At 35.5% G+C, this 57,671-nt stretch carries 53 protein-coding genes, 17 tRNA genes and 2 rRNA genes (1 of these 72 running past the window's edge); 55 read left to right on the plus strand and 17 right to left on the minus strand.

Annotated elements, in window-relative coordinates:
* The 19 genes from I7822_RS13990 to I7822_RS14080 all read left to right on the plus strand — a co-directional run.
* Positions 1-94, plus strand: a 23S ribosomal RNA gene (locus I7822_RS13990); the annotation flags it as partial.
* Positions 95-219: 125 nt separating this feature from the next.
* A 5S ribosomal RNA gene (gene rrf / locus I7822_RS13995) occupies positions 220-335 on the plus strand.
* A gap of 11 nt (positions 336-346) precedes the next feature.
* Positions 347-421: transfer RNA gene (locus tag I7822_RS14000), tRNA-Asn, on the plus strand.
* A gap of 4 nt (positions 422-425) precedes the next feature.
* Positions 426-517: transfer RNA gene (locus I7822_RS14005), tRNA-Ser, on the plus strand.
* A gap of 19 nt (positions 518-536) precedes the next feature.
* Positions 537-611, plus strand: a tRNA-Glu gene (locus I7822_RS14010).
* Positions 612-614: 3 nt separating this feature from the next.
* Positions 615-690: transfer RNA gene (locus I7822_RS14015), tRNA-Val, on the plus strand.
* A gap of 26 nt (positions 691-716) precedes the next feature.
* Positions 717-793 (plus strand) — tRNA-Met (locus I7822_RS14020).
* Positions 794-796: 3 nt separating this feature from the next.
* A tRNA-Asp gene (locus tag I7822_RS14025) sits at positions 797-873 on the plus strand.
* A 158-nt stretch (positions 874-1,031) separates the two neighbouring features.
* A tRNA-Phe gene (locus I7822_RS14030) sits at positions 1,032-1,104 on the plus strand.
* Positions 1,105-1,136: 32 nt separating this feature from the next.
* Positions 1,137-1,209, plus strand: a tRNA-Thr gene (locus I7822_RS14035).
* Positions 1,210-1,224: 15 nt separating this feature from the next.
* Positions 1,225-1,308 (plus strand) — tRNA-Tyr (locus I7822_RS14040).
* An 8-nt stretch (positions 1,309-1,316) separates the two neighbouring features.
* Positions 1,317-1,390, plus strand: a tRNA-Trp gene (locus I7822_RS14045).
* 15 nt (positions 1,391-1,405) lie between these two features.
* Positions 1,406-1,481, plus strand: a tRNA-His gene (locus tag I7822_RS14050).
* Positions 1,482-1,522: 41 nt separating this feature from the next.
* Positions 1,523-1,597 (plus strand) — tRNA-Gln (locus tag I7822_RS14055).
* Positions 1,598-1,661: 64 nt separating this feature from the next.
* Positions 1,662-1,736 (plus strand) — tRNA-Gly (locus I7822_RS14060).
* A gap of 11 nt (positions 1,737-1,747) precedes the next feature.
* Positions 1,748-1,821, plus strand: a tRNA-Cys gene (locus I7822_RS14065).
* A 16-nt stretch (positions 1,822-1,837) separates the two neighbouring features.
* Positions 1,838-1,923 (plus strand) — tRNA-Leu (locus I7822_RS14070).
* A gap of 20 nt (positions 1,924-1,943) precedes the next feature.
* Positions 1,944-2,025 (plus strand) — tRNA-Leu (locus tag I7822_RS14075).
* Positions 2,026-2,460: 435 nt separating this feature from the next.
* On the plus strand, positions 2,461-2,784 hold the full coding sequence (locus I7822_RS14080) for a hypothetical protein (protein ID WP_207979188.1): 324 nt from the start codon (positions 2,461-2,463) through the stop codon (positions 2,782-2,784).
* A 310-nt stretch (positions 2,785-3,094) separates the two neighbouring features.
* Here I7822_RS14080 and I7822_RS14085 read toward each other — a convergent pair whose 3' ends face one another.
* The 4 genes from I7822_RS14085 to I7822_RS14100 form a co-directional block, all read right to left on the minus strand.
* Positions 3,095-3,808, minus strand: coding sequence for a vanadium-dependent haloperoxidase (locus I7822_RS14085; protein ID WP_207979189.1), 714 nt, complete (start codon positions 3,806-3,808; stop codon positions 3,095-3,097).
* Between the two features lie 263 nt (positions 3,809-4,071).
* Positions 4,072-5,418, minus strand: a complete 1,347-nt coding sequence (locus I7822_RS14090) for an MFS transporter (RefSeq protein WP_207979190.1) — start codon at positions 5,416-5,418, stop codon at positions 4,072-4,074.
* Between the two features lie 34 nt (positions 5,419-5,452).
* Positions 5,453-6,976 (minus strand): FGGY-family carbohydrate kinase, encoded by a 1,524-nt coding sequence (locus I7822_RS14095; protein ID WP_207979192.1) that lies wholly within the window; start codon positions 6,974-6,976, stop codon positions 5,453-5,455.
* Positions 6,977-7,018: 42 nt separating this feature from the next.
* Positions 7,019-7,795 carry an SDR family oxidoreductase gene (locus I7822_RS14100; RefSeq protein ID WP_207979193.1) on the minus strand — a complete coding sequence of 259 codons (777 nt, stop codon included), beginning with the start codon at positions 7,793-7,795 and terminating at the stop codon, positions 7,019-7,021.
* A gap of 215 nt (positions 7,796-8,010) precedes the next feature.
* Here I7822_RS14100 and I7822_RS14105 point away from each other — a divergent pair, with 215 nt between their 5' ends.
* The 7 genes from I7822_RS14105 (at position 8,011) to I7822_RS14135 (ending at position 16,649) form a co-directional block, all read left to right on the plus strand.
* Positions 8,011-9,135 carry an ROK family transcriptional regulator gene (locus I7822_RS14105; protein WP_207979195.1) on the plus strand — a complete coding sequence of 375 codons (1,125 nt, stop codon included), beginning with the start codon at positions 8,011-8,013 and terminating at the stop codon, positions 9,133-9,135.
* Positions 9,136-9,516: 381 nt separating this feature from the next.
* Entirely contained in the window at positions 9,517-10,413 is an 897-nt protein-coding gene (locus tag I7822_RS14110) for a carbohydrate ABC transporter permease (RefSeq protein WP_307847767.1), read from the plus strand.
* A complete protein-coding gene (locus tag I7822_RS14115) occupies positions 10,413-11,240 on the plus strand; it encodes a carbohydrate ABC transporter permease (RefSeq protein ID WP_207979198.1) in 828 nt (275 codons plus the stop codon). The genes I7822_RS14110 and I7822_RS14115 overlap by 1 nt, the downstream gene beginning before the upstream one ends.
* Before the next feature lie 102 nt (positions 11,241-11,342).
* Positions 11,343-12,629, plus strand: coding sequence for an ABC transporter substrate-binding protein (locus I7822_RS14120; protein ID WP_207979199.1), 1,287 nt, complete (start codon positions 11,343-11,345; stop codon positions 12,627-12,629).
* A 115-nt stretch (positions 12,630-12,744) separates the two neighbouring features.
* Positions 12,745-14,565: a sensor histidine kinase gene (locus tag I7822_RS14125; protein WP_207979200.1), complete on the plus strand. Its 1,821-nt coding sequence runs from the start codon at positions 12,745-12,747 to the stop codon at positions 14,563-14,565.
* Positions 14,546-16,126, plus strand: a complete 1,581-nt coding sequence (locus I7822_RS14130) for a response regulator transcription factor (protein WP_207979202.1) — start codon at positions 14,546-14,548, stop codon at positions 16,124-16,126. Before I7822_RS14125 ends, I7822_RS14130 begins: the two co-directional genes overlap by 20 nt.
* Positions 16,127-16,376: 250 nt before the next feature.
* Positions 16,377-16,649, plus strand: coding sequence for a hypothetical protein (locus I7822_RS14135; protein WP_207979203.1), 273 nt, complete (start codon positions 16,377-16,379; stop codon positions 16,647-16,649).
* A 185-nt stretch (positions 16,650-16,834) separates the two neighbouring features.
* Here I7822_RS14135 and manA read toward each other — a convergent pair whose 3' ends face one another.
* Positions 16,835-17,782, minus strand: a complete 948-nt coding sequence (gene manA / locus I7822_RS14140) for a mannose-6-phosphate isomerase, class I (protein ID WP_207979205.1) — start codon at positions 17,780-17,782, stop codon at positions 16,835-16,837.
* Between the two features lie 592 nt (positions 17,783-18,374).
* Here manA and I7822_RS14145 point away from each other — a divergent pair.
* Positions 18,375-18,448 (plus strand) — tRNA-Gly (locus I7822_RS14145).
* A gap of 104 nt (positions 18,449-18,552) precedes the next feature.
* Here the strand turns inward: I7822_RS14145 and I7822_RS14150 are convergent.
* Positions 18,553-19,215: a B3/B4 domain-containing protein gene (locus I7822_RS14150; RefSeq protein ID WP_207979207.1), complete on the minus strand. Its 663-nt coding sequence runs from the start codon at positions 19,213-19,215 to the stop codon at positions 18,553-18,555.
* 97 nt (positions 19,216-19,312) lie between these two features.
* Here I7822_RS14150 and queG point away from each other — a divergent pair, with 97 nt between their 5' ends.
* Positions 19,313-20,488: a tRNA epoxyqueuosine(34) reductase QueG gene (gene queG / locus I7822_RS14155; RefSeq protein WP_207979214.1), complete on the plus strand. Its 1,176-nt coding sequence runs from the start codon at positions 19,313-19,315 to the stop codon at positions 20,486-20,488.
* 31 nt (positions 20,489-20,519) lie between these two features.
* On the opposite strand, the gene mscL is transcribed toward queG, so the two are convergent.
* The gene (gene mscL, locus I7822_RS14160; protein WP_207979216.1) at positions 20,520-20,879 is read right to left on the minus strand and encodes a large-conductance mechanosensitive channel protein MscL; all 360 of its coding nucleotides are present in this window, start codon (positions 20,877-20,879) and stop codon (positions 20,520-20,522) included.
* A gap of 184 nt (positions 20,880-21,063) precedes the next feature.
* Between mscL and I7822_RS14165 the strand changes: the two genes are divergently transcribed.
* The 15 genes from I7822_RS14165 (at position 21,064) to srtD (ending at position 39,412) form a co-directional block, all read left to right on the plus strand.
* Positions 21,064-21,945, plus strand: coding sequence for an amidase domain-containing protein (locus tag I7822_RS14165; protein WP_243459480.1), 882 nt, complete (start codon positions 21,064-21,066; stop codon positions 21,943-21,945).
* Between the two features lie 58 nt (positions 21,946-22,003).
* Positions 22,004-22,486, plus strand: a complete 483-nt coding sequence (gene trmL, locus I7822_RS14170; RefSeq protein WP_207979226.1) for a tRNA (uridine(34)/cytosine(34)/5-carboxymethylaminomethyluridine(34)-2'-O)-methyltransferase TrmL — start codon at positions 22,004-22,006, stop codon at positions 22,484-22,486.
* A gap of 401 nt (positions 22,487-22,887) precedes the next feature.
* Entirely contained in the window at positions 22,888-24,783 is a 1,896-nt protein-coding gene (locus I7822_RS14175) for a PrkA family serine protein kinase (protein ID WP_207979228.1), read from the plus strand.
* 445 nt (positions 24,784-25,228) lie between these two features.
* Positions 25,229-26,404, plus strand: coding sequence for a sporulation protein YhbH (gene yhbH / locus I7822_RS14180; protein WP_207979230.1), 1,176 nt, complete (start codon positions 25,229-25,231; stop codon positions 26,402-26,404).
* Between the two features lie 357 nt (positions 26,405-26,761).
* Positions 26,762-28,093 (plus strand): hemolysin family protein, encoded by a 1,332-nt coding sequence (locus I7822_RS14185; protein WP_207979232.1) that lies wholly within the window; start codon positions 26,762-26,764, stop codon positions 28,091-28,093.
* A gap of 117 nt (positions 28,094-28,210) precedes the next feature.
* The gene (gene mgrA / locus I7822_RS14190; RefSeq protein WP_207979234.1) at positions 28,211-29,203 is read left to right on the plus strand and encodes an L-glyceraldehyde 3-phosphate reductase; all 993 of its coding nucleotides are present in this window, start codon (positions 28,211-28,213) and stop codon (positions 29,201-29,203) included.
* Positions 29,204-29,596: 393 nt separating this feature from the next.
* Complete coding sequence (locus I7822_RS14195; RefSeq protein ID WP_207979236.1) at positions 29,597-29,986, plus strand: hypothetical protein; 390 nt, start codon at positions 29,597-29,599, stop codon at positions 29,984-29,986.
* Positions 29,987-30,481: 495 nt separating this feature from the next.
* A complete protein-coding gene (locus I7822_RS14200) occupies positions 30,482-31,432 on the plus strand; it encodes an ABC transporter permease (RefSeq protein ID WP_207979238.1) in 951 nt (316 codons plus the stop codon).
* A complete protein-coding gene (locus I7822_RS14205) occupies positions 31,425-32,366 on the plus strand; it encodes an iron chelate uptake ABC transporter family permease subunit (RefSeq protein ID WP_207979239.1) in 942 nt (313 codons plus the stop codon). Before I7822_RS14200 ends, I7822_RS14205 begins: the two co-directional genes overlap by 8 nt.
* Positions 32,360-33,118, plus strand: a complete 759-nt coding sequence (locus I7822_RS14210; protein ID WP_207979242.1) for an iron ABC transporter ATP-binding protein — start codon at positions 32,360-32,362, stop codon at positions 33,116-33,118. Before I7822_RS14205 ends, I7822_RS14210 begins: the two co-directional genes overlap by 7 nt.
* Positions 33,119-33,260: 142 nt before the next feature.
* On the plus strand, positions 33,261-34,244 hold the full coding sequence (locus tag I7822_RS14215) for a siderophore ABC transporter substrate-binding protein (RefSeq protein ID WP_207979244.1): 984 nt from the start codon (positions 33,261-33,263) through the stop codon (positions 34,242-34,244).
* 187 nt (positions 34,245-34,431) lie between these two features.
* Positions 34,432-35,400 carry a magnesium transporter CorA family protein gene (locus I7822_RS14220; RefSeq protein ID WP_207979246.1) on the plus strand — a complete coding sequence of 323 codons (969 nt, stop codon included), beginning with the start codon at positions 34,432-34,434 and terminating at the stop codon, positions 35,398-35,400.
* A gap of 449 nt (positions 35,401-35,849) precedes the next feature.
* Positions 35,850-37,925 (plus strand): GAF domain-containing protein, encoded by a 2,076-nt coding sequence (locus I7822_RS14225; RefSeq protein ID WP_207979254.1) that lies wholly within the window; start codon positions 35,850-35,852, stop codon positions 37,923-37,925.
* Positions 37,926-38,111: 186 nt separating this feature from the next.
* A complete protein-coding gene (locus tag I7822_RS14230) occupies positions 38,112-38,690 on the plus strand; it encodes an NAD(P)H-dependent oxidoreductase (RefSeq protein ID WP_207979256.1) in 579 nt (192 codons plus the stop codon).
* Positions 38,691-38,833: 143 nt separating this feature from the next.
* Positions 38,834-39,412: a class D sortase, LPxTATN-specific gene (gene srtD, locus I7822_RS14235; protein WP_207979258.1), complete on the plus strand. Its 579-nt coding sequence runs from the start codon at positions 38,834-38,836 to the stop codon at positions 39,410-39,412.
* A 103-nt stretch (positions 39,413-39,515) separates the two neighbouring features.
* Here the strand turns inward: srtD and tatC are convergent, their stop codons facing one another.
* From tatC to I7822_RS14255, 4 genes are all read right to left on the minus strand, one after another.
* Positions 39,516-40,250, minus strand: coding sequence for a twin-arginine translocase subunit TatC (gene tatC, locus I7822_RS14240; RefSeq protein ID WP_207979259.1), 735 nt, complete (start codon positions 40,248-40,250; stop codon positions 39,516-39,518).
* Between the two features lie 107 nt (positions 40,251-40,357).
* Complete coding sequence (tatA, locus tag I7822_RS14245; protein ID WP_207979260.1) at positions 40,358-40,588, minus strand: twin-arginine translocase TatA/TatE family subunit; 231 nt, start codon at positions 40,586-40,588, stop codon at positions 40,358-40,360.
* Between the two features lie 32 nt (positions 40,589-40,620).
* Positions 40,621-42,069: an alkaline phosphatase PhoX gene (locus I7822_RS14250; RefSeq protein WP_243459473.1), complete on the minus strand. Its 1,449-nt coding sequence runs from the start codon at positions 42,067-42,069 to the stop codon at positions 40,621-40,623.
* 217 nt (positions 42,070-42,286) lie between these two features.
* Complete coding sequence (locus I7822_RS14255; protein WP_207979498.1) at positions 42,287-43,195, minus strand: RluA family pseudouridine synthase; 909 nt, start codon at positions 43,193-43,195, stop codon at positions 42,287-42,289.
* 343 nt (positions 43,196-43,538) lie between these two features.
* Here I7822_RS14255 and I7822_RS14260 point away from each other — a divergent pair, with 343 nt between their 5' ends.
* Entirely contained in the window at positions 43,539-43,943 is a 405-nt protein-coding gene (locus tag I7822_RS14260) for a DUF5365 family protein (protein ID WP_207979262.1), read from the plus strand.
* 101 nt (positions 43,944-44,044) lie between these two features.
* On the opposite strand, the gene I7822_RS14265 is transcribed toward I7822_RS14260, so the two are convergent.
* A complete protein-coding gene (locus tag I7822_RS14265; RefSeq protein ID WP_207979263.1) occupies positions 44,045-44,515 on the minus strand; it encodes a thioredoxin family protein in 471 nt (156 codons plus the stop codon).
* 1 nt (position 44,516) lies between these two features.
* Positions 44,517-44,948 carry a disulfide oxidoreductase gene (locus I7822_RS14270; RefSeq protein WP_207979265.1) on the minus strand — a complete coding sequence of 144 codons (432 nt, stop codon included), beginning with the start codon at positions 44,946-44,948 and terminating at the stop codon, positions 44,517-44,519.
* A 246-nt stretch (positions 44,949-45,194) separates the two neighbouring features.
* Here I7822_RS14270 and I7822_RS14275 point away from each other — a divergent pair, with 246 nt between their 5' ends.
* From I7822_RS14275 to I7822_RS14295, 5 genes are all read left to right on the plus strand, one after another.
* A complete protein-coding gene (locus I7822_RS14275) occupies positions 45,195-45,620 on the plus strand; it encodes a CBS domain-containing protein (protein WP_207979266.1) in 426 nt (141 codons plus the stop codon).
* A 215-nt stretch (positions 45,621-45,835) separates the two neighbouring features.
* Positions 45,836-46,489, plus strand: a complete 654-nt coding sequence (locus I7822_RS14280) for an HAD family hydrolase (RefSeq protein WP_207979268.1) — start codon at positions 45,836-45,838, stop codon at positions 46,487-46,489.
* Positions 46,490-46,540: 51 nt separating this feature from the next.
* Positions 46,541-48,085, plus strand: coding sequence for a bifunctional GNAT family N-acetyltransferase/carbon-nitrogen hydrolase family protein (locus tag I7822_RS14285; RefSeq protein ID WP_207979269.1), 1,545 nt, complete (start codon positions 46,541-46,543; stop codon positions 48,083-48,085).
* A 400-nt stretch (positions 48,086-48,485) separates the two neighbouring features.
* Positions 48,486-50,231 (plus strand): phospho-sugar mutase, encoded by a 1,746-nt coding sequence (locus I7822_RS14290; RefSeq protein WP_207979270.1) that lies wholly within the window; start codon positions 48,486-48,488, stop codon positions 50,229-50,231.
* 62 nt (positions 50,232-50,293) lie between these two features.
* Positions 50,294-50,644, plus strand: a complete 351-nt coding sequence (locus I7822_RS14295) for a VOC family protein (protein WP_207979271.1) — start codon at positions 50,294-50,296, stop codon at positions 50,642-50,644.
* 161 nt (positions 50,645-50,805) lie between these two features.
* On the opposite strand, the gene I7822_RS29930 is transcribed toward I7822_RS14295, so the two are convergent.
* A complete protein-coding gene (locus tag I7822_RS29930; protein WP_207979506.1) occupies positions 50,806-51,069 on the minus strand; it encodes an ATP-binding cassette domain-containing protein in 264 nt (87 codons plus the stop codon).
* Between the two features lie 348 nt (positions 51,070-51,417).
* Between I7822_RS29930 and I7822_RS14305 the strand changes: the two genes are divergently transcribed.
* From I7822_RS14305 to I7822_RS14315, 3 genes are read left to right on the plus strand one after another with little or no spacing between them, the layout of a single operon-like run.
* Complete coding sequence (locus tag I7822_RS14305; RefSeq protein ID WP_207979272.1) at positions 51,418-52,545, plus strand: GAF domain-containing sensor histidine kinase; 1,128 nt, start codon at positions 51,418-51,420, stop codon at positions 52,543-52,545.
* 3 nt (positions 52,546-52,548) lie between these two features.
* Entirely contained in the window at positions 52,549-53,199 is a 651-nt protein-coding gene (locus I7822_RS14310; RefSeq protein ID WP_243459475.1) for a response regulator, read from the plus strand.
* Positions 53,200-53,215: 16 nt separating this feature from the next.
* The gene (locus I7822_RS14315; protein WP_207979273.1) at positions 53,216-53,743 is read left to right on the plus strand and encodes an NADPH-dependent FMN reductase; all 528 of its coding nucleotides are present in this window, start codon (positions 53,216-53,218) and stop codon (positions 53,741-53,743) included.
* A gap of 114 nt (positions 53,744-53,857) precedes the next feature.
* Here I7822_RS14315 and I7822_RS14320 read toward each other — a convergent pair whose 3' ends face one another.
* Positions 53,858-54,097 carry a YhdB family protein gene (locus tag I7822_RS14320; protein ID WP_066337175.1) on the minus strand — a complete coding sequence of 80 codons (240 nt, stop codon included), beginning with the start codon at positions 54,095-54,097 and terminating at the stop codon, positions 53,858-53,860.
* A gap of 163 nt (positions 54,098-54,260) precedes the next feature.
* On the opposite strand from I7822_RS14320, the gene I7822_RS14325 reads away from it, so the two are divergent.
* Together I7822_RS14325 and I7822_RS14330 are read left to right on the plus strand one after the other, a co-directional pair.
* A complete protein-coding gene (locus I7822_RS14325) occupies positions 54,261-55,235 on the plus strand; it encodes a M14 family zinc carboxypeptidase (protein ID WP_207979274.1) in 975 nt (324 codons plus the stop codon).
* A 74-nt stretch (positions 55,236-55,309) separates the two neighbouring features.
* Entirely contained in the window at positions 55,310-55,663 is a 354-nt protein-coding gene (locus I7822_RS14330; RefSeq protein ID WP_207979275.1) for a DUF3889 domain-containing protein, read from the plus strand.
* Positions 55,664-55,682: 19 nt separating this feature from the next.
* On the opposite strand, the gene I7822_RS14335 is transcribed toward I7822_RS14330, so the two are convergent.
* A complete protein-coding gene (locus I7822_RS14335) occupies positions 55,683-56,132 on the minus strand; it encodes an RrF2 family transcriptional regulator (RefSeq protein ID WP_207979276.1) in 450 nt (149 codons plus the stop codon).
* A 176-nt stretch (positions 56,133-56,308) separates the two neighbouring features.
* Here I7822_RS14335 and hmpA point away from each other — a divergent pair, with 176 nt between their 5' ends.
* Positions 56,309-57,532: an NO-inducible flavohemoprotein gene (gene hmpA, locus I7822_RS14340; RefSeq protein WP_207979277.1), complete on the plus strand. Its 1,224-nt coding sequence runs from the start codon at positions 56,309-56,311 to the stop codon at positions 57,530-57,532.
* A gap of 52 nt (positions 57,533-57,584) precedes the next feature.
* Here hmpA and I7822_RS14345 read toward each other — a convergent pair whose 3' ends face one another.
* Positions 57,585-57,671 carry the end of a hypothetical protein gene (locus tag I7822_RS14345; protein WP_207979279.1) on the minus strand. Its footprint extends 375 nt past the window's final position, so 87 of the gene's 462 nt are visible here — the last part of the coding sequence; its start codon lies off the right edge, out of view; it ends in the stop codon at positions 57,585-57,587.

Below are 57,671 nucleotides of genomic sequence, written 5' to 3' on the forward strand. Positions count from 1 at the left end.
AGATCCCTGAAAGATGATCAGGTTGATAGGTCTGAGGTGGAAGCGCGGTGACGTGTGGAGCTGACAGATACTAATCGATCGAGGACTTAACCTAATAAAGGCGTTAAATGAAGTGAATTGAATTGTGTATCGTTATCTAGTTTTGAAGGAATATAAAAAGTTTTTAAAAAACACTTGAAATATTCTTCTGAGATAGTATAATAGTCTTTGTCACAAATGTCTGGTGATGATGGCGAAGAGGTCACACCCGTTCCCATGCCGAACACGGAAGTTAAGCTCTTCAGCGCCGATGGTAGTTGGGGGTTTCCCCCTGTGAGAGTAGGACGTCGCCAGGCTGTTATATTATTCCGCAGTAGCTCAGTGGTAGAGCTATCGGCTGTTAACCGATCGGTCGTAGGTTCGAGTCCTACCTGCGGAGCCATTTTGGAGAGCTGTCCGAGTGGCCGAAGGAGCACGATTGGAAATCGTGTAGGCGGTGTAAGCTGTCTCAAGGGTTCAAATCCCTTGCTCTCCGCCACTACTTATAATAAAACATTGGCCCGTTGGTCAAGCGGTTAAGACACCGCCCTTTCACGGCGGTAACACGGGTTCGAATCCCGTACGGGTCACCATATGGAGGATTAGCTCAGCTGGGAGAGCATCTGCCTTACAAGCAGAGGGTCGGCGGTTCGATCCCGTCATCCTCCACCATATAAACTTAAAGTAACTATTATTATCGCGGGGTGGAGCAGTCTGGTAGCTCGTCGGGCTCATAACCCGAAGGTCGCAGGTTCAAATCCTGTCCCCGCAACCAAATGGTCCGGTAGTTCAGTTGGTTAGAATGCCTGCCTGTCACGCAGGAGGTCGCGGGTTCGAGTCCCGTCCGGACCGCCATTTTCTTAAGTTACATTTCTCAAGTAAAAGGGTTTCGATAAACGAGAAGATCAAGGAAGCGATTGAACGATCACCATAGCGTATGTCAATACGTGAGGATGTTAGTGAAAGAGCTGACGCAGAGGTTCGAAGTTTAGCGGAAGCCGTAAACTCAATATGGCTCGGTAGCTCAGTTGGTAGAGCAATGGACTGAAAATCCATGTGTCGGCGGTTCGATTCCGTCCCGAGCCACCTTTAAAGAAAAGCTTTTGAAATACAAGTATGCCGGTGTAGCTCAATTGGTAGAGCAACTGACTTGTAATCAGTAGGTTGGGGGTTCAAGTCCTCTTGCCGGCACTGTTTCACACATATGGAGGGGTAGCGAAGTGGCTAAACGCGGCGGACTGTAAATCCGCTCCTTAGGGTTCGGCAGTTCGAATCTGCCCCCCTCCACCATTTAAAATAGGGGCATAGTTTAACGGTAGAATAGAGGTCTCCAAAACCTTTGGTGTGGGTTCGATTCCTACTGCCCCTGCCAATTTAAAATATAGTGGCGATTGTGGCGAAGTGGTTAACGCACCTGATTGTGGTTCAGGCATTCGTGGGTTCGATTCCCATCAGTCGCCCCATTTATTTTATAGTGAAAATAATTAATATGAAGATTAATTAGTGGGCTATAGCCAAGCGGTAAGGCATCGCACTTTGACTGCGACATGCGTTGGTTCGAATCCAGCTAGCCCAGCCATTTTTTATACACATTTTCGTTTCTCTTGCATAGGCTGGAGTACACGGGTTAAATAAGTTAGATCGCGGAAGTAGTTCAGTGGTAGAACACCACCTTGCCAAGGTGGGGGTCGCGGGTTCGAATCCCGTCTTCCGCTCCAGTTTTATGAATGGCGGCATAGCCAAGTGGTAAGGCAGAGGTCTGCAAAACCTTTATCACCGGTTCAAATCCGGTTGCCGCCTCCATTTAAACTACACCCTTGCCGGGGTGGCGGAACTGGCAGACGCACAGGACTTAAAATCCTGCGGTAGGTGACTACCGTACCGGTTCGATTCCGGTCCTCGGCACTTTTGATTTTATTTTTTTTGCCAGTGTGGCGGAATTGGCAGACGCGCACGACTCAAAATCGTGTTCCGTGAGGAGTGTCGGTTCGACCCCGACCACTGGTATCTATGACAACATGTAAATGCTATTATATCAACGTTTCTTACACATTGTAAGGAACGTTTTTTATTTGTCCAAAATGTACTTATTATAAAAATATTCTTATAAAGCACAGGTAATCGAAATAAATTCCTGTTTTAGAGAATGAAACACAAATTTATATAACAGAAATTATTTGAAATAGGTTTTTAGGTTGAATAAGTTGGTTTACAGTTTTTCGAGAGTTTACTAAAACAAAACTAGCTTTAATAGACCGTTCGACCAAAATTTAAAAATTCGGGGGAATAAAAATTTCCGATAAAACTCAGGGGTTAAGCGCAATGAATATTTTGAAACTTATTTGGTATTAATACGTATTAGTAATAAGTAATTATAAAGAATATGATATTTATGACGAAGAAGTCGAAAAGTCCACGTACTAGAAAGGTGATGGGTATTAATTGAACAAACAAACAGTAAAAACGTTAAAATGGGTATCTGGAGGATTAGAAGCGATTCTAGGTATACCTATTTTAGGTGGAAGTATTGTAATAGGCTTAGGTTGGACGCCATTATTGGTTATGCTTATTTTTCATATCGTAGTATTAGTACTTTCCAAAAAGGTCGGAGTTAAAGCACACGGTAATATTCTCGGAATCGTAACTTCAGCTATCGGATGGATTCCTATTGTCGGTATGTTCATGCACATGTTATCTGCTGTATTTATTCTTATTGATGCAGCACGTAAGGATAAAAATTCGGACATAATTGAAATGTCCAAATAAAAGAAAAGCCTCGACGCTTAAGTCGGGGCCTTATTTATACTCACGATAATTCTTGGTAACTCTTCGTAAAGCCTCTGTTATAGCAACGCCCTTATCCTCGTTACGTGTTATAGAGATAAATCCGTTAAGTCTCATGTGCCTCTTAATAATCACCCATATCATAAATATAAACACAGGTATAGCTATCCTTGACACATAACTGTTTTTAAACTCACGTTTAAACAGAAACTAGCCCTTGATCTTTCATAATTCTCCCGATCCGATGTATGCCAATTAATAGGCAGTCTGTCAAAATTCAAGAGTTTTATTATCACAAACCATTAATTTTTTGTGATTTCATCAACCTTACAACTATACCGCCGATTTGCCTGCCTAATCTCAATCCTTCATCATTATCTACTTGGAAATGTACTCCGGCGTACAAACGTGATAAAGCACATTCTTCCATTGTGTTTTTTATTCCTACTGCTTCTGATGGGAAAAAATAACTTAATATCGATTTTGCACATCCTGCAACAGCAGCATGTGCAGAAGGGTAGGATGGAAAGCGCGGTGTAGTCAAAACTGGAGTTATGTTTCTATCATATTGATTTGGGCGTGCTACATCCCAAAGATATTTAAAATACCAAGATAACACAAAGGCATCACTAACAGCGGCGTGAAAATATCCTAGTGCTCTCGCAAGCTGCGGTGATCCTAGTCGATATTTTTTCGCTAAACTGAAAATCAAAGGAGTCATATTTTGTGTTGCTTCGACTGAACCCCAGAATTGTGCAATGCGTTTTTGTTGGGGAGTAATGGATAATAAAGTTTGTTCTACAAAAGTTAATTCTGTTCCCCAGTTAACCTCAATAGGATTTTTAATTTGCCAATTAATACGCTGACCAAAGGAATCTATGAATTCATTTTTATTTTGCCTAAATATAAAAAACATTGGATAATCCGCTGGAGTTTGATAAGCTATAGGAGGTTTTTGCTCTCCATGGTAAGGATATTTTGACCATCGTCTGTAATTCGTTCTCATTAAATTCAACCCCTATTTTTATTGCTTCTTATTCTTATGGGATTGAGTTATAAAATATAACTGCATATCTTGTAGTAGTTTATTAGATTGGTATGCCCTAGAAAATTTTTTTATTTTATACTTAATTGTGATTAAACCCTCCCCCAGCTTGAGCATCGCTAAGTGGGGAAGGGTTTACATTCAAGTCTTTGAAATCATTGCTATGGGGTAATGAAACATGCATATGTTATTCACCTGAAATATAAAGAATGAATCCACTTAAATTAAAGACTAACAACCTTCTGCTCTGACAATCCACGACGACGCTCAAGCTCAATATCCATCTCTTCACGTTTATCATCAAGTTTATAAAACCAAATCGTGATTCCAATTAGTAAACAGATGACTAATGGCACCCATATAAAAGTTACTTCAATATAGTTTAAAGCGGTTGCAGTTTGTGTTGCATTTGGAACATAACCGCCCATATTCAGAATAACCCCGATAAAAGCACTGGCAAGTCCCATGCTTCCTTTTACAGAAAATCCTTGGAAGGCTGCAATCATACCAGCGATACTTCTTTTCTTTTTATACTCTGAATAATCAATGATATCTGGTTGGATCGCAAAGGTGATGCCAAAGATGCCATAAATACCGAGTCCGGTTATTGCTAGTCCTGCTATGAGTAAAACGGCTGATGATTTTCCAAAATAAATGAGTAAGTCTCCAACAATATAAATGGCCGTACTTAGAAGTAAAACATGTTTCTTAGACATCTTCTTTTGAAGCCAAGGTAAAATAAGTAGTATTGGAAGTCCTGATAGAATTCCGAATAGCCCGACAAATGTTAGCCAATCTGTACGTCCTAGATTATAGGTGAAATAATAGATTACGGTTGTATTTCTTATGACGAATAATCCAAAATAGAGAAAATTCAAGACAAAGAAAATGATACTATGGCCAGTCAATCCTTTTAAATCTTCTTTAAAAGAAGATTTCTCATGTTGTATGGACGGTGGTACAACCTCTTTTGTGTTCATGAATGTAAAGATAAATAATAACATGGCTACAACGCCATAAAGGCTCATGGTGATCAAAAACCCTTTTTGTGTATCTCCCTGACCGAAGAAATCTACTAACGGCGTTGTAATGGACATTACTAAAGCTGTTCCTATCAATGCGCAAACCATTCTAGTAGATACTAAAATGTTACGTTCATGATTATCTGAGGTTAACCTTGGGACAATTGTATTTAATGGTATATTTACCACAGTATAGGCAGTACATAATAAGCAATAAGTGACATAAGCCCAGATAATTTTTCCAGTTATACTGAAATCAGGCACAATAAATGTCATAAAAGTAAAGATAGCAAAAGGAATGGCTCCTATTAGAAAATAAGGTCTTCCTTGCCCCCATCTCGTTTTCGTTCGATCAACCAATAACCCCATACCAGTATCAGTTAAAGCATCAATTACTTTCGTTACTAACATTAAAGTACCTGCAACTGCTGCTGTTATTCCGAAGACATCGGTATAAAAAAACATTAAGTAAGACGCCATTGTACTAAATACTAGGTTACAGCCTAAATCGCCAACCCCATATCCTATTCTTTTTTTCCATATATTCATTAACATCACAACCCTTTATTAAGCATTTTGATATTTATTTAAGTCTTGTTAACGTTTTCATGTCGTGCTTTAAATTGTGATAGATAGATTTGTAAACAGTGTAATAATCATTATATTTTTCATGATTCTGCATATTTGGCATAATCTTTTCATCTAAAACCTGCCATTTTTTCACTTCTTCATAAGAGAGAAGACCTGTCCCAATTCCAGCAAGGATGACATCTCCCATATTGGCTTCTACATCATGAACTGGACAGACAACTGGATAGCCAGTTACATCTGCAAAAATTTGTCTCCACAATTTTGACTTTGTCACACCACCTGCAAGCAATATATATTCGCCTAGATTTTCTCCAGTCGCAACCATCGCATCTCTTAAGGAAAACGCAACGGCTTCTAGGAATGCACGGTAAATATGAGCTTTAGTATGCGCCAATGAAAGTCCAACAATTGTTCCTTTTGCATCTGAATCCCAAATAGGACTTCTTTCTCCCATAAAGTAAGGAAGTACAATCAGACCTTCACTTCCAGCTGGAATGTTAGCTGCTTGCTCATTTAAAACATCATAGGTGTTTTTTCCTCCAGCTTTTTCCGCTTCGATTTCAAATTGACACATCGTTTGGCGGAACCATTTCACAATTGCTCCTGCTGTAGCTCCACCAGAAAAATAATAGGATAGTCTTTTGGCATCATATAAATATGGCCATACAATCAGATCTTTTCCTTTTACAGGTTTATCAGAAATTAATGCTGCACACATAGACGTACCAATTGCTGCTGCATAAATACCAGATTCAAAGACACCGAGGCCGATATTGGCTGCACCACAGTCAATACCACTTGCTATTACTGGCATTCCTTCAGAAAGACCCAGTTCAGCAGCGACTTCTTTTGTTAGTCCGCCAATAACATCAGTTGATTCCACGATTTTTTCTGGCATCATTGACAGAGGAATTCCCATCGCATCCATCATTTCTTTCGACCAGGTTCTATTATTCATATCAAATATGCCGCCGATATTTCCTGCAGAAGAATAATCAATGGCAATATTTCCTGTCAGTTTATAAATGACATAGTCATTTGGTGGGAGAAAGAGCTTTGTCTTCTTCCAATTTTCAGGTTCATGATTTTTCATCCATAATATTTTTGTATAGCCATAATAAGGATCTGCCCCATTATGGGTAATCTCCAAAAGCTTTTCTTCTCCAATATTGTCTAAGACCCACTTTGTTTCTGCTTCTGCTCTGCGGTCCATCCAAATCATACAAGGCCTAATAGGTTCCATTTTCTCGTCTAATGGAATTCCAGAACCTCCATACAGACCACTAATGGCGATCCCACGAATTTTCTCCGCTGGAATTCCTGAGTTCATTACTGTATTTTTAATCGAAGCTTTCGCTGCATTTAGCCATACATCTGGCCACTGCTCCGCCCATAAAGGCTTTGGAGTTAATACATCATATTCCTGTAAATCCTGAGCAATCAGATTGCCATCTGTGTCCATTAAGATCGTTTTGGTACCAGATGTGCCAATATCTGTTCCGAGTAAGTAGTTCATAGATAGTCTCCTTTTCACAAAAAATCAGATTCTTTCAATCTATTAAATGCTAGTAAAAGCCCCGTCAATTACAAAGTCTGAACCTGTAGTAAAGCTGCTAGTGTCTCCTGCAAGATAAACACAAATGGATTGTAGTTCTTCGGGTTTACCCATTCGCCCGAGCGGTGCCATTTCATTCCATTGTTGGATTAATGGCTGTAAGCTTGGAGAATTTAATGTAAGTTCTGTTCCGATATATCCTGGACTAATACAATTTACACGCACATTTCTTTTTGCCCATTCGACTGCAAGTGATTTTGTTAACTGGATCACTCCTGCTTTCGAGGCGTTGTAAGAGCACTGTGGTTGTGGCACATTCACAATATGTCCTGACATAGAGGCAGTATTAATAATGGAACCACCTCCTTGTTTTAACATCACTTTTCCAGCTGCTTGTGCCGTTAAAAAAACACCAGTAAGATTAATATCAATTACTTTTTTCCACTGGTCAAAGGTCATTTCCTCAGCTGGAATATTCATGCAGATTCCGGCATTACAGAAGGCAACATCTAAACGTCCAAAAACATTCAGTATTTCCTCGATCATTGCATCAACATCTTCTGGTTTTGTTACATCAGCTTTGATTGCAATCGCTTTAATTCCATTGTTTTCTTCAAGCTCTGTTGCTGTCTTTTTTGCTTCCTCGATATCTAAGTCGACAATAGCTAAATCTGCTCCTGCTTCAGCAAAGGCGGTTGCTACACTTTTACCAATTCCTCTTGCGCCACCAGTGACAAAAATTTTCTTTCCGTCCAGTCTCATTTTTTCGATAATACCCATATTTATCTCTCCTTTAATAAATTTATTTTGTAAAACAGTTTTATAAAATTAATTTATATATTAAAACTATTTTCTGTGATAGTCAACATAACAAAATTAAGAATTGGCAAAATACATCTTGCCAAAGTTGTTATTGCATTATCTTCTGTGATATATTTTAAATAGAATTAAGTGAAATATTTTTATAAAATTATTTTATATAATGGGGTATTTTCATGGATCATAGCATCACATTTAAAGATATAAAAAAGAATAATTACTCATTGATTTATCATCTCATTTATCAAAATGAGAAGCTTTCTAAACAAGAAATTGCAAATCAACTTCATTTGAGTTTACCAACTGTAACCCAAAACCTAGTTCGCTTGGAAGAGCAAAAACTGATTGAGAAGAGTGGACAGTTTGAATCTTCAGTTGGTAGGCGCGCAACTGCTTATGCAATATGTCCTCAGGCACGTATTAGTATTGGTGTGGAAATTTTAAAAAAGACGGTACGAATTTTAGCAGTTGATTTACTTGGTATTGCCTTTAAGGAAGCGGAGCTATTGCTTCGTTATTCCAATGTAGACAGTTATTACAAGGAGTTAAGCCATGCTGTACAATCGTTCATCACATCTCTTAATGTGGTAGAAGAACAGGTTCTAGGTATCGGTTTTGCAGTACAAGCATTAACATCAATTGATGGACAAAAAATTACATACGGAAAAATATTAAACTGTACAGGATTAGATATTCATGTTTTTTCACAGTATCTTAATTATCCTTGTGTGTTTGTTCATGATGCAAAGTGTGCGGCAACAACAGAGCTGTGGGTAGGTAATGATATTGGGGATGCTGTCTATCTGTCGATTGGTACGCATCTTGGAGGAGCAATTATCTTAAATGACCAGATTTATATGGGTAAGGAAGGACATAGTGGTACAGTAGAACATATGACGATTAATCCTAATGGTTCATCTTGTTATTGCGGAAAGAAAGGATGCATGGAAACATATTGCTCTGTTAGTGCGCTTTTAGAAGATGGTGAAAAACTAGACTTTTTCTTCCAACAGCTACGCTCTGGAAACCTTTCATATGTAGAGAGATGGAATTGCTTTTTAGATAATTTAGCGTTTTCGATTAACAATATTCATCTTGTCATAAATAGAGAGTTTATTCTTGGTGGACATATGTCACCTTATTTAAAGAATCATGATATTGAAATTCTTCATGAAAAAGTTTATGAAAGAACTGCATTTCCAAGGAATGAACCATTTATATCGATTAGCCGTTCACCTGAAAATGGGGTACCTATAGGTGCTGCCATACCATTTATTCAATCATTTTTGAATGCGATTTAATCATCGGAGATCCTGCTAATTTATTTATCTTCGATTCTGATGATTTTATCTGCGATTATTCAAATTTATCTTCTATTCTTATAATTTATCTTCGATTTTAATAATTTATCAACGATTAGATATAATTCACCAAAAATCGACAAAATAAAATCCGAGATCTCACAAAAATGTGAGGTCTTTTTTAGTGCTTGTTTGTTTAAAGAAAAGTCAAAGGTCAAAATTGTGCACCTTTTTAGTCAATTCAGTTGATCGAAACTAATTACTTAGGGCTATATAATTAGAAATAAGAAAGCGCTTGCAAATAAGCAGTTAGGTGGTGTCGATCAGGTGAGTGCAAAGTTAAATGTGAAAGAGTTAGATACAAAGGAAAGATATGTAGATGTGGAAAAGCAAGCAAAAAGAAAAGTAAAGCTAAATAAGATCTTATCTTATGGAGCTTTCGTAGGGCCCGCACTTTTATTTTTCATACTGGTTCAAATTATTCCATTTTTTATGGGTGTTTATTATTCGTTTACTTCCTGGAATGGAGTAAGTTCGGCAGTTGAGTGGGTTGGTTTAGAAAACTATATAACGGTCTTTACAGATGATGCTAAGTTTTTCAATTCGTTTTTGTTTACGACTAAGTTTATGCTAGCCGCAGTTTTAATCAGTAATGTGATCGGGTTTGGATTAGCTTTAATCTTAAACGCAGCGTTAAAAACGAAGAATATTTTACGAACTGTGTTTTTTATTCCTAATGTAATCGGTGGACTTTTACTTGGTTTTATCTGGCAGTTTATCTTTGTAAAAGGATTTGCATCAATCGGTAATATGACAGATATTGGCTTCTTTAAACTACCATGGTTAGGTGATGAGACAACTGCATTTTGGGGGATTGTCATTGTATTTGCTTGGCAGATTAGTGGCTATATGATGGTTATCTATATTGCTGCACTTCAAGGTGTTGACACTTCATTGCTAGAAGCGGCAAAAATGGATGGAGCGACAAACTGGTCTGTATTAACGAAAATTATGATTCCTTTAATCTTACCAGCATTTACGATTTGTTTCTTTTTAACAATTTCAATGGCGTTTAAAATCTTTGACTTGAACCTTTCATTAACAGGTGGGGGTCCATTTAATTCAACAGAGTCAGTAGCAATTAACATTTATCAAGAGGCATTCATGAACAATCGATATGGATTAGGTACAGCGAAATCAATTTTATTCTTTATTGTTGTAGCATTGTTTACAACATTCCAAGTTATGTTTACGAAGAAAAGGGAGGTTGAAGCATAATGAAAAAGAACTATTCAAAGCGCACATTTCTCCTTGAGATCTTTGCAATTATGCTTGGTTTAATCTTTCTTATACCGTTTTACTTTGTGTTTATTAACTCAGTAAAAGGCTTTTCTGAAATCTTAATTGACGCAGCAGCATTACCGAAGGAAATTTTATTTAGTAACTATGCAAAGGTTTGGGAAGTTATTAGCTTCCAAGATGCATTTCTTAATTCTTTGATCATAACTGTTTTAAGTATTGCAGGGATTGTTGTGATTAGTTCGATGGCAGCCTGGAAGATGGTTCGAACACCTGGCAAGCTAAGCAAGTTTTTATTTATCTTCTTTGTATCTGCAATGGTTATTCCATTCCAAACAGTTATGATTCCACTTATGAAGCTTGGTGGAATGCTTGGAATTATGAATAGTATACCTGGTATTGTTATCATGTATTTCGGATTTGGGGTTTCGTTATCTCTCTTCTTATATCATGGTTTCGTAAAAACAATCCCACAGGAAATTGAAGAGTCTGCTAGGGTAGATGGATGTAGTCAGTTTGGTGTCTTTTGGAGAATCGTATTCCCATTATTGAAACCGATTACTGTAACCGTCATCATTCTAAATACTTTATGGATATGGAATGATTACTTATTACCACTTCTCGTATTACAGGATGCAGAGTTAAGAACAATTCCTTTAGCGACTAGTTCATTCTTCGCACAGTATACAAAACAGTGGGATATGGGTTTAGCAGCATTAGTGTTAGGGATAGCACCAGTTATTGTATTCTTCCTATTCCTGCAAAAGCACATTATTAAAGGAATTGCTGCAGGATCTATTAAGTAAGAAAAATCAGTTTGATATAAAATTATTATAGCTAGATAACTAGTTACAATAATTTATATAAATAGAAAAAAGAAACATAGAATCTAAGGAGGTCAATTGTTAATGAAAAAGCTATTACTTTTATGTCTCTCAATGCTATTAGTTTTAGGAATTATGGCTGGATGTGCTTCAAATAATAAGACTGAAAATACTGGTGGAGAATCAGATTCTGGTTCAGGTGATGGTGAAGTTGTTACATTAAATATGTTCCAATTTAAAGTTGAAATTGCTGATCAGCTACAAGCAATGATCGATGAATTTGAAAAGGAACACCCAAATATTAAGGTTAAGCTTGAAAGTGTTGGCGGTGGAGCAGATTATGGTGCTGCTCTAAAGGCTAAGTTTGCATCAGGAGAAGAGCCAGATATCTTTAACAACGGTGGATTTAAAGAGCTTGAGCTTTGGAAAGAGCATTTAGCTGATCTTTCAAATGAGCCATGGGCAGAGCATGTACTTCCAATTGGTAAAGTTCCGACTACAGATGAAGATGGTAAGCTTTATGGAATGCCTGTTAACCTTGAAGGTTATGGATTTGTGTACAACAAGGATTTATTCGAAAAAGCAGGTATTACTGAGCCACCTAAAACTCTTACTGAATTAAAAGCAGCTACTAAAAAGCTTGAGGATGCTGGAATTAAAGCTTTCTCAGCAGGATATGGCGAATGGTGGGTAATTGGACAGCATTTATTAAATATTCCTTTCGCTCAACAAAAAGATCCGACTGCATTTATTGAAGGTTTATATGATGGAACAACATCATTTGTAGGAAATGAACAATTTGAACAATTTAAAGAAGTTATTGATACTGAAATTAAATATGCAAATGGTAACCCATTAACAACAGATTACAATACTCAAGTTACATTGTTTGCTTCTGGTGAAACTGCAATGTTACAACAAGGTAACTGGACTGAGAATATGATTACTGAAATTAATCCAGAAATGAATATGGGATTCTTACCAATTCCACTTAATGATGATGCTAGCATGGACGTTTTACCTGTAGGTGTACCTAATAACTGGGTTCTTAACAAAAATTCTGAGCATTTAGAAGAAGCAAAAACATTCTTAAATTGGATGGTTTCCTCTGAAACTGGTAAACGTTATATTACTGAAGAATTTGCCTTTATTCCAGCGTTTGATAATATTGAAGCAACTGGTTTAGGTGATCTAGGTCAATCTATCTTGGAATATTCAAAAGCGGAAAAAACGATTCCTTGGACTTGGTTCAGATGGCCTGATGGAGCAAACAAAGAGCTTGCAGCAACAATTCAAGAGTATGCTGCTGGAAAAATTGATTATGATACAGCTTTAGAAAAATTCCAAGCAACTTGGGATAATATGAAGTAAAATTAAATGAACGAAAGCATGTCTATATTAGGCATGCTTTTTACTATACTATAAATAATGTTATAAAAAGTCATGTATTAGTGCTAAGAGATTACCTAAAGATGGGAGGTTCCTTATGTTTAAAACGAGCATTCGAAATAAGCTTATTGTTCTTTTATTACTCATAACAATCGTTCCATTTGGAACCTCGATTGTTATTACTTATTTATATACGAAAGAGTCATTAAAGGACGAATTCGTACAGGAAAATGTGAATCTTTTATACCAAGGAAAATTAAACTTAGAAGGGTATGTTGGAGAGTTAAAGAACTTAACATTATCGTTTTATAATAACATTGACTTTATGAATTATTTACGAAATCCAAGTCAAGATGATGATGATTATATAGCTCAAGAAAGTGTTAAAAATGTCATTTTAACGATCCTTTATGCAGAAAAAAATATCAATCGAGTCAATATTGCTGTTGAGGAAGACAATCAAAATGTTTCTGTTTCAAAGAGATCAGGTGTAGTGTTCTCACCAGTAGTAAAGAATCTAGATAAAGATAGTTATGAGAAGGCAAGGAATAATTCTAATTTTATTTATATTGAACCAATGCATGTCCTTCAAGAGGAAAGTATAGTCAAAGATAAAAAGGAAAATAAGGATGTAATTAGGTTACATCGAGCGTTAATCGACGTTCCTTCAAACAAATTGCTAGGATATATTTCATTAGATATCGCACCTGATCAAATCATTGATATAAGTGAAAAGCTATATGTTAAAGACAAAGAGGAATTCTATATACTAAGTCCAGAGGGAGAACTTATTTTTCGTTCAAATAGTGAAGTATCTGAAAGTGAAGAATGGATAACTAATGTATTAAATTCCACAGGAACCAGTGGAACAATGGAATGGGAAAAGGATTCATTTCGTGGATTGATGATGTATGACAAGATTTCTGAATCATCAGGCGGTTGGATATTAGTGAAACGTATTCCATACACATCTGTCTTTGAAAGTGCGATGAGTGTAGCGAAAATCAACATCATTTTTGGTGTAATTGGTTTATGCCTTGTGATTATGGCAACGTTTTTTGTTTCCTTTAAAATTACATCACCAATTCGAGTTCTTCTTCAAAATATTAAAAAGGTTGAAGAAGGGAATATGAATGTTCATTTCGAATCATTAGGAAATGATGAAATAGGGATTTTAGGAGACCGTTTCATCCAAATGATTGGAAAGATTAATCATCTCATTAATCGGGAATATAAACTTGAGCTTGAGAATAAGACAAATCAATTAAAGGTTCTACAGTCACAGCTCAACCCGCATTTCTTATATAATTCTCTCCAATCTATTGGCACTTTGGCCTTAAAGAACAATGTACCTCAAGTGTATACACTTGTAACACATCTATCTAAAATAATGAGATACGGAATGAATATTGATGAAGATTTGGTGCCTTTAACAAAGGAAATTGATTATACAAAGGCTTTTTTATTACTACAGAAAGAAAGATTTGGAGACCAATTTGAGTATTCATTACAGTTTGATGAGGAAGTATTAACAATAGAAGTTCCAAAAATGATTCTTCAGCCAATCATTGAAAACTATTTTAAGCATGGTTTTGATAGTAGTGATGAATCGATCGGGCAATTAATGATAAAGGGAAAGAAAGAAAATGATCAGCTTGTCATCACTATTCATGATAATGGAAAAGGAATAAGTGAACATCGACTTAGTGAAATTTATCAGTCCTTTGACAAAGATAAACAGAAAATTGATACCAATGGAACAAATATTGGATTAAGAAATGTTTATTTTCGTTTAAAGTTATATTTTAATGAGAGTGCTAATTTTCACATTCAAAATCATAAGGATGGAGGACTTCTTGTTATACTAAGGCTACCGATAGAAACAGGAGGTGGGACGGATGAAGGCGATTATTATTGATGATGAGAAACATGTAAGAGATGGTTTATTGTTATTAGGAGAGTGGGACCGCTTTGGTATTCATGAAATATTCGAGGCGAAAGATGGAGAAGAAGCGAAAACATTGATCCTAGAGCATCGACCTGAAATCATTTTTACGGATATGAATATGCCAAAACTAGATGGGATTCAGCTGTTAAAATGGCTGCATGACGCGGAAATAAATAGCAAAACAATTGTGGTAAGCGGCTATGATGATTTTCACTATATGAGAAATGCCATTACGTATGGAAGCTTTGACTATATTTTAAAGCCGATAGAACCAGATGTTTTAAATGAGACATTAGAAAGGGCTACAAAGGAATGGAAGAAGCAAGCCTTAATGAGGGAGTCTACGCTAGAAAATACACGAGTGATGAATGAAATTAAACCGTTATATTGGGATCATTTATTCACAGGTATTATTAACAAACCAACAATTCCCTCTGATGCTAAAGAGAAGATTCATAAAGAATTTGGGATAAATCTTACAGAGGTCCAATGCACAATTACATTACTATCAATTAACTCGATTATTTCAAGGTATTTTGAGGGAGATAAAGATTTAGCGTTTTTTACGACGCTAAATATATGTAATGAAATAGTTTGGTCAAATCGTAATGGTGTTTGTTTTAGAAATGTAAACAAGGAAGATGAGATTGTAATTCTCTTGTGGAATCATAAAAATCAATTCGATTTACTTGAAAAAATTCAAGCGTGTATTTTTAAATACTGTCATATAAAAATGACAATGGCTGTCGGTAAACCTTCACAGCAGTTACATGAAACCTATCAATCTGCAATACAAACAATGCTAAAACATAATATCGTAGAAGCGAATAAAAAGAAGATTGTTTCCTATCAAGACATTTCTTCAAGTCCTTTACTCCATATATTAGATTATACTCAGGAGATTATGTGGGCATTGCAGAGTGGGAGTATTGAGCAAATGGATGAGGTGCTAAATCGCATCTTTTGTTCATTACAATCAACCCATATTCTATCATTTGAACAAATACAAGTATGGGAAAATCAGTTTGAACTTTTAAGGAAGAATTGGCTAAAGGAATACAATATTAACGAGCAGATATCCCAATATAATGGAAAAGATTATTGGGAAGATGATGGCTCTTTTTCATATGAGAAATTTAAAGAAGAGAAAAGGAAGGAATTTCATGAATTAATTCATTCTTTATATAAAGTAAAATACCAAAAGGAAAAGAATAGTATACAAGAAATTGAGTCATTTTTAAGAAATAACTATGAGAGAGATATCCCACTACAGGAAATCGCTGATCGTTTTTATTTAAGTAGAGAGTATATTTCTAGAAGATTTAAAGCGGAATACAATGAAACGATTACAAATTACTTAACGAATATTCGGATTGAAAAAGCGAAGGAACTTTTAGAAAACCCTCATTTGAAAATATATGAAATATCATTTAAGGTTGGCTATCAAAATGAAAAGTATTTTAGTAAAGTGTTTAAAAAAGCGGTAGGTCTTACACCGAATGAATACCGAGTATCAATGATGTCTAAGTAGGCAGTGTTACTTTAATAGAATAGCAAGAGTCTGTACTCCAAATATATATATAGCTTTTTTCTTAGTCAAAGCTAATATATTTGATTTACGGAGATCAGACTCTTTTTTTGAGAATTAAGCTTTGTATCTAAATGAATAAAAAATTCCCTATATCATTTCCATCTTTTTCAGGCTTATCAAAATGTTTAACCCATTCGTTTTCTATAAACTTGAATAGTATAAAGGTAAAACCTGTTAAGGAGGTAAATATGTGGAGGAGTATGAGGTGAAGATCAAAGAGCTTGAAATAAAGCTAAAAGAGCTTGAACATCAACTTGAGCACTTTGAGGATATCCATTCAGGTCATCTCGATGAAAATGACGTTAGAGCACTTGTTGATCGTATTTTAACAGAAAAAGAGTATGTAACGAAGAAAGTGATTGAGAGTATAATCAATGAGAGCAACTTACAATTAGTGAAATGGATAGTAGGAACAGGGATAAGTGTTGCCGCAGTCGTTGCGAGTATTATTCAATTTATTTAACTAACCCAAGGCAGAATTCCACTATTTCAAGTACAAAAGTGGTAGGTGTGAGGTTCATTATAGATCTTTCAAGTAATGAAATAGAGAAACTCATAGGTTCGAGTTTCTCTATTTCGGGATTTATCTCTATGGAAACATGTATAGTTTGTCTTTATCTAAAACCAAACCAATACATACTACTCTGCTTATAAATATGATGCAATTAAATCAGCGTTACCTTTAAGGGTAAATTCACCAAACTCATTTGGTAACAAGAAATGATCACCTTTTCTAAAGCTATATGTTGTACCTTGGTGAACTAATTCTCCTTCACCATCAATAACACTAACCAAAGTGAATGGTTTTTCTTGTATTAGAGAGGCTGTACCTGAAAGATTCCATTTTTGTACAGTAAAATAAGGACACTCTATATATGTTGTAATTTCCACACCATCAATTTGTTTTGTTTCCGGTGAAACCTTTGTATGTGAAGATGGTGTTTCGGTTACTTCAATGCTTTTTTCAATATGTAGTTCACGTAGGTTTCCTTCAGCGTCTTTACGGTTAAAATCAAAAACACGATACGTTGTATCAGAATTTTGCTGTGTTTCTAGTATGATCGTTCCAGCTCCGATTGCGTGAATCGTGCCACTTGGGACGAAGAAGAAGTCGCCAGGCTTGATTTTTACTCTTCGTAAAAGTTGATCCCATTCACCTTTTTCAATCATACTAATTAATTCTTCTTTTGTTTGTGCGTGATGACCATAAATAATTTCAGCGCCTTCTTCACAATCAATAATATACCAGCATTCTGTTTTTCCTAGTTCGCCATTTTCGTGGACTCTAGCATACTCGTCATTAGGATGAACTTGAACAGATAAATCTTGGTTGGCATCAAGGATTTTCGTTAATAGTGGGAAGCGATCGCCGGCAATATTTCCAAATAGATCTCGGTGCTTCTCCCAAAGTTCACCTAAGGTTACACCTTCATATTGACCGTTCTTAACAACACTCTGTCCATTAGGATGTGCAGAAAAAGCCCAGCATTCACCTGTAGTCTCAGTGGGGATATTATAATGAAAGGATGTAAGCTGTGTTCCACCCCATATTCTATCTTTAAAAATTGGCTTAAAAAAAAGTGGTTCATTACTCAAAACGTTAATTCCTCCTTATTCATTTTTACCTAGTCTATTTTATGATAAAAATTTCAAAATGCATAATCTTTTTAGTTCTTGCTTAGGAAATTCTAAAATTCTTGTACTGTGGATAAGCGCACGACATCCAGCTCCAACGCCTAGCCCCTCTTGGGTTTACAGCCACTTAAGAATTGAAGGTAAAGAACACCTTCTATTCTTAAGCGTCTTATTTGCCCAAGACTGTTCAAGGCGCTTGCGCTTTTGTTCTCGTTTAGGAAATTCTAAAATTCTTGTACTGTGGATAAGCGCACGACATCCAGCTCCAGCACCTAGCCCCTCGAGGTCATAAGCTAATTTAGAATTGAAGGCAAAGAACGCCTCTATTCTAAATCATCCTATTTGCCTGAGGCTGATCAAGGCGCTTACGCTTTTGTTCTTTACCTTAGTAGATAGTAAAAGAAATTTTTAAAAAACATCTTGATTAATAGTTGTACAGGTTATATACTAATTAAGTAACTTTTCCGACTTCCATCGACAACGTTCGACAAATTTATATAAGAATAATGTTGATTATTGTTGCGAAGCTTGTTATAATTTAAAACGTGTTCTTGCGGGTGTAGTTTAGTGGTAAAACCTCAGCCTTCCAAGCTGATGATGAGGGTTCGATTCCCTTCACCCGCTCCATACATAATAATCGGGTGCAACGCAGTGTTTCGTTTCTTAGATAAACGATGCATTGCGTTTTTTATTATGTAAAAATAAAAAGTAGGATGCTTTTAAGCACCCAATCAAATGACACTAAACTCAGCTGTACCACCATGTATTTGTGTGAACATATTTGATAATGCTTGTAATAGATTAATCGCCTCATCTTTTTGAAGTGAAGGCTGAAAATAGATAAGATGAAGTGCTTGAGTTGTGTCAGATGTAACAGCTGTTCGTTTTGAATCAACATAAGGACTTCCGAAAGCTCCGTGTTGATCAGCGGATACTAGTTTCTTTGATAAAGACACCTCACGCTCATTAATAGCAATATACGAGTCCTGTTCATTGCCTATTTTGATTACAACATCTCCATCGAGATAGCTAACATCATAAATTCCTAAAGGAATTTTGTATTGAAGGGATAAAAAGTTATTCATATCAACTGCTGAGTTTACTGTATGTAAATATTGTTGTTTTTGCACACGACGATATAGCGCCTCATTAGATGGACGGTAACGGTTTGGATCGGTACCAATTGTTTTAAATAGTTTTCTCCATTCATTAATTGCTGGGATATCAGAGACTTTTTGATCTGCATAATCAAAGTATAAGGATTCTTGAAACAATCGTAATCGACCCATAAGCATTTGAGGAGAGTCGGAAACCTGTATATCTTGATAATGAACGACTCCGATTTTAAATTCAGGTACTAATTGCTTTAATTCATCACTAATTAGAATTTCCATTATTTTTACCTCCACAATGGTAGTGCTGTTATTTTACCATAATAAGAGGGTTGAAACGTTAGATCTGCTTGATAGAGAAAGAAGGGAGGGAAAAGCTATGAATATCGAGCAATTAAAAAAAGAAGTCATTGAATATAGTAAAGAGATTGGCATAGATAAAATTGGATTTACTAGTGCAAATATGTTTGAAGAACTAAAACAACGCCTCATCACACAGCAGGAGCAAGGATTTCAATCTGGGTTTGAGGAGTCAGACATAGAGAAACGGGTCACACCTGTAAAACTTTTACCGAAAGCAAGTTCAATTATATCAATCGCTCTAGCTTACCCTTCTAAGATGAAAAATGCCCCTAAAAGTACGAGAGAGGATAGACGGGGAATTTTTTGCCGTGCTTCATGGGGACAGGATTATCATACTGTATTACGTGATAGATTAAGTAAATTAGAGGCCTTCTTAAGAGAAAAGGTGCCTGATATTCAAATTAAATCGATGGTTGATACAGGTGAACTTTCAGATAGAGCTGTTGCAGAACGGGCTGGAATTGGTTGGAGTGGCAAAAATTGCTCCATAATAACTCCTGAATTTGGTTCTTATGTTTATTTAGGAGAAATGATAACGAATTTTCCTTTCCCTCCTGACACGCCGATGGAGGATCAATGTGGAAGCTGTACAAAATGCTTAGATGTTTGCCCAACTGGTGCACTTGTTCAAGGTGGTCAGCTTGATTCGTCAAAATGTATTGCGTTTCTAACACAAACAAAAGGGTTTTTACCTGACGAATATCGGTCAAAAATAGGAAACCGTATTTATGGTTGTGATACCTGCCAAACAGTTTGCCCGGTTAATAAGGGGAAGGACTTTCATTTTCACGAAGAAATGGAGCCAGATCCAGAAATCGCCAAGCCGAAATTAAAACCACTGCTTAAAATTAGTAATCGGGATTTTAAAGAGAAATATGGTCATATTTCTGGATCGTGGAGAGGGAAAAAGCCATTACAACGGAATGCGATCTTGGCACTAGCACATTTTAAGGACACAACTGCAGTTCCAGACTTAATTGACTTGATGCACCATGATTCAAGACCCGTAATTCGTGGGACTGCTGCATGGGCAATTGGGAAAATCGGTGGGGCAGATGTTGAAAAAGAGCTGCATAAGGCCTACGAGAATGAGAAGGATGAAGAAGTGAGAGAAGAAGTTAATAAAGGATTGGCTTTTTTGGGAGGAAATGATATGGATGAATCAAACAGGCTCAATTCACGGAAGTCGTGAATTGAGCCTGTTTCTTATCATTTAAGGTTGTCTACTTATTCGATTCTTTTAATAAATCTCTTATTTCCTTTAAAAGTTCTTCTTTCGTATCTACTACTGGAGCTGCAGCTTCTTCCTTCTTTTTAAATCGATTAAAGAAACGAACGACCAAAAAGATTGAAAAGGCAATAATGAAAAAATCAATAACTGATTGAATAAACGCTCCATATTTAATGACTGAGTAAGATAGGTGGCTAAAATTGACTCCTCCCATAAGCAGTCCAATAATTGGCGTAATGATATCATTTACAAGGGATGTAACAATTTTACCGAAAGCAGCTCCAATGACAACTGCAACAGCTAAATCTAATACATTTCCTTTTAATGCAAATTTTTTAAATTCTTGTAACATCTAAGTTCACCTCTATTATTTAGTAATCCTTAGTATAATTGTTAAATTGGGTGAAAACAATCAGACGGATGTTCTATACCCTTTCCTAAAGTAATAGTGTCTAAAAAACATTTTATCGACATTTCTATTCACCATTTACATACCTTGTAGTAAATATAGGATGGTGGTGAGGACGTTGAAACAAATGATCGCAGAATTAAATGAACTGAAGCTTCAGATGCTGATTAATAAAAAGATGCGAAATACTGATCGAAATGATCATGAACTTCAGGCGATTGAACGCAAACTTCTTTCAAGTGAAAATAGGAAAACAGAGGTTGTAAAAGGAAGTGCTCAAGTAAGAATTACGAAGGTGGAAGAGCAATCTCAGGATCTAAAGGATGCATTGTATATATGTCACTTCAAATGGTTAATTAAACAACAAGATTCTTTTTATTTAGAGGAACGAATCGAGCAGCGTATGGCTCGTTTTTATCGAGATGAGTTAGTTGAAGACCGAATGATTGATAATCATGAAAATGTGGTTGAATCTGACATTCAAATTGAAGAACCACGAAGCAAGGATTCTTTTATTTATGATCGGCTTGCAGCTGTTCAATATGCAGAGCGATGGTGGAATAGTACCAATTCAATCTATAAAAATTTTGAAGTGAATTGTACCAACTTTATTTCTCAATGTCTCCATGCAGGCGGTGCTTCAATGCGAGGGTATCCAAATCCTTCCTCGGGATGGTGGATGCAAAGTAACAAATGGAGTTATAGTTGGTCTGTAGCAAATGCGATGAGAAATTTTTTTATCCATTCAAAGGCTGGATTAAGGGCAGAAATGGTCGACAATGCTGAACAATTAATGCCAGGTGATGTTATATGTTATGATTTTCAAGGTGATGGCCGTTATGATCACACAACCTTTGTTGTAGCAAAGGATAAAGAGAATATGCCGCTTGTGAATGCGCAAACTTATAATAGTCGCATGCGTTATTGGTCATATGAAGATTCTACTGCATATACACCAAACATAAAGTACACATTTTTTCGAATCATTGATGATACGAGTTCGAAATAACAATGGTATAATGTTGTAGTAAAAACGGGCGCTTGCGCTTTTCTAATAAATAGTTGAGGTGAAAAATTTGGCTTTACACGTAGTATTATATCAACCAGAAATTCCTGCAAATACAGGGAATATTGCGCGTTCTTGTGCAGCAACAAACACAACTCTTCATTTGATCCGTCCATTAGGTTTTTCTACGGATGATAAAATGTTAAAACGAGCAGGATTAGACTATTGGGAATATGTAAATGTCGTTTATCATGATTCATTGGACGAATTATTTGAAACTTACGCTGGTGGAGAATTTTTCTACTTAACAAAATTTGGCCAAAAGCCACATACAACATTTGATTATAGTAACGTAGAGAAGGATTATTTCTTCGTATTCGGAAGAGAGACAACAGGACTACCTAAGGATTTAATTGAGGCAAATATGGATAGATGCTTACGTTTGCCGATGACAGAGCATGTCCGCTCGTTGAATCTATCCAATACAGCAGCAATTTTAATTTATGAAGCATTAAGACAACAAGATTATCCTGGTTTAAAATAAAAAATAGCCCCTTGTACACTAGGTACTGGGGGCTATTTTTTATTTTTTTACGCCTGGCTTGCTTTCATATCCTGCAGTGAAAATAGCTGTTAAAAACGCTAAGCTAACGCCAATAACTAATAAAAAGTTCATTGATGTACCTCCTAAGGATCATTCAATACTTCTAGTATGGAAGAATGAAGAATATATGTGTAGAGTACCCTTACATAGCTAGTTTCATTATAACTCATTCAATTTGTGATGTGAATGTGTAACAACTTTTTTCAAAAAAATATCTCCAATGTCGTAGGTTGTAGGAAGCTTTTTAACATCTTAGAAGAATGTTAAAGGACATCCTCGCATAAAGTGTATTAATCTGCACGAGTTTTTTACAACTACGACCAATGATGGGGGAGGTCCTTATGGATATTTTAAAGAAAATTGAAAAGTATAGGGAAGATGAGCAACGTTTAAAGTGGGAAGGAACCTTCGTAGAATATTTGGACATTGTTAAGGAAAAGCCTTGGGTTGCACAATCAGCTCATTCAAGGGTTTACAATATGATTAGAGATGCTGGGATTGAAGAGGTTGATGGTAAACGAACATATAAGTTTTTTGATCACCAGCTGTATGGGTTAGAAAATGCACTAGAACGATTAGTCGAGGAGTATTTCCATCCTGCGGCAAAAAGATTAGATGTTAGAAAGCGTATTTTACTATTAATGGGTCCAGTAAGTGGTGGTAAGTCAACACTTGTTACCATGCTCAAAAGGGGATTAGAAACATACTCGTTAACAGATAGAGGCGCTGTTTATGCGATTAAAGGCTGTCCAATGCATGAAGATCCATTGCACCTGATTCCACATCATTTACGTGAAGACTTTTATGATGAATATGGGATTCGAATTGAAGGAAATCTTTCACCGTTAAATGTGATGCGTTTAGAAGAAGAGTATGGCGGACGAATTGAAGATGTCAGAGTTGAACGTGTATTTCTTTCCGAGGACAAACGCGCAGGGATTGGAACATTTAGTCCATCAGATCCAAAGTCTCAAGATATTGCTGACTTAACAGGAAGCATTGATTTTTCAACGATAGCAGAATATGGATCAGAGTCAGACCCGCGTGCATATCGCTTTGACGGTGAGTTAAATAAAGCGAATCGAGGTATGATGGAGTTCCAAGAGATGCTTAAATGTGATGAGAAATTTCTCTGGCATTTGCTTTCCTTAACTCAAGAAGGTAATTTCAAGGCAGGTCGTTTTGCATTAATCTCTGCAGATGAATTAATCGTAGCACATACAAATGAAACGGAATATCGTTCATTTATTTCAAATAAAAAGAATGAAGCTCTTCATTCTAGAATTATCGTCATGCCTGTTCCTTATAATTTAAAAGTGACAGAGGAAGAGCGCATTTATGAAAAGATGATAAACGAAAGTGATGTATCAGATGTTCATATTGCACCACATACGTTAAAAGTAGCAGCTATGTTTACGATCTTAACACGTTTGAAGGATCCGAAACGTGGTGATATTGATCTCGTTAAGAAAATGAGATTATATGATGGAGAAAGTGTCGAAGGCTTTAATTCTGTTGATCTCGTTGAACTTCAAAAAGAATACAATGATGAAGGTATGTCAGGCATCGATCCGCGTTATGTCATTAATCGTATTTCATCAACAATTATTCGTAAGGAAGTACCTTCTATTAATGCACTTGATGTATTACGTGCACTTAAAGAAGGCCTTGATCAACATGCATCAATCTCAAATGAAGATCGTGAGAAATACTTAAACTTCATTTCAGTAGCACGTAAGCTATATGATGATATGGCGAAAAAAGAAGTTCAAAAAGCTTTTGTCTACTCTTATGAAGAATCAGCAAAAACGCTAATGGATAACTACTTAGATAATGTGGAAGCTTATTGTAATAAAAACAAGCTTCGTGACCCATTAACTGGTGAAGAAATGAATCCAGATGAGAAACTAATGCGTTCAATTGAAGAACAAATAGGTATTTCGGAAAATGCGAAAAAAGCGTTCCGCGAAGAAATTCTTATTCGAATCTCAGCATATGCACGTAAAGGAAAGAGATTTGATTACAATTCACATGAGCGTTTACGTGAAGCAATCCAGAAGAAGCTTTTTGCTGACTTAAAAGATGTTGTTAAAATTACAACGTCTTCGAAGACACCTGATGAACAGCAGCTTAAGAAGATCAATGAGGTTGTCGCACGTCTAATTGATGAGCATGGATATAACTCAACCTCAGCTAATGACTTATTGCGTTATGTAGGTAGCTTATTAAATAGATAAAAAGGGAATGACGGGCTGACAATTTTACGATTGTCAGCTTTTTGCCCCTTATAGAAGGAAAGAAACTACTTTCACTTATCTGGTTGTCTTAGAATCTTTTATTGATAAAGATTAGTGAGTTAAGCTTTTGTTTCCAGATTCTATGACTTAAACGGGCTAGTCCAACAAAGGGAAAGAATACATTACATATGTATTTTATTTGAGACCATGGTTAACAAAGAACCCTTGAACTTCAATGACTAGGGACTTGTCTCATTTTAATTGATTCCATATTTATTTTCTAAATTATTTGTCAATAAATCGAATCTTTCGCATAGGATAGAGTAATCCAATGAAATACAAGACTGATTGGGTACGGAATTTATTCATCCACGTTAATGTATGCTAAAAATTCATGTTATGTGACTCTTTTTTCAAAAAAATTATTGGAGGGGGAATTGTTTATATGTCAGGTAAAGAAGAACAAAATTTTGTTATTTCACAAGAAGATTGGACCCTCCATCGTAAAGGCCAGGATGATCAAACACGCCATCAAGAAAAAGTACAAGAAGCGATTCGCAACAACCTTCCAGATCTCATTACAGAAGAAAGTATTGTTATGTCTAATGGGAAGGATGTTGTGAAAATTCCAATTCGTTCACTGGACGAATATAAAATTCGTTATAACTATGATAAGAATAAGCATGTTGGCCAAGGAGATGGAGAAAGTAAAGTCGGCGATGTTGTAGCGAGAGATGGCTCACAGGCAGATGCGAAGGGTCCTGGAAAAGGTCAGGGAGCAGGAGATCAAGCAGGAGAAGATTATTATGAGGCTGAAGTATCTATTTTAGAGCTAGAAGCAGCACTCTTTAAAGAGTTGGAGCTTCCAAATTTAAAGCAAAAGGAACGAGACAATATTGTCATTGAGGATATTGAATTTAATGATATTAGACGTACAGGATTAATGGGTAATATTGATAAAAAACGAACAATGCTTGCCGCTTATAAACGGAATGCAATGTCAGGAAAATCAAATTTTCATCCGATTTTTCCTGAGGATTTAAAATATAAAACTTGGAATGAAGTTGTTAAACCTGAATCAAAGGCTGTCGTAATTGCCATGATGGACACTAGTGGATCGATGGGTCTCTGGGAAAAATATATGGCAAGAAGCTTTTTCTTCTGGATGACAAGATTCTTAAGAACAAAATATGAGAAAGTTGATATCGAGTTTATTGCCCATCACACTGAGGCTAAAGTTGTCACAGAGGATGATTTCTTCTCAAAAGGTGAGAGTGGTGGAACAATCTGTTCATCCGCTTACCGAAAAGCACTTGAGGTTATAGAAGAAAAATATAACCCATCACGCTATAATATCTATCCATTCCATTTTTCAGACGGCGATAATTTAACTTCAGACAATGCGAGATGTGTGAAATTAGTCGGGGAACTTATGAAGGTTTCCAATATATTTGGTTATGGTGAAGTTAATCAGTATAATCGCCACTCAACCTTAATGTCCGCATATAAAAATATCAATGATGAGAAGTTCCGCTACTACATCCTCAAGCAAAAAGCAGATGTTTTCCAAGCAATGACGAGTTTCTTTAGAAAAGATGATGAGAATAAATTATATGCATAGTTAGAAAAGGCCCTGACTCATTTTATTTTGAGCAGGGCTTTATTTATGTTTAGGAAATTATAAAATTCTAGTACTGTGGATAAGCGCTAGGCATCCAGCTCCAGCGCCTAGCCACTCTTGGGTCTACAGCCACTCATGAATTGAAGGTAAAAAACACCTTCTATTCATGAGCGTCTTATTTGCCCGAGGCTGTTCAAGGCGCTTGCGCTTTTGTTCATCGTTTAGGAATTCAGGCATTTCATAAGTAATTCAGAAATATCTTCCTTACAAAAAAGATAATTTTAGGGCATGATAATAAAAAATATTAGGAATAAATAACAACTTATTTTTCTTTATTAACTCCGGAGGTTGGTTTTATTGGCAACAGAACTATTGATATTAGGAGTCCTAATTATTTTAAATGCCTTTTTTGCAGCATCTGAAATCGCATTGATCTCATTAAACGATAATAAAGTTAGGATAATGGCAGAAACTGGAGATAAAAAAGCGAAAATGCTCTATAGTCTCCTATCAGAACCTAGTCGTTTTTTAGCTACAATTCAAATTGGAATCACACTTGCCGGGTTTTTAGCAAGTGCATTTGCAGCAGAAAGCTTTGCAGGAAGGTTAGCAAAAACATTACATGAAATGGGTGTTCCGATCACTGAGGAATTATTAGGTACCATTTCAGTTATTGTGATTACACTAGTTTTATCCTATTTTACTTTAGTTTTAGGTGAGCTCGTACCTAAGCGACTGGCATTACAAAAGGCAGAAGCAATCTCAATGTTTGCTGTTATGCCTTTAACGATTTTATCTAGAGTATCATCACCATTTGTTAAATTATTGACATTATCAACAAATTTTATCGTTCGACTATTTGGAGTAGATCCAAATGCAGATGATGAAAATGTAACCGAAGAAGAAATACGGATGATGGTTGACGTTGGGAAAGAAAGAGGTACCATCCAAGAAACTGAAAAAATGATGATTAATAATATCTTTGAATTAGATAATAAAACAGTATCAGATATTATGACACATCGGACAAATATTATTGCTATTCCCTTTAATTATTCTTTACTAGAGACTGTACGCTTAGTGAATATTGAAAAATATACAAGGTTTCCGGTTTATGAAGATAAAATTGATCATATTGTTGGGATATTACATGTTAAAGATTTAATTCAGTTTGTTGAAAATTGTGATGAACAAACTTATAACTTAAAAGAATTACTCAGGGAACCCTATTTTGTTTTAGAATCAAAACGGATAGATGAACTATTTAAAGAAATGCAAATGAATAATATTCATATGGCGATTGCTATTGATGAATATGGGGGAACAGATGGAGTCGTGACAATTGAAGATGTTATTGAAGAGATTGTCGGGAATATCTTTGATGAATATGATGATCGAGGTTTAGATGAAGAAGAGATTTTGGAGCTTGATGACAAGACATATCTAATTCCTGGAATGACAAATCTTTATGTTGTGGAAGATTTATTAAATATCAATTTCCCAACGGAAGATGTTGATACATTAAGTGGTTTTGTTATTGGACAGTTAGGATATATACCTAATGAACATGAAAAACCTGAAGTTGAATTTGAAAACATTTTATTTAAAGTAGAAAAAATGGATGATAAACGAATTATGCTTCTGAGGGTATCAGAATTAGAAAAAGGTGAAATAGAAGAAAGTGAATAAATTAAAATGCCTGAAACCAATTTCTGAAATATGGAGTTGGTTTTAGGCATTTTAGTAGTAAAAATCTTAAGACATATGTAAAATGAACATTGACGTTCGAAATGAAAGGGGATACATATGACGTACTATGCTAATAAAGATCGATATCGTGATATGAAATATAATCGAGTTGGAAATTCTGGTTTGTTATTACCTGCTATTTCATTAGGGTTATGGCATAACTTTGGTGGAGTAGATCCATATGAAAATGGAAGAGCGATGTTGCGCAAAGCCTTCGATTTGGGAATTACCCATTTTGATTTAGCGAACAACTATGGACCACCACCAGGTAGTGCAGAAGAAATGTTTGGAAAGATAATGAAAACAGATTTTGCTCCTTATAGGGATGAGATGGTGATTTCAACGAAGGCTGGATACCACATGTGGGATGGTCCATATGGTGAATGGGGATCAAAAAAATACCTAATTGCAAGTCTTGACCAAAGCTTAAAACGTATGGGACTAGACTATGTTGATGTGTTTTATTCTCATCGTCCTGATCCAAACACTCCTTTGGAAGAAACAATGGGAGCCCTTGATCAAATTGTTCGACAAGGGAAGGCATTATATGTTGGGATTTCAAGCTATGATGCGGTCCAAACAGCTGAAGCAGTTAAAATTTTAAACAACCTAGGAACACCTTTACTAATCCACCAGCCTAGTTATTCCATGTTTAATCGTTGGATTGAGGATGGCCTACAGGATGTATTATCTGAAAATGGAGTAGGATCAATCGCATTCTGCCCATTGGAACAAGGGCTATTAACAAATAAATATATCTCAGGCATTCCATCTGATTCACGAGCAGCCAAGGCTAATACTTACTTAGATAAAGATAGAGTCACAGACCAAGTATTAAATCGTGTAAGTCTATTAAATGAGCTTGCTGTAGAACGAGGACAAAACCTAGCCCAAATGGCATTGGCTTGGGTCCTTCGCGAAGGACGTGTTACTTCGGCTCTCATCGGTGCTAGTAAGGTGAGCCAGATCGAAGAGAATGTTGCTGCACTAAATAACCTTGAATTTACTGCAGAAGAATTAGCTAGAATAGAAGAGATACTAAAAAAATAATTTCAATCTATAAGATGATTAATGGCTGACTATCATACTTAGACTTCACTAGTTTTGAAGATCTAATTGTTTTAGTCAGCTTTTTTGGCTCTTTCCTGCTCATTCTTACGAAACGACGAGATAAAAGTGAAATTTGGCGAGATCTCAGAGAAAAAAGATGAGACATCCTCGTAAAACGGCGTGATGAACCATCAAAAGTATTAGGTAGAAGATACGGCTGTTCAGATGGGAATTGTTATACTAGGTTAAAGTTTTGGATCAATCCTTTTATATATATTTTTAGTTAGAGGAAGATAGAAAACTCGAGCTTGGCTTTTCTTTTTAATAATCATTTTGCAATCTTAAAAAAGAAGGGGTATGATTTTTCTATCAGGTGTATTTTGTGGAGGGAATATGAAGGAATTAACATTTACATCATATGAACAATTTCAGCAATTTATTAAGCATAAGGCTATGGAAAAGGCAGTTATGAGAGGACTAAAGGATGAAAAATTATCCACATTTAAAACAGAATTTAAAGAAAGAGCAAATAAAATGTGGAAAGAAAATGATTGTGATCATTGGATAGAAAAGCATGGTTATGTAGTCATTACGGTTTGGAAGGATGAAATAGGCAAGAGGAAAATTGCGAGGGGACGGCCCAAAAAATTAGATTCTGACAAATTTAATCGTACAATTAATGTGCGACTTGATGAGGAAGCTTATGATAAACTCACCCAATACTGTAAGGAAAAAGACATCGAAATATCTGAAGCTATTAGGCAATTAATCAATAAACTCTAAATTAATAAGGACTTAATTGAACTATTATTAGGTTAGTGAATAAAGGCAACGCTCTAAGTAGCGTTGTTTTTATTTATCGTTTAAATTATAAAATTCTAGTACTGTGGATAAGTGCTAGGCATCCAGCTCCAGCGCCAAGCCCCTCTTGGGTCTACAGCCACTCATGAATTGAAGGTAAAAAACACCTTCTATTCATGAGCGTCTTATTTGCCTGGGGCTGTTCAAGGCGCTTGCGCTTTTGTTCCTAGTAGCAAGGGTAAAGAATCAAAATGTGGACATTTTATGAAGGTGTTGAAACAAATAAAAATAATTGGAAAATAATCCTTTTCACTTTTTATTTTTTGTGATACATTAAATACTGAAGTTGATAATCAATCTCATTAACACAGATTCTTGAAAATAGAACTTGCACATAAAAGCAGGTATATTTTTTTACATGCAAATGATAATGATTATCATAATTAGCACGCAACCATTTTTCAAGGGATGTTAGATATGTCAAAATTATATTTATGTATTGCACTGTTTCTACTATCTTGCTGCTCAATTTTTATAGGTGTCATTGATTTAACTCCGAAGGATTTACTTCAATTAACAGATGAAAATACAAAAATCTTACTGTTAAGCCGATTACCTAGATTAATTAGTCTTATTATTGCAGGAGTCAGCATGAGTATATGTGGTCTCATCATGCAACAGCTAACGAGAAATAAGTTTGTTTCACCTACAACAGCAGGTACAATGGATTCTGCAAGATTAGGTGTACTAGTATCAATGCTGTTATTTACTTCTGCGAGTCCCATTCAGAAAATGATTGTTGCCTTTATATTTGCCCTTGTCGGTACGTTTCTATTTATGAAAATATTAGACAAAATTAAATTTAAAGATACAATTTTTATTCCACTTGTCGGACTTATGTTTGGTAATATTATAGGCTCGATCACCACCTTCTTTGCGTATAAACATGACCTTATTCAAAATATTGGATCATGGCTTCATGGTGATTTCTCACTCATTATGAAAGGAAGATACGAGCTTTTATACATAACGATTCCGTTCGTTATCTTGGCATATCTATTTGCAAATAAATTTACAGTTGCAGGTATGGGTGAGGATTTTTCAAAAAATCTTGGCCTTCATTATCGAAAAATTGTTAATATTGGTCTGGTAATTGTGGCGCTTATCACAACTAGTGTTGTGTTAACAGTCGGGGTAATTCCATTCCTCGGATTGATCGTTCCAAATATCGTCAGTATTTACCGAGGTGATCATTTAAGAAAGAGTTTGCCAGAAACAGCGCTGTTAGGAGCAGTATTCGTATTATTTTGCGACATCATTGGTCGAATCATTATCTTCCCATACGAAATATCTGTGAGTGTTATTGTCGGTGTGCTCGGAAGTGTGATTTTTGTGTACTTGTTAATGAGGAGAAGGGCATATGCGTAAGAAGACACTGATACTATTAGGAATGGTCATAATTGCAGTAGCGTGCTTTATCTTTTACGATATCGGGCCAAATATGGATTATGTCCTCCCTAGAAGAGTTACAAAGGTTGCAGCTATCATCGTTACAGGTGCTGCCATCGCCTTTTCAACAATTATCTTTCAAACGATAACAAATAATAGAATCTTAACACCAAGTATTATTGGCCTTGATGCCTTATACATACTCTTACAAACTATTATTATCTTTATTGCTGGTTCGATGTCATTTTTTATCTTAAATGATTATGTTAACTTTCTACTTGGCGTCGTATTAATGGTTATTTTCTCAACATTATTATTTGGGTTCTTGTTCAAGCGGGAAGAAAATATTTATTTTCTATTGTTAATTGGCATAATTATTGGAACATTATTCGGAAGCCTATCAGAATTTATGCAAATATTGATTGATCCAAATGAATTTTTAATGGTGCAATCAAGAATGTTTGCTAGCTTTAATAATATACAAACAGACCTTCTAGTGATTTCGGTAATTTTAATGGCATTAGCTATCATCTATTATCTACCTAACCATAAATATTTAGATGTGCTTTCATTAGGGAGAGAGCATGCGATTAATTTAGGGGTAGACTACGATTTAGTAGTGAAAAAGTTATTAATCGTTGTGGCGATTTTGATCGCTATTTCAACTGCTTTAGTCGGTCCGATTACATTTTTAGGACTACTGGTTGTCAATGTGACACACGAATTCTATAAAACTTACAAGCATAAACACTTAATTATGGGCTCAATCTTAATTAGTATTTTGGCTTTAGTAGGTGGTCAATTCATCGTAGAAAAGATATTTACGTTCTCAACAACAGTTAGCGTTATTGTTAATTTTATAGGAGGCGTGTATTTTATCTATCTACTATTAAAGGAGAATCGATCATGGTAGAGGTAAAAAAAGCAACGAAGAAATATGGACAGAAAACAGTAGTAGATGATGTTTCTGTTAAGATTGCAAAAGGGAAGATTACTTCATTCATTGGTCCAAACGGTGCTGGTAAAAGTACACTTCTATCTGGTATCAGTCGGCTTATCAAGGTGGATGAAGGTGAAATATATATAGGTGATCAAAATATTCAAAATGTAAAAACAAATGATCTTGCAAAGCAAATTTCAATTTTGAAGCAGGCGAATTCAATCAATATTCGTTTAACTGTAAGGGAACTCGTTGCCTTTGGACGTTTCCCATATTCTCAAGGTCGCCTAACAGATGAAGACTGGGAGGCTGTCGATGAAGCTATTGCTTATATGGGACTAGATGATCTACAAGAACGCTTTTTAGACCATTTAAGTGGAGGGCAGAGACAAAGAGCCTATATCGCAATGGTTATCGCACAAAATACAGAATATGTCTTACTAGACGAACCACTAAATAACTTAGATATGAAGCATTCTGTGCAGATCATGAAAAATTTGCGAAAACTTGTAGATGAGCTTGGAAAAACAGTAGTGATTGTCCTACATGATATTAACTTTGCATCCTGTTATTCAGATTATATTGTTGGTTTAAAGGATGGCAAGGTAGTAAGAGATGGAACAAAGGATGAAATAATGGATACCGAAGTTCTAAAGGAAATCTATGATATGGATATTCCTGTGCAGACAATTAATGGCCAAAAAATCTGTGTTTATTTTTCTTAATGGTAATAACGATTTTGTTTTGTAGTCAATGAATGGGGGAAACCCCTTTATTTTAACAGTCATAGTGATAATGATTATTATTGTTAATTGTCGTAACTTCAGATGCAAAATCTATAATAAAAAAATTTATGAGGTGATAGTAATGAAGAAATTAGTAACATTATTAATGACAGCATTATTTATTTTCGTACTTGCTGCTTGTGGAGCAGAAACAACAAGTGAAGAGCCTAAGGCAAAAGAAGCATCAACTGAAGCTGCTTCTGAGGATACAACAGAAGGTGCTGAAGCAGAGAGTGAAGAAATTACAATCACACATGAATTAGGTGAAACAACGTTAATGACAAATCCAGAAAAAGTCGTAGTTTTTGACTTTGGGGTTCTTGATACTTTAGACAAACTAGGTATTGAAGTTGCAGGTCTTCCACAAGATAATGTTCCAGACTATTTATCAAAATATACAAGTGAAGATTATACGAATGTAGGAAGTCTGAAAGAAATTGATTATGAAAAATTAAGTGAAGTTGCTCCTGATTTAATTATTATTTCCGGCAGACAAAGTGATTTCTATGAAGAATTATCAGAAATTGCACCAACTATCTACCTTGGTGTAGATACAACGAAATATATGAAATCTTTTGAAGGAAACATGAACACAATTGGTCAAATCTTTAACAAACAAGAAGATGTAGAGAAAGAAATTACAGCAATTAAGGAAACAATTACTTCAGTAGGAGATGCTGCTGCTGATAAAAATGCACTTGTTATTCTTTTAAATGATGGTGCTATTAGTGCATATGGGTCTGGCTCACGCTTTGGAATTATCCATGATGTAATGGGTGTCCCAGCAGTTGATGATGGAATTGAAGCCTCTACACACGGACAAAAGGTAACATTCGAATACATTGTTGAAAAAGACCCAGATTATCTATTTGTTGTCGATCGTACAGCGGTGGCAGGTGGTGAGACATCTGCAGAGGAAGCTTTAGAAAATGAATTAATTAAAGGCACAAAAGCTTATAAAAATGATAACATTGTTTATCTAGATCCAGCGGTATGGTATTTATCTGGCGGCGGATTAGTTTCTGTAAATGAGATGGTAAAAGAAGTAGAAACAGGATTAAAATAAGGTTAGGAGAAAAACAGTGGAACCAAAATGGTCCACTGTTTTTCTTGTCGTTTAGGAAATTATAAAATTCTTGAACTGTGGATAAGCGCACGACATCCAGCTCCAGCGCTTTTGTTCTTAAAGAATGAATTTTCTCTAATAACCAATAATAGTAATCATCATATTATTTTGTGTGAAGGGGAGCAGCATGCTTAAGTATAATAAACAATCAAAAAACATAGAAAGAATTGAATCGTTTACACTTCCAACCACTGACGAGATTATTTGGTTTCATATTGAAAATAAGTCATATCAAAAAACACTTGATACAATAACTGAACAGTTAAAGGTACATCCTTTAGCTCAACGGTTTATGGAAGAGTTTAGTGATCTTCCAAAAGTAAATATATTTAAGAATGAAGCTGTTATCTCATTATTTTCAATTGAAGAGGATTTTCAACCGGTAAAAATAAACATACTTGTTGGTACTAATTTCATCATTACGCGTGAGCAAGATAGTAATCTTCACTTACTTTCAGAAATTATAAAACACTTTGAAGAAAATCCTGAGCATATGTCCCATACTGGTTATATTTTGTATCGGATCATTGATAAAGTATCGATCGAGTTTCTTCGTGCAGTTGATGAAATCGCCGATGAAATTCAAGCTTTAGAAAAAAGTGTATTTAAAGATCCATTCGAAAATAAGATTGGCAAAAAGGCGTATCGCTGGAAAGCAAGATTACATGATTTAAGGCAAATTATTGAACCTCAAGAAAACGTCATTAAATCAATTGGTCAGTCAGAATTTCCTTATATAAATGAAGATTCGGGGTTCTATTTTCAGGACTTACAACACAATTATGCTCGGATCATTAGTGCCTTTGATACGTTTATAGAAAACATGGCAAGCATTTTCAACCTACAGCTTTCATTAAAATCAGATCATACAAACACAATTATGAAAACGCTAACTCTTGTAAGTGTGATTTTTATTCCAATGACCTTTATTGCAGGATTATATGGGATGAATTTTGAATACATGCCTGAATTGAAATGGGACTATGGGTATTTATATGTACTTTTGTTGATTTTTGGATTAGGAATTGGAATTGCTTTGTATTTTAGAAATAAAGGTTGGTGGGGAAAAAAGGGTGAATCTGAAAAAACAAAATGATCATGATTAATAAAAAGAATTTTGCAGAATGGGGTTTGCTGATGACAAATTATTCCTAACTGTATTTTTCGTTTTCTAACTTCAAAAATAACTTCTGTCTAGTACGTTTGTACTTTAAGAAAGGCTGTTTTCGCAAACTTTGTTGCTATTTACCAAGTTGTACGGTGTGGTTGATTTCCGCTCCAGATGCTCGCTTTCCGCGTGGCGGGCGGTGAGCCTCCTCGGCGTAATCGCCTGTGAGATCTCACCTGTCCCGCTACTCCCGCAGGAGTCTCGCAATCGTTCCAATCAACCTAAAACAGTTTTTGTTTTAAAAGCAACAATCTCTTAGAAAAGAGCCTTAAGAAATGATTTTCAAATTTGGAACGATAAATATACTTATCTGTTTATGGAATATATCGAACTTTCGTTCTATACCATATATTTCCCATATGTTATAATGTGAAAAAATGCTTGGAGTGATTTCTATTTTTAATTTAGAGGGTATATTCAAAGAAAGTAACTCCTCTTTTTTAGAAAAGGAACAGAGGAGATTAACAGAACTATATAGTCTTAATCTCATTGGTACTCCAGAGGAAAAATCATTTGATCAAATAACAAATTTGGCAAGTAGGCTTTTTGGGGTTCCAATATCTCTTATAACATTAATAACCGAAGAAAAACAATGGTTTAAATCTTGTGTTGGGCTTCCAGACAATTTGAAGGAATCGCGCTCAACTGAACGAAGTGCTGCATTTTGTCATTATGTAGTTGCTGATGGGAACCCATTAGTTGTGCAGGATTCTTTAATGGATGATAGATTTATTAATAATCGCTTTGTAAAAGAATATAATATACGCTTTTACGCAGGTGCTCCTATTATTACGAAACATAATAATGTTTTAGGTTCATTATGTATTATAGATACAAAGCCTCGTTTATTTAGTGAAGACGAGTTAAACACTTTAATTGATTTAAGCAACTGGGTAACTGCAGAAATAGAACTAAAAGCTGATTTAATTGAGAGAACAATTAGTGAACAATCCATTCGAACGCTATATGAAGTGACAAGTAATAACGAGTTAAGTTTTCAAGATAAATTAAGAAATCTTTTGACATTAGGATGCAAGCGGTTTAATTTTCCTAATGGTGTTGTATCACGGATTAAGAAAGACCAATATGAGGTTCTTGAAGCAATTGGTGAATCAGGAGATTTCTTAACGCCAGGTGATCTACTTCCTTTAACAGATACGTTTTCATCAAAAGTAGCTGCTTCTTTAGAGCCGGTCCATATAAAAGATTCATATAATCAATACACGGTTAATGGATTTAAGATAGACGAATATATAGGAGCACCTATATTTGTAAATAAACAATTTTATGGTACGTTTTGTTTTATATCAGGAAGTCATGATGTACGAACGATATCTTCCTCAGATTTAGAGTTTTTACAATTAATGGCACAGTGGATTGGGAATGAACTGGAACGATTACAATCTGAAGCAAAACTAAAAGAAAGTCAGGAACGTTTGCAGCAAATTGCAAATAATATTAAGGAAGCATTTTGGATGTTTGATATAAAAAAGGAAAAACTCCTATATATGAGTTCCGCATGGTTTGATCTTTCTGGAATTACTATTGAAGATTTTAACCAAAATCCTACGTATTGGTTGAATGCTATTCATCCTGATGACCTTGAACACACAGTCAATCGTTTTAAAAATATAAAAGAAAGTGGAGAATTTGATTATCGGTTGTTTCATACAAATGGAACGATGCGTTGGATTCGTAATCGAATTGTACCAATTTTTAATAAAGAAGGAATGGTCTATAGAATAGCTGGAGTTGCGGAAGATATTACCGATTCTAAAATTAAGGAAGAATTACTACGAAAATCCGATAAGCTTGCAGCGGTTGGACAATTAGCGGCCAGTATTGCTCATGAAATTAGAAATCCATTAACTAGTATTAAAGGATTTATGCAATTACTTAATAATGAACAATTTTCATTTAAAGAGATATTACTATCAGAGTTTAATCAAATTGAAAATTTTATTAATGAAATTCTCATGCTTGCAAACCCTCATCATGAAACAAATTATAAGAAAAGGGATATTGTTAAGTTAATACAAGAAGTTGTGAATGCAATTGAAGGACAAGCCAACTTACATGATATCCAGTTTTCCTTAAAAATGTATGAAGAAACAATATCCATTCTTTGTGATGAGAATCAGATTAAACAGGTATTCCAAAATATTATTGAAAATGCAGTTGAGTCGATGCCTGATGGTGGATTGGTATCTATTGAAATTGGAACGGAAATGGAACAGTTTGTGTATGTCTTAGTTGAAGACCAGGGTATAGGCATCACAAAAGAAAGACTTTCGAAACTAGGGGAACCTTTTTACTCCAATAAAGAAAAAGGTAGTGGTTTAGGATTAATGATAAGCTATAAAATTATCCAAAATCATAAAGGTAGAATTGAATTTACGAGTCAGCTCAACATGGGTACAAAGGTGAAGATTTTATTACCTATAGAATATTAAAATATATGTAGAAATGCCCTTCTTAATTTAGTTTGAGAGGGGTTTTTTGCACGCTTTTATGATGTATTAAGAATTGCGTATCTCACATTTAATAAGGTCAGAGGAGCTTAAATAAACGTTTGTTTAAATGCATATTGGCTAAGAAACATCAAATACTAGAAGAAAAAGTGACTTTTGGAGGCATGTATGAATACGCTGATAATCCTGGTACATCCTTGTGAGGATAGTTTTAATCATGCTATATGCAATAAAGTAACAAATCATTTAATACATAAAAACTATGAGGTTAAAGTAAGGGATTTGTATAAACTGAGATTTAATCCTATATTAACAGAGGACAATCATACAAGCTTTTATCAAACGAAACTTCCTAAAGAAATTCAATTAGAACAGAATGAGATATCTTGGGCGGAAAACTTAATTTTTATTTTCCCTTCTTGGTGGTGTGGTATGCCTGCAATGATGAAAGGGTATTTTGATCGTGTATTTACCAATGGATTCGCTTTTAGATTTGAAAAAAGTCAAGTAGATGGACTTCTTAAAGGAAAGAAGGCAGTTATTTTTCAGACAACTAGCCAAACTGAGGAGTTTATGAAGCCTAATCAACTTGTATCATCAATGGAAACAGCGATGGATGTTGGTATTTTTGATTACTGTGGAATAGATGTTATCACCCATAAATTCTTCTTTTCTGTTCCGCATATTGATAAAGAATCGAGAGAAAAGATGTTGAAAGAGGCAGAAGGTATTGTTGATATTTTATAAAATGTAAAAGATGAAAAGATGGGGGACAGTCCCCTATTTACAAAATTTTAACAATTAAAGGTGTAATTCTATGTACTCTGTTAATATTGGTAATCATAGCTGTGATATAATAAACCTATTAATAGAGGAAAGAGTGGAAGGTAATGAAGAAGCTATCATATTTATTGATTGTTGTTGGTCTTTGTATAGTTGCTTATGCTGTATGGGAAATTGCTGATACAAAGATGCAAACTTCTAAGACTTTAGATGAGGCAAAAGCAATTGTTGAATCTCCGCCTAGTAAAGAAGTGTATAAAGTAGAGGACGGAACATTTAAACCGCCAATGGGTGAAGCAGTCGGCATTTTACAAATTCCAAGATTGAATGCGGATTTACCTATCGTTGAAGGAACGGATCCTGATGATCTTGAAAAAGGGGTTGGGCACTATAAAGGCAGCTATTACCCGGATGAAAAGGGCCAAATTGTCTTGTCAGGGCATCGTGACACGGTGTTTCGTAAGGCTGGAGAACTTGAAATAGGCGACTCACTTGAAATTGTCCTACCATACGGCAACTTTGAATATGAAATTACTGAAACGAAAATTGTGGAATCAGATGATTTAAGTATCATTACCCTGCAAAATGAAACAGAAGAGCTTCTCCTCACAACATGTTATCCATTCAGCTATGTCGGAAATGCTCCACAACGATATATTATTTATGCTAAAAAGAAGACAGTTTAATACGCTGTAATACGTAATTAGCCTGAGTCCGATTTGATAAGGACTCAGGCTATTTGTTTTTAATGGATAAAGGCTCTTTTCTAAGAGATTGTTGCTTTTACCTTTAGCTAGCATGTAATGAAGGTTGATCAAGGGAAATCTTCTTTCGATAAACAATTTTTGATAGTGTAATGCTAAATTCGTATAACAGCAATAACGGCACAATGACTAAAATGTCAGATATAAAATCAGGTGGTGTAATAAAAACGGATATTACAATTAAGATAAAATAAGAAATCTTTCTTGTTTTTGCAAGTTTCTGTGGATTAATAATACCTAGTCTTGTTAAAAACATAAAGACTGCTGGCATCTCAAATAAAAATCCAAAAGGTAATGTAAGGTTAATCATAAAGCGAAAGTATTTATCTACAGTAAAAAATGTTTCAAATTGATTTCCTGCTAGACTTTGTAAAAAGCCTAGTACGATTGGGAATAATAAAAAATAACCGAAGGCAATTCCTAAAATAAATAAGATAAAAATACCTGGGATAAATGCTAATGTTACACGTTGTTCCTCTTTTTTTAATCCAGGTTTGACAAATAACCATACTTGAAAAGCAGCAATAGGAATAGTTAGTGTGATTGCGCTAAATCCAGCAATCGCCATATATACCCAAAGGATATCTCCAGGACCTAATATGGCTAATTTATCATCTAGGTCTTTTACTAAGAAGTCATGAATATCCTTTACGAAAATAAAGGAGACAGTCAGAAAAATAATAAAGGAAATCAGCGTAATAATGATTCGTTTTCGTAACTCTCCTAAATGTTCAATAACGTTCTTTTCTGTTAAATCCATATGTAAAGCTCCTTTCTGAAAAAGAAAACAAAACACTATGTTTTCAGCTTTATAAGAGAAAAAAATGTAAGCAGGCAACTGAATTGACCCACTTACATCTTTCCTTTTTAGCTACCTGTCTTACTTTTGGAATTATCAATCGCTTGAAGCTGTTTTACATCCTCTGAGTGATTCTTTTCCTTACTATCTCCATTTACTAGATCATTTGTTGCTTTTTTGAATTCTTTTAAGGTTGATCCGAAAGCTCGTCCTATTTCAGGAAGCTTTGAAGGACCGAAAATAATTAATGCGATCACTAGGATTATGATTAGTCCGGGAATACCTATGTTTTGTAACATATGAAACCTCCAATATATAAGTAATAGTTTGTTTAAAGGATAGGCATGCCATTTCTATGGAGTGCAGCTGCTTCTAGAACAGACATCCCTTGATTTTCAGCAAAAGCAACAAGCTTATCTGAAACAATAGGTGCAAAATTACTTGGTGGTGCGGCATGTCCCATTAGACGTTGTCTTGCAGAGTTACGACGTGCAAAAGGACCCCAAATTGCAAAAGTTATTCCAGGAGTCTGACAATTAACAAAAAAGGTTTTTCCGTCTGGAGAGAAGGTAGGGCCGGCTAATTCACTCCCGTTTAGGCGGTTTTCTGCAAATACGTAAACCTCACCCTCAGGAGTTAAGCCGATCATTCTGTCTGAATCTCCACCATCTTCTGCAATCCATAAATCTCCCCAAGGTGTAATGCAAATATTATCAGGTGCCTCTAAATCATTTGCATCTGAAGATTCATAAAATAACTCTAACGTGTTAGTTGCAGGAATATAGCGATAAACACGACCTTTTCTTGCATCACCAGCAGAAGTATCATCAAACCAGAAAACTCCTCCTGCAAAATAGGCACCCTCTAGACGACTAAATATAATACATCCTTTTTGCTCAGCTTCAAGAGTTGGCTTCTCAGGATCTACATCTTTCCAAACAATCCCGAACTTTTGACCTTGATTAAAGGAACTTGCTAACGTATGTCCGATTTCTTCAATAGCAGCAGCTTGTAGCTTTCCACCTTTTTGAAGAGCTCCAGGTTTTCTGCTTGTATCGTTTGGAATAAAACGATATAAAAAGCTTTTTGAAGCATCCTCAGTAAGGTAAACATAGCCAGTTGCAGGATCAATAGCTGTTGCCTCATGGGAAAAGGCACCCATTTCTTTAATTGGCGTTTTGGATAGGTTATTTTCAGGTTCATTAGGATCGACTTCAAATACATAGCCGTGACCTTCATTCATTGTTTCTTCACAAGTTAACCAAGTGCCCCATGGTGTTGCCCCTCCAGCACAATTACGAATTGTACCAGCGGAAGTAATATACTCTTTTACAACTTCACGATTAGGTGTAACAACAAGCGCTGATGTACCACCTGTTTTGCTCTTGTCATACGGGTTCTTTCCTTCAACAGGATACTTTGTGTTTCCACTAAGCTCATGATTCCGAACAAGAATCGTTGAATTATGAGGTCCAGAAAAAGCAGCCATTCCATCAAACATTGCTGGAATTGGACGTCCATCTGAAAGCTGTCCACCCTCTTCAGAGATAATTTTGTAATGGAAACCTTGTGGAAGATCTAAAATTCCATTGGGATCCTTTACAAGTGGACCATACCCACCAAATCCGCTCGTAGCTGTCCCTGATGCAGCAAAACCTTTTTTTGCATTTGCAAGTGAGAACACACCTGTAGCTCCTAAAGACAATGCAACTGTACTCATACCTCCAACCTTTAAAAAGTCCCTACGATTCATGTTTTTAAACTCTTTTTGGTTTTTCAATGGAGATCCCTCCTTGATATTTTGAGATGAGTTTCATTGCTGTAAGTCTATGTACAAGCTACCAATTGAATATTAACGAAATGCATGTGTTATGTTAATGTTTTATTAATTAAGAAAAACAAGTAAAAAGCACCAGTCTTTAAGTAGGTTATAGGTAATAACACAACCCTTAAATTCTGGTGCTAAACTTGATTTAGTTAGGTAATTAGTAGTAGTGTTATGCTTTCTTTACTAATGGCAGTATGTCCTTTGGGAGCTCAGCCTCAACATCTATTTCTTCACCTGTTAATGGATGAAGAAGAGAAACCTTCGCTGCATGGAGGGCTTGCCTGCTAATGATCCCTTTTTTCCCACCATATAAAACATCTCCAATAATCGGGTAACCAATTGAGCTTAAATGTACCCGAATTTGATGGGTTCTCCCTGTATCAAGCTGAAGAGATACAATCGATAGATTATTAGCTGGTAGATATTGTTCTACTTGATAATGTGTCAACGCCTTTTGACCTTTGGGGGAAACTCTCCTCCGTGTAGCGTGATGTCGGTCTCTTCCGATCGGTTGGTTAATTTCTCCTTTTAAATGAGGTAATTTTCCTTCGACAATAGCCATATATGTACGTTTAATCTTTCTTAGCTCTAGAGCTTGATCCAGAAGGGAATGGGCTAAGTCATGTTTTGCAAATATGATTGCACCAGACGTATCTTTATCTAGCCGATGGATATGTCTGATTTTTAATTGGAGACCGTTCATTTGATAATAAAAGGCAATATGATTTGCTAAAGTTCCTTTTTGCTCAGGATCATTCGGATGCGTGTCAATTCCTGCTTTTTTATTGACGATTAACAAATGATCATCTTCATATAGAACATCAATAGGTCGATACTCAGGTATTACTCCGAAATCTTCATTCTTAAATATATGTAAATATAAGCGGTCACCAAGATTAAGTCTATGATTGACGTCTGCTTTGCTATCATTTTTTTTTATAGCTGATTCATTATTCCACTTCTGGATAAGCGCTTTAGAAACACCGAGTTCCTTTGAAAGGAAGTGAAAAACGGTGTTAGGAGTCCATTCACTAGGAATTACAATTTCTAGCCATTCGCCTATTTTTTTCAAGCTGATCACCAATCCTTTTATGTACGTGTTGTTTTTATATTAGGGAAGGGAAATTTTCTCCCTTTCCACGGACTAACTGCCAAGCCTTCTCACTCAGTTAGTTCTCCCGTAGTAGTGTCGCAGATTTCCTTTATTTATTAACAGTGTTGTTTTAAAGAGCCTTTTAAAAAGTATACAGAACTAATAATGGATGTACAATCTAGTTCCGGTAACACTTACCTCTGCAATGTCGAAATAGAGTGTGGTATGCTTACTATAGTTAAGATAAAGAAGAATGGAAGATTTGAAGAACTTGGCTTATCGATAGCCTTGGTTTTTTAAATATAAGACTCTAAAAAGGGTGATAGTAATGAAGGTTGTTGTTGCGTCAACAGAAGAACAAGAACGTCATATAGATGAGCTTGTTGAACAAATATATACGGAAGTATTTCCAAGGTTTTTCCCAGATACTGAAATTAAAACCTTAAAAGGCCAAAAAGTGTTACAGCCCCAGGATTCAGATCAAATGTATAATGGTACATTGAAAGATGCCTTTCAAATTATTTCTAGTCTCCAAGCTGTCATTGCCGTATTGGAACATATTAACGATTGCAAGAATGAACGGGAGTATCAAGAAATGTTTGAACGTAATTGCAATAATTTAAATGAATATGGATACTTTTTCCCACTATCATTTTCTCAATTTAAAGAGGCTAAGAGTCAGGACGGGGAATTCAGTCAGTTTATTAAGCCGGCAAATAGCTTGATAATATAAGTAGAAAACGCGGTCCTTTACTGGAACCGCGTCTTTTTGCTTATTGTAGAAATATCAATAAAGATTAGCCTCAGACTTCAGATCGAAATCCAAGTATTTCTTTACTCAGCCTTCCAATCTGTTAACAGAGTATGGAAAGCTTCTTCTGTATTAGATCCCTCACTACGAGCAACTTCTTTTCCATCTTTGTAATGGACAAGAGTTGGGGTAGCATTAATTCGGTATTGATTCCAACCATCTTCGTACTCTAATAAGTTAAATTGATTGATTTCAACACCAACCTCTTCAGCTACAGGCATAAGAACTGGTGTAGTAACCTGACAGTGTTCACAAGTAGGGCTAAAGAAATAGACAATCATATCCTCTTTATCTTCTAACTTTTGTTCTAACTCATCAGGAAGAATGATGTTTTGATAATTAGGATCATCTAATTGATCTATTGTGGCAGTATGTAAATCAGACTTTCCGTATACATTGCCTTCTGCCTTTTCACTTTTTTGATAGGTTGTTACAAATGCTAAAGTTCCAAAGAGAACAATAATAATTGCACCAAAAATAAGTATTTTTTTCAACTTAACGACCTGCCTTTTTTAAAATTAGTATGCTTGTAATGAAAATGATGATAAATGCTATCAGTGCCAAGAAAGGGATGGTAATAAACCCAAGCCAGTTTATGTATTCACCAGTACAAGGAACGATACCACATGAAATTGATTTTTCACCCAAAAAATCAATCTTTTGGATGCTGTAATGGTAGATGGAAATACATCCGCCAATCGCTGATAGAATTAGTGAATAAAGAGCGATCGAAGCATCTTTTTTAAATACGCCAATTCCTAAAATAATAACTAACGGATACATAAATATTCGTTGGTACCAACAAAGTTCACATGGTGTATATTCTAATATTTCTGAAAAGTAGAGGCTTCCCAGTGTAGCAATAAAAGAAGCAATCCAGCCAATAGACAATAAATTTTCAACTCGCTTTTCATTCGAGCTCGACATGACATCCCCTCGCAATTACTATGTTTTCTTAAATTATAGTCGTTCCACAATGGACTGTAAAATGGATAGACTGTGAATTTGCAGGAAATTATTGTTGAATTTAACTTAATTTTAATAATCGAACGAAATGTAAGCATGATTACTTATTAATTTTCACTGATATTTTACAAAATATCCATGATAAAAACTTCTATAAATAAAGTTCAAACAACTGCCCATACTATGATTCGAAAGGGGTGGATCATCTTGAATACAATTCAAGAATGTATGACAACTAATGTAGAAACTGTATCTTCTAATCAAACGATTAAAGAAGCTGCAGAAATCATGAGCCAAAATAATGTTGGTTCGATTCCAGTTGTAGATAATGGTCAGCTTAAAGGAATTATTACGGACCGTGATATCACGACTCGTTCAACTGCACAAGGTGGAGATAGTAATACACCTATTTCACAAGTCATGTCGACAAACCTTGTCTCAGGACATACATCAATGTCCACAGAGGAAGCAGCAAAGGTAATGGCACAGCATCAAATTCGCCGCTTACCTATCGTTGAAAACAATCAGCTAGTAGGTATCGTCGCTCTCGGAGACTTAGCAACTAACCAAATGTCAGATCAGGCTGCAGGAGTAGCATTAACAAACATTTCTGAGCCAAATAAAACATCATAAGCAAAGAAGGGGTAGGCACTTTTGCCTGCCTCTTTTTCATGGTGTTAAATAAGGTTTATGGTTGAAATTTTATTATCAAGGTGGTTCAAATAATAAGGTAGTGGTTAAATAATGAGTTCAATCAAGACCATTTGGCTTCATAAACTCATAACATTGGGCTGAAGAATGAAAAACTAATCCAATTTTTGTATAATACATAAGAGGTGATGAAATCCATGATAAAAGCAATTATTTTTGACTTTGATGGTTTGATTTTAGATACAGAAACGCATGAATATGAAGTATTATGTGAAATTTTTGCAGAACATGAATGTGAATTACCATTAAGTATTTGGGGGAAATTGATTGGTACAAAATCAGATTTTAGTCCTTTTACATATCTTGAAGAACAAGCTAAAAAAGCACTTGACCATAATGAATTGTCAAACCTACAGAAAGAGCGATTTTCGCAAAGAATTGCTCAAGAAAAGACAAGACCAGGTGTTATTGACTATTTAGAAGCAGCCAAAACACTTGGCCTAAAAATAGGGCTTGCTTCTAGCTCGAATTACGAATGGGTGTCATCTCATTTAAAAAGACTAAATCTATTAGATCGTTTTAAATGTATTCGGACTTCTGATCATGTTGAGTTTGTAAAACCTGACCCTGCATTATATTTAGAAGCAGCAAAATGTCTTGGGGTAAAACCTGAGGAGTGCATTGCTTTTGAAGACTCAGCAAATGGTGCGTTAGCAGCGAAGCGTGCAGGGATGAAATGCGTAACTGTACCAAACACAGTTACAAAAGATTTAGTTTTTTGCCAAGTAGATCACAGCTTAGAATCAATGGCACATATGGAACTAAAGGAATTAATCTCGTTTTTAGAATAGCAATAAAGGGTAATATATCATTGAGATATTTATTTCAAAGGAGCTACCATCATGTCAGAAGAGCTAGATTTATCTAAATTTGAGAAAAAAATGATTATACGTAATATCGAAGAGAGTGATATTGATGAACTTTTAAAGCTTCAAAATAAATGTTTTCCAGGTATGACACCTTGGAAGCGAGAACACCTTGAAAGTCATATAGAGCATTTTCAAGATGGTCAGTTTTGTGCGGAATTAGAAGGGAAAATCATTGGTTCATGCTCTAGTTTGTTAATCAACTTTGATGAATATGATGATCGTCATACATGGGATGATATTACTGATAATGGTTATATTACAAACCATAATCCAGACGGATACAATATGTATGGAATTGAAGTGATGGTACATCCAAACTACCGTCGCATGAAAATAGGACACCGTTTATATGAGGCTAGGAAGGACTTAGCTAGAAGATTAAACTTAAAAAGCATAATCATTGGTGGACGAATCCCTAATTATTACAAATATGCAGATGAATTAACACCTAGAGAATATGTGCAGCAAGTTACATTACATAAAATATATGATCCAGTTCTATCTTTCCAACTTTTAAATGAATTTACATTGATGAGAATAAACCCAAATTATTTATCAGATGATTTAGCTTCATATAAGTATGCAACACTTATGGAATGGAATAACGTTGATTATCAGCCTAATACAAAGCGTTATTATAAAACATCTCATCCAGTCCGAGTATGTGTTGTGCAATATATGATGAAACAAATTAACTCCTTTGAGGAATTTGCAAAGCAAGTAGAGTATTACACAGATGTTGCATCAGATGCTGGTTCTGATTTTGCAGTGTTTCCAGAAATTTTCACAACTCAGCTTATGTCCTTCCATGATGAAAAAGTACCAAGTAAAGCAATTCAAAAATTGACAGAGTATACGGAAGAATATATTGAGCTTTTCACTGAATTGGCAGTCCGTTATAACGTGAATATTATCGGCGGTTCACATGTTGTTGAGGAAGAAGGGCGAATTTACAATATTGCTTACTTATTTAGACGTGACGGAACAATTGAGAAACAATATAAACTTCATATTACCCCAAATGAAAGAAAATGGTGGGGGATTAGCCGTGGAGATCAAGTGAAGGTGTTTAATACAGACTGTGGTAAAATTGCAATCCAAATTTGCTATGACATTGAATTTCCAGAGCTTGCAAGAATTGCGACTGATAAAGGAGCTAAAATCATTTTCACGCCGTTTTGTACGGAGGATCGTCAAGGTTATTTAAGAGTTCGTTATTGTGCTCAAGCACGTGCAGTTGAAAATCAAATCTATACAGTTATCGCTGGAACTGTCGGTAACCTACCACAAACAGAAAATATGGACATTCAATATGCCCAATCAGCTATTTTCGCACCATCTGATTTTGAATTTGCGCGAGATGGAATCGTTGTGGAATGTAATCCAAATATTGAAATGGTGGCGATTGGGGACGTTGACTTAGAGATCTTAAGACGCCAACGACAATCAGGAACTGTGAATCAATTAAAAGATCGAAGAAAGGATATTTATTCGATTAATTATAAAAAGAATCATTAATGATTTTGTAGGCTGACTCACGACTGGGTCAGTTTTTTCGTAGTTAGCAGAACTGCAAAATTCTTGTACTATGGAAAACACTTTGACATCCAGCTTCAGCGCTTTTATTCTAAAGCTATCCCAAATGTAAAAAAGTTCTCAAATAAAAATCAAGAAGCAGTCGTCGGCTTTTGTCGATCAATTAATATGTTAAAAAAGTAAAAAATAAAGTGTATTCTACTTATTAATATTAATCTACTTTTACAAAGTTGTTCTAAAATAACTTCTTAATACTAACCCTCTCAAAGGTAGTCGAAAACTGCAGAATTTGTAGAAATTCAATTACGTGGAAAGTCCTAGAATATGCTAAAATAGGAATGTTATTTCGAGAGAATACTATGAAAAAATCCAGGAGGTAAAGATGAGCTGGGAACAAAGCTATCAACGTTGGAACAATAAACAAGATTTAGATCAAGAATTACAAACTCTATTAACTGAAATTAAAGGCAATGAAAAGGTGTTAGAAGATTGCTTTTACAAGGATTTAGAATTTGGAACGGGTGGAATGCGCGGAGAAATTGGTCCGGGTACAAACCGTATGAATTTATACACTGTTCGTAAAGCATCTGAAGGCTTGGCATCTTACATAGATTCTTTTGGTGAGGAAGCAAAAAAGCGTGGTGTAGCTATTGCTTATGATTCACGTCATAAGTCACCAGAATTCGCAATGGAAGCTGCAAAGACGTTGGCTTCTCATGGAATTCAAACATACGTATTTGAAGAGTTACGCCCGACTCCAGAACTATCATTTGCTGTACGCTACCTGAATGCATTTTCAGGGATTGTGATTACAGCAAGTCACAATCCTCCAGAGTATAATGGCTATAAAGTATATGGGGATGATGGTGGACAATTGCCGCCAGCCGCAGCTGATACAGTGATCTCCTATGTAAATAAAGTAGAGGATGAATTACTAGTAGAGGTAAAGGAAGAGGCTGAATTAAAAGAGCAAGGTCTCATCAAAATGATTGGTGAAGAAATTGATAAAGCTTATACAGAGAAACTGACAACAATCTCTGTTAATCCTACTCTTTCAAAAGAGGTAGATGTAAAAGTAGTGTTCACTCCATTACATGGAACAGCAAACAAACCTGTTCGTCGCGGATTACAAGCACTAGGCTATGAAAATGTAACTGTTGTAAAGGAGCAAGAACTACCAGATCCAAATTTTTCAACGGTTAAATCACCTAATCCAGAAGAGCATGATGCCTTCACACTTGCAATTCGTGACGGTGAGGCAATTGATGCAGATCTACTTATCGGTACAGATCCAGATGCAGACAGACTTGGTGTAGCGGTTAAAGATAATGAAGGTCAATATGTTGTCCTAACTGGTAACCAAACAGGAGCACTTCTTCTTCATTATTTACTCTCAGAGAAGAAAGTAAATGGGTCACTACCAAGCAATGGCGTTGTGTTAAAAACAATTGTAACTTCTGAAATTGGCCGTGATATTGCAAAATCATTCGGCTTAGATACTATAGATACGTTAACAGGATTTAAATTTATTGGTGAGAAAATTAACGAGTATGAAAGAACTGGACAATATCAATTCCAGTTTGGCTATGAAGAAAGCTATGGCTATTTAATTGGAGATTTTGCTCGTGATAAAGATGCAATCCAGGCTGCATTATTAGCAGTTGAAGTGAGTGCCTTTTATAAAAAGAAAGGGCTAACACTGTATCAAGGCTTGCTTGAAATCTTAAAAGAGTATGGCTACTATAAGGAAGGCTTGCAATCTCTTACCTTAAAAGGAAAAGAAGGAGCAGAACAAATCCAAAGCATTCTTCATTCCTTTAGAACAAATCCTCCAACTGAAGTAGCTGGTAAAAAAATTACGACAATTGAGGATTATAAAACAAGTGAACGTCAAAACGTATTAGGTGGCACAACAGAAAAGATCGATTTGCCTGGTTCCAATGTTTTAAAATATATTCTAGAAGATAATTCATGGTTCTGTGTAAGACCATCAGGAACAGAGCCAAAAGCAAAGTTTTACTTTGGGGTTAAGAGTGACACTCTAGAACAAAGTGAACAACAACTAGCAGCACTTGAAGCTGGTGTAATGGAAAAGGTAAATGAATTAATTGCTGCACTTAGCAAGTAAAATGATTGAAGCGGACAATAGCTGTTGTCCGCTTTCTAACAATTATTTAGGGGGCCTTTTATATGAATCCAATTTTAAATCAAGTTGGTACGATCTTTATCCCTGTGAGTAATCTTGTAGAGGCACGTGATTGGTATTGTGACATAATAGGTTTGCCTAAGGATGGAGAAATTCTATTTGAGCATTTATATGTGCTACCAATGAATGGAACAAATATTGTATTAGATAGTAAAATATTTTCGAAGGATGTAGTCTATAAAGTACCTGCATTTCATTTAAATACAAATAACATTAAGGAAGCCTACACCTATATGAAAATGAAGAATGTAGACCTAATAACTGAAATAGAACACAATCATTGGTTTAATTTTAAGGATCCTGACGGAAATATTTTAATGGTATGTCAATGTTAAATCTGTTATCCTCATAGATCCCTTTTTTTGTGCTTTTTACATAAATGTTGAAGGAAGTAAACGTAATTAGTAGAGCTACAACAAATAGAATCTTTGCAATTATCCATTTATTTTGACCATTAGAAGCTAAGAAATCCTCTACCGATGGGAACTTTGGATTCTCAGGTACAAATAAATTCTATAGAATGATCCTCGTAAAAATAATTCAAATCCGATTTTCTCCTTTCGTTTGTTGCTTTAAGATTAGTCTTCCCAAACAATCTAATTTCTCCAGAATCAATATGCATTAAATTCATCAAACAACGAATCAAAGATGTCTTACCTGCACTATTAGGTCCGATTAAACCTAATTGATCCTCAATAACCTTTAGCTGCCTTTCTTTTAAAAACTCCTTATTTTGTACAATATGAACAGTTAAGTCAATATAAAAAAAGGCTCTTTTCTAACAGATTGTTGCGTTTAAAACAAAAACTATTTCAGGTTGATTAGAACGGGTTGCGAGACTCCTGCGGGTGCAGCGGGACAGGTGAGACTCATACAGGCGTTTACGTCGAGGAGGCTTCACCGCACGCCCCGCGGAAAGCGAGTAACTCTCGCTGCAATCAGCCACACCCCATTACTCGGTAAATAGCTACAAAGTTTGCGAAAACAGCCAAGTAAAAAAACTACTTCAAAAGTCTTAGTAGAAATTCATACGGATAGCGAAGGTTTTCGGTGATAAGAAGTTGTTATAATAGGTAGTAAGAAACCATTGGGGCTAGGTGAGACTTGAATGAATGATAATCGAGTACACGAGTTAACTACGTTAAAAATAATTGCTGAAAAATTAAATGAAGCAACAGATGTAGAGGATATGTTAAAGGAAGTACTAAAGGAATTACTTCAAGTTATAGAACTTAATACAGGATGGATTTTCTTAATTAATAAGCAGGGTGAGTATGAATTAGCTGCAGATTATTCCTTACCAGAAGGTTTAACTTGGAATCGGAAAAAGCCAATGTGCCAAGGTGGCTGCTGGTGTATTGATAGTTATAAAGATGGACGATTGAAAAAGGCTGCCAATATTATTTCATGTAAAAGAATTGAAGAAGTGATCGAGCATAACTTGGGGGAAACAAGGGGCATTACTCATCATGCAACAGTACCATTACGAGCTGGTGATGAAAAGTTTGGTTTACTAAATGTTGCAGCTCCAAATAAAACGCATTTCTCCAATGAAGAGCTAGCATTATTAGAATCAGTTGCTTTTCAAATTGGAACAGCGATAAAGCGAATTGAGCTTGTAGAAAAAGAGAGAAGACATGCGTTAATTGAAGAAAGAAACAGGCTTGCACAGGATTTACATGATTCCGTTAATCAGTTGCTGTTTTCAATTATGTTGACTGCGCGAGGAACGAAAGAATTGACCGACCAGCCTGATATTAAGGAAATGCTCACTTATATGCAAGAGCTTTCACAGGAAGCATTAACAGAGATGAAGGCACTTATTTGGCAGTTACGGCCACAGGGATTAGAAAATGGAATCGCGGCAGCGCTGTTAAATTATGCAACAGTATTAGGATTAAAGATAGAATCGGAAATTGCAGGTGTTAATACACTGCCTTGCCATATTGAAGAAGAGCTTTGGCGATTTGGTCAAGAGGCATTAAATAATTGCAAAAAACATTCCGGTACAAATGAGGTTTTCCTTTCCATTACTCGTTCAAAGCAAACTGTGAAAATGATTGTTAGTGATCAAGGGATAGGCTTTCATTATGATGAGCAGGCTGTGATCCCATCATTAGGTCTTAAAGGAATGAAAGAACGTGTCATGAGATTAAATGGAAGCTTTAACATAATAAGTACTCCTAGTAAGGGTACGAAGATAGAAATTATGATTCCATTGCAAAAAGGGGTTTAATACATGGAGAAAATAAAAGTATTAATAGCAGATGATCATCATGTCGTGCGTAGGGGTTTGCTATTTTTCCTCAAAACACAAAGAGATATTGAGGTTATTGGCGAGGCGAAAAATGGAAAAGAAGCAGTAGAATTAGTTGCTGAGCTCGAGCCAGATGTTGTTTTGATGGATTTGTCTATGCCAGAAATGGACGGTGTGATGGCAACTAAAGCAATTCGAGAAATGAATGAGACAGTAAAAATTATTATATTAACGAGCTATGCGGATCAGGATCATGTTATCCCCGCCATTCGTGCTGGTGCATCTGGCTACCAACTCAAAGATATTGAGCCAGATGAGCTAGTTGAAACGATTCGGGATGTATTAAAGGGTGAGAGTAAGCTTCACCCAAAAGTTACTTCACATGTAATGACCCATTTATCAATGGGTGCGAATCAGAAAGCATCTAAAATAAGTGATTTGACAAAGCGGGAAAAAGATGTTTTAAACGAGCTAGCTAAGGGGAAGAGCAATAAGGAAATTGCTTCGTCATTATTTATAACTGAAAAAACGGTGAAAACACATGTATCAAATATCCTTGCAAAGCTGCAGCTTTCTGATCGAACACAGGCTGCGTTATATGCAGTGAAAAATGGATATATAGTGAAAGAATAATTGGGAGTAGATAAAATTGAAAATATTAGTTATTAATGGAAGTCCAAGAAAAAAAGGTAGAACAAGAATAGCCGCATCATTTATTGCAAAGACATATGATACAGAATACTTTGATATAAGTGAAAAAGATGTACCATTATTTAATGGAGAAGAAGAACAGAAACAGCTCCAAGTAGTTAAAGATTTAAAGCAAGCAGTATCAACTGCAGATGCTATTATTTTATTATCACCTGAATACCACAGTGGTATGAGTGGTGCATTAAAGAATGCGTTAGACTTTTTAAGTAGTGAACAGTTCGCACATAAGCCAGTAGGATTAATTGCTGTTGCTGGTGGAGGTAAAGGTGGAATAAATGCATTAAATAATATGAGAACGGTTATGCGTGGAGTTTACGCGAATGCAATTCCGAAGCAATTAGTACTTGATCCGGTTTGCTTTGATTACGACAAGAATGAAATCAAAACAGAGCCTGCATTGCTTGTTAAACAATTAATTGAAGAATTAACAGTTTTCACAAATGTATTCAATGAATTAAATAAATAAGAAAGAGGCTGACATTAGGTAGTATGGCAAATACTAACTAAGTAACAGCCTCTTTTTTATCTTTTATTGTACTGTGGATAAGCGTTTGACGTTCAGCGCTTGCGCTTTTAGTCTTTACATCTGATGAGCATATTCCATTTCTGGATATTCAACAGCATGATCAATATATCTGAGTAATGAATATAACTGTTTCTCGACTTCTTTGTAGTCATGTTCAAAGTTATATGCATGTAAAAACTGCTCTATTTTCTTCGACAGGAAATCGTCCTTAGTGCGGACCATTAGTATAAGCAAGTTATCCCACTGTGAACGATGAGTGTAGTACAATGCTTTATCATAATCAACACTGTTCATTCAATCCCTCCTTCTTAAGGAGATATGATTATTGTGTGTCTCCTGAGCATTTTCTTACTGTGTAAAACTTGGTGTTGTTGCTATATAAGGTATGGAAGTGATTACCCTAATAAAAAAACAATGTGTTGGAAAGATAAAAAACAAAAAGGATGTTAAACAAATAATGATTAAAAGGATTTTTACATTTTTTATCGTTTTCTTTTTAGGAATAAGCCATGCTCATGCCTTAACAACTGAAATGTATACATATGAACGAATGAAGGACCAAATAAACTCCTTAGCTAAAACATATCAGTTGGAATTGAAAACAATTGGTCAATCTGAATTTGGCAGAGACCTTTTAGCTGTTAAGGTTGGACAGGGCTCGAATTCGATTCTGATAACTGGAAGTCATCATGGACGGGAATGGCTTACAACGCATGTCATCATGAACATGATAGAACAATATGCATCGGCATATGAGAAAAACCAATCATTATTTGGTCATAATCTTAATATATTGGATCAAATCTCAATTTGGTTTGTCCCAATGGTTAATCCAGATGGTGTAACGATACAGCAGGAAGGGATAAAAGAGTTACCACTTTTGTTACAAGAGATATATGTAGATATGAATAAAGGAAATGAGGACTTTTCTAGATGGAAAGCTAATGGTTTAGGTGTCGATCTAAACCGACAGTATCCAGCAGGTTGGGAACAAATTGAAGGAAACCAACGATACGCATCCTATTCGCATTATAAAGGTCAAAAGCCTTTAGAGGCGAAGGAAACACTGGCTCTTACCACCTTTACTAAACAAGTTCGTCCCTTAGTATCTGCCTCGTACCATACTTCTGGCCGTATGATTTATTGGTATTATTTTAATGAAATTGAGCATTTGCAACGTGATCATGATCTTATTGAACAGATTGCAAATAAGACGGGATATGAAATATCATATCCACCTGCAAATGCAATTGGTGGAGGGTATACGGATTGGTTTATTCAAACATACAAAAAACCAGCATTAACCATTGAGCTGAGCTATCCAGTAGAAGAAACAAACCCACCTTTATCTGATTTGGAGGAAGAGTGGAAACGAAATAGGGAAATTGGACTTATTATGGCTAAATATGCTGAGAGTGAAGTTCTAAAATGATGCAGTGATGATGAATAGGATAAAAAAAATTGGGCAAATTAACTTCATATTCAAGCAATTTGGAGGAAAATGTAATGAAAACTGTCTCACTATCAAAGATCCTATTCACATTCGTAGCATTAACGATTATTTTCACCGCTGGAATTAAAGCATATGGGGAACAGAATGTAGAGAATGTTGATTACGAAAAGTGGAGTCGAATTGCTCTATCATCTGTTAAGGAAAAGTACCCAGAATCACAGCTTATCGATTACAAATATGTAAAACGAGAAGAAGTAAATGAAGAAGAATCTAAGGACATTTTTCATGTGAAAGTGAAAGAAAAGGATAAGCTTTTTGTTGCAAATGTAGACGTTGTGTTTAATCCGAAGACAGGTAAGCTTATAACAGTAAATGTTGAAAAAGTAGAAGACGCTCCTGGGTTGTAGGAGCGTCTTCTTTTGCTTATTATTCTTTGTCTTTATTCAGAGAAAAATAAGCTAATAATGAATTTTGATTATTAACTAAGTCAGCTAAAGTGTATTGATCAAGTACGGCAAAATATGCTTGTAAAGCTTTGTTTAGTGCATGTTTTAATCCGCAAACTGGTGATATCACACATTGGTTTTGATCATTGTCAAAGCATTCAACAAGATGAAAATCCTCTTCGGTCTTACGGACGATTTCCCCGATGTTTATTTGATCTGGTAAATGGGCTAACCTTATTCCACCATTACGTCCACGGATGGTTTCAATAACATTCATTTTACCAAGCTCATAGGTTACCTTCATAAGATGGTTCTTCGAAATATTATAAGCTTCTGCTATTTCCTTAATATTTGAAAGCTCATCGCGAGGTTTCAATGCTAAATATATCAAGACTCTAAGCGAGTAATCAGTATAATTTGTTAATCTCATAAAAGAAGACCTCACAATTTTAGTTTCATTTAATAATACCATAATCCCTCTAAAAATTTATATTTTACGTTTAATTGTGACAGATTTATTAAAGATGTATTAGGAATATTGCTTTTATGGATCATTATTACTATTATAAAGATATATTTAAAATACATCTTTAAGGGGCTGGAATTATGTTATCTGAAAACACGATTAAAATAGTAAAGTCAACTGCACCTGTTTTAGCCGAAAGAGGAGTCGAAATTACCTCATATTTTTACAAAACGTTGTTTGAGGCACATCCACAGTTATTGAATATTTTTAATCATGCAAATCAGAAGCAAGGACGTCAGCAAACAGCTTTAGCAAACACTGTATATGCAGCTGCAACGTATATTGATCAACTTGAAGTGCTATTACCTGCTGTTAAACAAATTGCGCATAAGCACCGCAGTCTAAATGTAAAGAAAGAGCATTACCCAATAGTTGGTGAATTTTTACTAAAGGCGATTAAGGATGTACTAGGTGATGCTGCCACTCCAGAAGTTCTTCAAGCATGGGGAGAGGCATATCAAGTAATTGCTCAAGTATTTATTGATATCGAAAATGAAATGTATGAGGAAGCTAATACACATAAATGGGAAGGGTTCAAAGCCTTTAAAGTCATGAAAAAAGTGAAGGAGAGCTCATTGATCACTTCATTTTATCTACAGGCTACAGATGGATCAGATGTGCCTGCCTTCCAACCAGGTCAATATGTAACCGTTCGTCTTACAGTATCAGGTGAAGAGTATTTACTAAATCGTCAATATAGTTTATCAGATGCACCTGGAAAGGATTACTTAAGAATCTCAGTAAAGAGAGAAGGGGCTGAACCTTCAACACTAGGTAAGGTTTCAAATTATCTACATGATCATGTAAATGAAGGCGATGAAATTGAGTTAACTGCTCCAGCAGGAGATTTTGTACTTGATGAAAGTAATAAATCCCCTCTTTACCTTATAAGTGGTGGTGTAGGAATCACACCGATGATGAGTATGTTAAAAAGAGTTGCTGAACAGCAAACAGATCGAGCTGTAACATTTATTCATGCAGCGAAAAATAGTGAAGTTCAAGCCTTTCATCAGGAAATAACTGAGACAATTAACCTGTTACCAAATGCAAGAACATATAATGTATATGAAAATCCAACAGCGTCTGATAGAGAGAATAAGACATTTGACTTAGAAGGCTATATTGATTACCAAAAGCTTCAAGAAATCGTTACAGATAAAGAAGCAGCATTTTATGTATGCGGACCTGTTCCGTTTATGAGAAACGTAATAGATGCCCTTGAAACTCTAGGTGTGAAAACAGAAAATATTCACTTTGAATTCTTTGGACCTTCTATTAATTTAAAAGAGTATCAACAAGCATAATCGTAGCCTAGATATTGAGGTTGACTCATAGTGGTCCTGAGTCAACCTTGTTTTATTTCACTTCAATAGGAATTTTAATTGTTTGGTTATAAGCAATTTCATCGCCATTATAAGTAAAAATCCCATGATTATTGCCATT

It is taken from the genome of Metabacillus bambusae (assembly GCF_017497975.1).
Taxonomy (GTDB): domain Bacteria; phylum Bacillota; class Bacilli; order Bacillales; family Bacillaceae; genus Metabacillus; species Metabacillus bambusae.

Excerpts from the sequence above, each read along its gene's own strand:
- I7822_RS14205 (WP_207979239.1), top strand. The coding sequence starts at position 31,425 with ATGCGTAAGAAGACACTGATACTATTAGGAATGGTCATAATTGCAGTA.
- I7822_RS14150 (WP_207979207.1), bottom strand. The coding sequence starts at position 19,215 with ATGGAAATTCTAATTAGTGATGAATTAAAGCAATTAGTACCTGAATTT.
- I7822_RS14270 (WP_207979265.1), bottom strand. The coding sequence starts at position 44,948 with ATGTCGAGCTCGAATGAAAAGCGAGTTGAAAATTTATTGTCTATTGGC.
- I7822_RS14215 (WP_207979244.1), top strand. The coding sequence starts at position 33,261 with ATGAAGAAATTAGTAACATTATTAATGACAGCATTATTTATTTTCGTA.
- mgrA (WP_207979234.1), top strand. The coding sequence starts at position 28,211 with ATGACGTACTATGCTAATAAAGATCGATATCGTGATATGAAATATAAT.
- I7822_RS14325 (WP_207979274.1), top strand. The coding sequence starts at position 54,261 with ATGATTAAAAGGATTTTTACATTTTTTATCGTTTTCTTTTTAGGAATA.
- I7822_RS14225 (WP_207979254.1), top strand. The coding sequence starts at position 35,850 with ATGCTTGGAGTGATTTCTATTTTTAATTTAGAGGGTATATTCAAAGAA.
- I7822_RS14165 (WP_243459480.1), top strand. The coding sequence starts at position 21,064 with ATGATCGCAGAATTAAATGAACTGAAGCTTCAGATGCTGATTAATAAA.
- I7822_RS14260 (WP_207979262.1), top strand. The coding sequence starts at position 43,539 with ATGAAGGTTGTTGTTGCGTCAACAGAAGAACAAGAACGTCATATAGAT.
- I7822_RS14220 (WP_207979246.1), top strand. The coding sequence starts at position 34,432 with ATGCTTAAGTATAATAAACAATCAAAAAACATAGAAAGAATTGAATCG.
- I7822_RS14105 (WP_207979195.1), top strand. The coding sequence starts at position 8,011 with ATGGATCATAGCATCACATTTAAAGATATAAAAAAGAATAATTACTCA.
- I7822_RS14305 (WP_207979272.1), top strand. The coding sequence starts at position 51,418 with ATGAATGATAATCGAGTACACGAGTTAACTACGTTAAAAATAATTGCT.
- hmpA (WP_207979277.1), top strand. The coding sequence starts at position 56,309 with ATGTTATCTGAAAACACGATTAAAATAGTAAAGTCAACTGCACCTGTT.
- queG (WP_207979214.1), top strand. The coding sequence starts at position 19,313 with ATGAATATCGAGCAATTAAAAAAAGAAGTCATTGAATATAGTAAAGAG.
- I7822_RS14280 (WP_207979268.1), top strand. The coding sequence starts at position 45,836 with ATGATAAAAGCAATTATTTTTGACTTTGATGGTTTGATTTTAGATACA.
- I7822_RS14115 (WP_207979198.1), top strand. The coding sequence starts at position 10,413 with ATGAAAAAGAACTATTCAAAGCGCACATTTCTCCTTGAGATCTTTGCA.
- I7822_RS14210 (WP_207979242.1), top strand. The coding sequence starts at position 32,360 with ATGGTAGAGGTAAAAAAAGCAACGAAGAAATATGGACAGAAAACAGTA.
- I7822_RS14200 (WP_207979238.1), top strand. The coding sequence starts at position 30,482 with ATGTCAAAATTATATTTATGTATTGCACTGTTTCTACTATCTTGCTGC.
- tatC (WP_207979259.1), bottom strand. The coding sequence starts at position 40,250 with ATGGATTTAACAGAAAAGAACGTTATTGAACATTTAGGAGAGTTACGA.
- I7822_RS14125 (WP_207979200.1), top strand. The coding sequence starts at position 12,745 with ATGTTTAAAACGAGCATTCGAAATAAGCTTATTGTTCTTTTATTACTC.
- srtD (WP_207979258.1), top strand. The coding sequence starts at position 38,834 with ATGAAGAAGCTATCATATTTATTGATTGTTGTTGGTCTTTGTATAGTT.
- I7822_RS14090 (WP_207979190.1), bottom strand. The coding sequence starts at position 5,418 with ATGAATATATGGAAAAAAAGAATAGGATATGGGGTTGGCGATTTAGGC.
- I7822_RS14085 (WP_207979189.1), bottom strand. The coding sequence starts at position 3,808 with ATGAGAACGAATTACAGACGATGGTCAAAATATCCTTACCATGGAGAG.
- tatA (WP_207979260.1), bottom strand. The coding sequence starts at position 40,588 with ATGTTACAAAACATAGGTATTCCCGGACTAATCATAATCCTAGTGATC.
- yhbH (WP_207979230.1), top strand. The coding sequence starts at position 25,229 with ATGTCAGGTAAAGAAGAACAAAATTTTGTTATTTCACAAGAAGATTGG.
- I7822_RS14130 (WP_207979202.1), top strand. The coding sequence starts at position 14,546 with ATGAAGGCGATTATTATTGATGATGAGAAACATGTAAGAGATGGTTTA.
- I7822_RS14320 (WP_066337175.1), bottom strand. The coding sequence starts at position 54,097 with ATGAACAGTGTTGATTATGATAAAGCATTGTACTACACTCATCGTTCA.
- I7822_RS14100 (WP_207979193.1), bottom strand. The coding sequence starts at position 7,795 with ATGGGTATTATCGAAAAAATGAGACTGGACGGAAAGAAAATTTTTGTC.
- mscL (WP_207979216.1), bottom strand. The coding sequence starts at position 20,879 with ATGTTACAAGAATTTAAAAAATTTGCATTAAAAGGAAATGTATTAGAT.
- I7822_RS14230 (WP_207979256.1), top strand. The coding sequence starts at position 38,112 with ATGAATACGCTGATAATCCTGGTACATCCTTGTGAGGATAGTTTTAAT.
- I7822_RS14285 (WP_207979269.1), top strand. The coding sequence starts at position 46,541 with ATGTCAGAAGAGCTAGATTTATCTAAATTTGAGAAAAAAATGATTATA.
- I7822_RS14330 (WP_207979275.1), top strand. The coding sequence starts at position 55,310 with ATGAAAACTGTCTCACTATCAAAGATCCTATTCACATTCGTAGCATTA.
- I7822_RS14295 (WP_207979271.1), top strand. The coding sequence starts at position 50,294 with ATGAATCCAATTTTAAATCAAGTTGGTACGATCTTTATCCCTGTGAGT.
- I7822_RS14195 (WP_207979236.1), top strand. The coding sequence starts at position 29,597 with ATGAAGGAATTAACATTTACATCATATGAACAATTTCAGCAATTTATT.
- I7822_RS14095 (WP_207979192.1), bottom strand. The coding sequence starts at position 6,976 with ATGAACTACTTACTCGGAACAGATATTGGCACATCTGGTACCAAAACG.
- I7822_RS14120 (WP_207979199.1), top strand. The coding sequence starts at position 11,343 with ATGAAAAAGCTATTACTTTTATGTCTCTCAATGCTATTAGTTTTAGGA.
- I7822_RS14310 (WP_243459475.1), top strand. The coding sequence starts at position 52,549 with ATGGAGAAAATAAAAGTATTAATAGCAGATGATCATCATGTCGTGCGT.
- I7822_RS14335 (WP_207979276.1), bottom strand. The coding sequence starts at position 56,132 with ATGAGATTAACAAATTATACTGATTACTCGCTTAGAGTCTTGATATAT.
- I7822_RS14175 (WP_207979228.1), top strand. The coding sequence starts at position 22,888 with ATGGATATTTTAAAGAAAATTGAAAAGTATAGGGAAGATGAGCAACGT.
- I7822_RS14290 (WP_207979270.1), top strand. The coding sequence starts at position 48,486 with ATGAGCTGGGAACAAAGCTATCAACGTTGGAACAATAAACAAGATTTA.